This window comes from Paenibacillus sp. FSL R5-0766, from assembly GCF_037971845.1.
GTDB lineage: Bacteria > Bacillota > Bacilli > Paenibacillales > Paenibacillaceae > Paenibacillus.
This window is the reverse complement of record NZ_CP150227.1, coordinates 6285834-6343504: the sequence shown is the minus strand read 5'-3', so window position 1 is coordinate 6343504 and position 57671 is coordinate 6285834. Positions and strand designations below refer to the sequence as shown.

The window sequence follows — 57671 nt, the reverse complement described above, 5'->3', positions numbered from 1 at the left end:
ATATAAGGAACACTTAATTCCCCGTTGTGCACATGCGTGAATGAATTAATGGCTATTATCATAATCAGGTTGCAGATCATTACACACTCCCTGTGAATATTACTGAGGAAAGTGATATCAAAATTAATTTTGACACTAGCATGATTATGGTTGAGGGATACGCGACTGTGAAATTAACTGGCGGTTGGTCGAATGCTGATGTATTCTTTGATTGGGAACATTATTTCTAATTCTAGTACAAGTATTATATATTCGGCGTGTGGCGACAGCTACACGCCTTTTGCTTAAAAACTATATTTTTGTAAGGAGTCAATTGATATGATTGAAAAAACTCTTTTTAAAATAGATAGTGGTGGTCTCAATACCTTGTATAGTGATCCAGAGCATGAAGAAGTATTGAAGCAAGAGGTTTATTCTATTCAAGAAAACATGATAGTAGTTAGAAAAATTTTAGATAGTGGAGTGGCATTTAACGAAATTGTATTCGAAAAGCAGGATTTAAAAGAAGTTATTTTGTCTAATGTGGATATACAGTTTGCCTTGTTCCAATTCTATATGATCTATCAGGGTGAACTTCAAGCAGGGACCAACCAACCTAAGTATGTAGGAGAACTACACTATCCAGAGTTAGAAGGTCAATTAAATGAAAAACTGGTCATGAAGCTACTTACGCTTTTCGACTCTCTACAAGTTGCATATAAAAACGGGAAGGTTCATATTCAGATTACTTTATCAGATCCAGATTCGATGAAGAAGGTATACGATGGTTATCATACGTTGTATACGGAGGGGCGCTTAAATCCATTTATTTTGTTCTTTTTAAGTAGGGTAAGAGGGCAAGCATTGATTCACACTCCTTATGTCACTTACCAGTATAGGCCGAATACATCAGAAATCTGTGATTTAGAAGTTACTCAACAAGAAATGAAATTTATTGAATTTGTTCAGCTACAACTAGCCTTAGCTCCTTATTTTATATGTTATTGTGTGGGTTGGAGGGAAGAAGAGGTTATGGATAGTACAGAGATGAAGAAGCTGGCTAAGTATTTTCCAAATGTCTTTTTTCTTTCAACAACAGATGTCTTTCTATCTCAGATGCTTCTAATCAGCAAATAATAATAGAATGTTAACTAGCCGAGCGTAATATCGTTCGGCTTTTTTAATGTGATAATAGATATGTTGAATTTAAATGAAAGTAAATTATTTACAAGTAAAATATTGATATTAAATTCAAAAATATAGTATTATTTTATTGACCATTGCTTATTTTTGTTTGGAAGGTGGTGTACCTTTGAAATCAGTAGCCACAATACGTGATCATTTAGCAGACTACTTAAAAACGAACCATATGACACTCAATCAATTCTCTGAGATATCGGGAATTAACTCAGGGACGTTGAGTAGTACGCTGAACGGGCTTCGTCCCATAGGCATGCAGCAATTGGATCGAATTACTGCCGGGATGGGTCTAATAGAGGGTTACTTCTATGAATTATACATACATGAGTGTTTTGTACATACGAGCCCGGATTGGCGAAGACTGGGGCCCTTTTTATACCGTTGTGCCGAACTCGGTAAGGTCGATTATATGAAAGAAGCCGTTAATCAAATTATGGATAATCTTTCCTATGCACCGCTTTTGTTCGAGTTGGCTGAACAGTTATATCGTGAAGGGAAGTTGGAAGCGGCCAAGCCCTTGTACCTTTGTGTAGCCGAGGGTGAGAAAATGCAACATTCTGAACGGTTGGCTCTAAGTCAGTATCGTTTGTTCACAATCGGACTTTCCAAGGATCAGTTGAGCAATCTTACACTTGCTACGCAGTTTGAGTTTTTTGTAGATCGGCTTGATGAACACTACCAGCTGGATGGATTGAACGATTTGATTAATGTGTATGCTTCGTTACGCCGATGGGATAAGGTGAAGAATCTTGCTGACAAGTTAAAACTAAAAGCAATGATCCATTATGAATTAGGGGTAACATCTGAAGAGCCCGAGGCTAAACCCAAAAAGCAGATTGTTTTCTACGTTTTGTACGCATATTTAGCGCTTGGAGAAGCTTGTTTCTACTATGAAGAATATGAAAAGGCACTTCAATATGTCTCTTTGTACACCGATTATAGCTGGATAAATAATCCGAGTGACGAGGAAACCGTTGTTATTCGTCAGTTCGAGGAATGGGCAGAAGGCAACTGTTATCTATATGAATTAATGTCAGGTAAAACAGAGGTTATCCCAAGTTATATGAACTACATCTCGGAGAGAGAGAACGAAATCTTCCCTGCTTTATGTGCAATTGTGAATGCGGCAAATCGGTTTGATATCAACATTGACTCAGTTCTTGAAGCATATGACGCGTATTTCATGTACCAAGAACAGAGTAGCCGTATTGGGAAAATCAGCGAGCAATTTACGAATGATCAATATGTTACTTTGCTTGTCGGCCTAGGGAGATATTATCTACAACATCAAGATTTTACCAAAGGATATGAGTTTATCCTTAGAGGGTTGGATTTTGCAATTAAAATTAAGAATAAAGAGGGTATTCTCGAATCTTTGTTTGAGGAGTTTCGGTATTGTTCAGTCGAAGAAGTTAAACTGCGTTACAATAAGTTGATTCGGGAGCTTTGAAGATAAAAGAAGATGAAATTGGCAGTATTGATAGTTACATGCAGTATCACAGTAGGCGTTGTTTTTCCTACTACTCAACCCATCCCCGTTGAAAAAGACCGTCCAGTAATCGTGACAACTAATGGCCACGGCACAGGGAGTTAACCAGCATTTCTGAAAATACGCTTTTTGAATATGAGCTGCTCCCTCAAGTAGAATGGTGAATTGTCTACGTTGAAGGGAGCTTTTTCGTGTTGGAGTTCACTTGATTTCCTACTAATTAGCAGAATGGACTAGAATGTTACAACAGGGAGGGGTGAATATGGATTGTGGTGAGCTCAAGTTGCAGATCGAAGCAGCGAGACAAAAGCTCTATCAACTCAAGGTGGACTATGGAGATCTGCTTCATCCTCATGTTATACAGCAATCTATGGTCCTGGATGATCTAATTAATCAATACAATCAGGTTAAAATAAATAAGCCGATTGAATAATTCAATCGACTTTGGGCGAGAAACTTTGGCGGGTCGCTCGCCCCTATATTTTAACATAAGTCCACAGAGCGAAGTATCGCTATTACATACATTCATCTTTCACGGTGACATTCTCATTGGTTACAGTGACGTAGGAATTGCCGGACAAGTATTCGGTATAACCGCAAACTGTTTTGTTATAGGTTTTTCCGCGGCTGTCCGTAAACGCCAAGGAGACGGCCCCCTCCCCGGAACGTTTCAGCTGCGGGGCGAATTTCACGTTTGCTCCGCTGGGAATATCCTTATTGAATACGTAGGTGGAGCCACTCTCATTGTTGTTTAACGAGTTGTCGCCTTGGACTAGGCTAGCCTGAATATGGGTGAGGTCATAGTCGGACTGATTGTGGATCGTGATTCTTAAGTGGCGAAAGGGATCCATTGCATTCAGAAAGCTCATAAAAGCGACTATGGCGATTCCGAGTATGATAGCGGATAAGATAATCATTTTCTTTTTGGAGAATCGGCGACGTGTGTTCAATATGATCCACTCCTTTCCTATGAGGTATAAACGATGAGAAGAGATCAAAAGTTTTGATTAAAATGGATAAATATGAAAATTGAAAACCGAACCGTCAGAATAACTTCATGCGCTAAGCGAGAGAACAGGATACAATAAGATACTAGTAGTGCAAAAAGGACTGCACAGAGTTCATACATAATTAAGATCACTCTTAATAAGGAGGGGAATAACTTGGAACTTTCTCCAATGAATCAGGAAGATTATGCGAGTTTTCGCATTCGATCGATTAAGGATTTTGCAGAAGAAAAAGTAGAAGCGGGTACCTGGGCTGAGGAAGAGGCGCAGCAACTTGCCGAGGAATCTTATGAACGTTATCTGCCAGAAGGCTTGAACACACCGGGAGCGTATCTCTACAATCTGGTGCACCCTGTGGACGGAAATGTGGGATATATCTGGTTTAACATCACGGATAATCGCCGCGGGAAGGATGCTTTTTTGCTGGATATTGTGGTTGAAGAAGCGCATCGTGGTAAGGGATACGGAACAGAGACAATGCAGGCGCTTGAACAGACGGCCTTGAGTCTTGGCGTGGATCGCATTGGTTTGCATGTGTTTGGACATAATGTGCGGGCGAGCAGCCTGTATCGCAAGATGGGATATGAGGTAACGGATCTGACGATGTACAAGGAAATCAAAGGTTAAACCAATAGCGGATCGGACTCTGGTCGAATTGGCGAAGTTCCTTGATGCCTTGAGGTTTGTCATATATAATGTATAGGATTATCCATACCGAACAAGTAATCAATGAGGAGTTGTCATATACATGGCTTTGAAAGCAGGAATTGTAGGGCTTCCGAACGTCGGAAAATCTACGTTGTTTAACGCTATTACACAAGCAGGTGCCGAATCGGCAAACTATCCGTTCTGTACGATTGACCCTAACGTGGGGATCGTTGAAGTACCCGATGAGCGTTTGGACAAACTGACAGAACTCGTTGTACCTAAGAAAACAGTACCAACAGCGTTTGAGTTTGTAGATATCGCAGGTCTTGTTCGCGGTGCGAGCAAAGGCGAAGGTCTTGGTAACAAGTTCCTTGCCCACATTCGTGAGGTAGATGCAATTGTACACGTGGTACGTTGCTTTGTAGATGAGAACATCACACACGTCGATGGTAAAATTGACCCGGTGAGCGACATCCAGACGATCAATCTGGAGCTGATCCTGGCCGATATCGAGAGTGTTGAGAAGAAAATCGATCGCTCCAAGAAAAACATGAAGGGCGGCAACAAGACTGCCTCTCAAGAAGTAGAAGTATTGGAGAGAGTGAAGGCTGTTCTGTACGATGACAAGCCGGCACGCAGCATGGAACTTACGGATGACGAGCTTCTGATCGTGCGCGATCTGCACTTGCTTACCCTGAAGCCTGTTCTGTATGCAGCCAATGTAGCTGAGGACGAAATCGGTGACGTGGCGAACAATGCTTACGTGCAAAAAGTAAGAGAATTTGCAGCTGCTGAGAATGCAGAAGTGGTGCCAATCAGTGCAAAGGTTGAAGAAGAGATCTCCGAGCTGGAAGGCGAAGATAAACAAATGTTCCTGGAAGAACTCGGTATCGAGGATTCCGGTCTGAACCTGTTGATCAAAGCGGCTTACAAATTGCTCGGTCTGTACACATACTTCACAGCAGGTGTACAGGAAGTTCGTGCTTGGACAATCCGCAAAGGTACCAAAGCACCTGGCGCAGCGGGTGTCATTCACACCGACTTCGAACGTGGATTCATCCGTGCAGAAGTGGTTTCCTACGACGATCTGGTTGCAGCGGGTTCCATGAACGGTGCTAAAGAGCGCGGACAACTTCGTCTTGAAGGTAAAGAGTACGTTGTAAATGACGGCGACGTTATGCACTTCCGTTTCAACGTATAGGTTGTTACAAGTTTATATGTAGATTCAATAACCAAAAACCCTACGATCTTCTCGTGAAGATTGTAGGGTTTTTAGTATCGATGTATGGGGCGACTTCAATCGTAATGTACTTATATAGGCTTCAATTCATACGAGGTTTGCTTAATTACTGACAATAGTCTTGAAAGAATAGTGTTCTTTATTTATATCAAACGAATCTGCAAGCATTCTTTCGCCATTTCTAGCTTGATTAAGAAGAGCGGGGTCTAATTCAGCCAATAGCAATTCAACGTTGTCTTGCGAGGCATCAATTATATTATCACCTAGAGGGTTCCATACACCGCTATGTCCACACGTATCCCAGACTCCGGTTGTTCCAACGTGATTACACATCGCTGTAAATATCGTATTATCCAGAGCGCGGGCAGGAAACCATACTCGTGACTCTTTGTACCCCATTCCTTTACTAAAAAGAGAGCTACCCATATATAAATGACAGCCATTTTGTGCTAAAAGACGAGAATGTTCAGGGAAACCTGCATCATAACAGATGGCCATCCCAATATTCCAGCCCTTTAATTTAATGATGACCTGCTCATTATTGGTTGAAAACAGTTCCTTCTCTGTTTGAAATAAATGAGACTTGTCATAAACACCTACTTCATGTCCATTGGAATCTATTATAATTGAAGAGATGAACACATCCTCGCTTCTTCTTACTGGGGTTCCGATGATTGACCAAATGCCGTACTTTTTGCATGCTTGACGCAACTTATCAATCCTCGCATCATTAATGGAGAGTGTATATTCAGTTAAATTAGATTCTACGATTTCTGGCACATATCCCGTCAGGTATTTTTCTGGAAACATGATAATATCGGCATGCTCTTTTCCAGCTTCTTCAATCATCTCATAAGCCCTATTAACGTTCTCTTCAATATTTCCGTCGATCGAAGAACATTGTGCCAAAGCAATCTTTAATTTTTCTGTTGGATAAACAGCTGGTGTTAAGTTCATATCATCCATTCCCTCCTAAACTCAAATATCCATTGAATTTATTTTACAACATCAGAAAGAAAATTGAATGATCTATTTGTTACAATCATTTCCGGCAGGCTGATCCATGAGCAGGATGGCAACGAGTGAAAGTTGAGAAAATTGCATTTAAAAATTAGTTCATCTGCATGCGGAACAGTTACTATTCAGAACCATAAGAATATGCTATAATTAAGAGTCGTATACCACGTTGAAATTCGCGCTAGAACAGATGAGCTGAAGCGGATTTCATTCAGGGTACACGATTTCTTGATTTCACTTTAAAAGTAAAGGATTTGATGACGTTGTAGCGATGTTATACGTCGATCATACATGAATGTGAATACATGCTGCGGTCAGGGGATTCGTGAGAATCCTGTGCGTTGTGGAATATAGATTATAGATGTAATTAATGTTGGATTGAAATAATTATTGAAAATGTGATGTGCTTGGACAAAATAATGCGTGAGGTGACTATACATGTTGGATAAATTACAGGCGTTAGCCGACCGTTATGACAAGTTGAGCGAGCTTTTGTGTGACCCGGATGTGGCAAGTGACAACAAAAAGCTGCGGGAATACTCCAAAGAACAATCCGATCTGCAACCAACTTATGAAGCGTACAATGAATACAAACAGGTAAGTCAGGATCTCGAAGCTGCGAAGGAAATGCAGGGTGAGAAGCTGGATGATGAGATGCGCGAAATGGTCAAAATGGAAATTGACGAACTGAGCACTCGCCAGAAGGAACTGGACGAATTGATTCGTGTACTCATGCTGCCAAAAGATCCGAATGACGACAAAAACGTTATTGTTGAGATTCGCGGAGCAGCTGGTGGAGATGAAGCAGCATTGTTTGCAGCAGATCTGTATCGGATGTACACACGTTATGCAGATGCACAAGGCTGGCGTGTAGAGCTGATGGACGTTAACACAAATGATCTCGGTGGATTCAAAGAGGTTGTTTTCCTGATCAACGGACGTGGCGCATACAGCAAAATGAAATACGAAAGCGGCGCACACCGTGTACAGCGTATTCCAACAACCGAATCCGGCGGACGTATTCATACGTCAACTTCAACGGTTGCGGTTATGCCTGAAGCCGAAGATTTCGATATTGAAATTCATGACAAAGACATCCGTGTTGATACGTTCTGTTCCAGTGGTGCCGGTGGACAATCGGTTAATACCACGAAATCCGCAGTACGGGTAACGCACGTTCCAACGGGAATCGTTGCGACATGTCAGGATGGAAAATCACAGAACTCCAACAAGGAAAAAGCATTGCAGGTTCTGCGTACACGTATCTTCGATATGAAACGTATGGAAGAGGAAGCGAAGATCTCTGTTGAGCGGAAGAGTAAAGTGGGGACGGGTGACCGGAGTGAGCGGATTCGTACGTACAATTTCCCGCAAAGCCGTGTGACGGATCACCGTATCGGTCTGACGATGCACAAGCTGGATCAGATCATGAACGGGGAGATTGAAGATATCTTGTCTGCACTGACCATTGCTCAGCAGACTGAGATGATGGATAGAGGAGAATAATCTGTGACCCGCGCGCAGTTTGTCATGACGCCGGAACAGAGCTGTCGGGAAGCCTTCGTGGAGGCTTCCTCTTTTTTGGAGAAGTGCGGCGTGTACGAGCCGCAAAACAATGCCCGGCTGCTGCTGGAACATGTACTCGGCGTTTATGGCGCCGCGTATTACATGATGCAGCCGGAGCCTTTTCCCACCGAGCATCGCAGCCGGTGGGAGGACGCCGTCACGCGCAAGGCTGCGGGTGAGCCGGCGCAATACATTATCGGCAGCCAGGAATTCTATGGGCTGCCGTTCGAGGTCACGTCGGCTGTGCTGATTCCGCGGCCGGAGACCGAGCTGTTGGTCGAGGCTGTGCTACGCGAAGCCGACCGCGTGTTTCCTGACGGCGCTCCGCTCGCCGTCGATATCGGCACGGGCAGTGGTGCCATCGCGGTGACGATGGCTTCACTGCGCCCGCGCTGGCAGGTAGGCGCCGGTGATCTCTCGGCGGCTGCCCTGCAAGTGGCCGCGCGGAACGCGGCCGCGAACGGGGTACAGATCGACTTCCGTGAAGGCGATCTGCTGGCCCCGTTCGCCGGGGCTCGGGTGGACATCCTGGTGTCCAACCCGCCCTATATCCCGGCGGCGGATATCGCCGGGTTACAGCAAGAGGTGCGCGATCATGAGCCGCGCATGGCACTGGACGGCGGTCCGGATGGGCTCGCACCGTACCGTTTCATGTTGGAGCAACTGGCGCTGTTGCCTGCGCCGCCGCAGATCATTGGTTTTGAGCTGGGCCAGGGGCAAGCTCGCGACATCGCGGCTCTGCTTGAAACGGCGGGATATTGGCCGGAAATTATCATTGTACCGGACCTTGCCGGAATCGAGCGGCATGTCCTGGGTGTTCGTACTTCGGAACAGGTGACGAAAATGTAAGGTTCTGCGGGTTTTCTTTTTGCCGTGAAATCCTCTACAATGAGATATACCGGAGATTTCTGAATGCTTGGGGGAACATAATTACATGCTGCACAAATTTAAAAAGATAGACTATTCTATTGTGTTTATATTGGTTATTCTGATGGTTATCAGTATTTTGTCGATTTACAGTACAACGTTTGGTCGTCCAAAGCTGGAGGGACTCCCGAAAAGTGCAGTGATCTTTTATATTTTGGGATTCGTAGTCTTTTTTGGGATGTCGATGATCAACTATAAATTCATAATCAAAAATTATTTATATATCTATGGCGTGGGGATGCTCCTGCTCATATTCGTTATGTTCTTTGGTAAAGAGTACTATGGTGCAAAAGGTTGGCTGTCCATCTTCGGGGTCAGTTTGCAGCCTGCTGAGTTGTTCAAACTATGCCTGATTGTGTTTTTATCAGCCTTTTTGGCTCGAAAGAAGAATCGTCCGCTCTATTTTGGACGTGATGTTATCCCGATCACACTCTGTGTTATGCCACCATTACTGCTGGTGTTGCTCCAAAATGACTTGGGGAATGCGTTAAGTTATGTGGTCATTCTTGTGGGCCTATTATGGATCGGCAACATTAAATTTACGCATGCCCTCATTGGCTTTATGATAGCAGTGGCTGCTTTTATCGGTGGTACACAGGCGTATATTCATTACCATGATGAGATTGTTAAATTTCTGAATGACATTGGACGTTCGCACTGGGCGGATCGTTTTGACCCTTGGCTTGTACCAGAGCTGACCTCAAGAGATGTACTCTGGCAGACGTATAATGCTAAGCTTGCGATTGGTTCTGGCGGGATTACAGGCAAAGGCTATATGGAAGGCACGACGATTCAGTCAAATCGGGTGCCGCTGGCCTATGCTGACTCCATCTTTGTGCAGATTGGGGAAGAATTTGGTTTCATCGGTGCCTCGGTATTGCTTTTGCTGTACTTTATCCTTATTCACAGGCTCGTGCTGATTGCACTGGAGTGTAAGGATCGCGCGGGACCTTATCTCATTGTTGGTATCATAGCGATGCTGCTCTACCAGATCTTTGTTAATATTGGTCCATTCATTGGTCTGATGCCGTTGACAGGGATTACGCTGCCGTTTATCAGTTCGGGTGGTACCTCCATTATGATCAACATGATCAGCATGGGTCTTGTGATGAGTATTAAGGTCCACACGGAAGAGAACGAGGATATTCTTGGCTCTGCGGAACAACCGAGTATTACAGATCTGGTGAGGAAATTGCTAAGACGCAAGCCATCCCAGCAGGAGCAATAACGTTTTTGAGTCAAACCGTGAAACAGCACGTCAGATTTATGTATATAAGCTAGATAACTATAGAACCCTGGAACAGACAACCCAAGTTACATTGGGTGGATGTTTTGGGGTTTTTATTGTTTTTAGAGTGTGAGTCAGGCCATTGAATGGTTTAATAGTCATCCTGAAGCATCCAGATTTCCATTTTATTATCCAATTATATACAATGGTAATATTGAGTTCAATTGGAAATCATAGAATGTTAGATTTCAGGGGGATGGACGGAGTCATGTTGAGAATGTTGAAAAAGATGGACGGTGTTATTCTTTTTGTAATGCTGTTGCTCATGATTATTAGTGTATTTGCGATTTATAGCGGAACGCAGACAGATGCCAACTTGGCGAATCATCATGTCAAAACGATTTATTTCTATGTGGCCGGGTTCATTGCGGTACTTGTAATCGGGCTTGTGAATTACAAGTTATATGTGAAATATGCGTTTTATTTGTATGGCTTGGGGATCATACTACTGATCCTTGCGAATGTGCTGGGCAGTTCGATCAATAACGCCAACGGTTGGCTGAAGCTGGGCGAGAACTTTTCTTTTCAACCGGCAGAGCTGTTCAAAATGATTCTGAGTCTGTTTCTCGCTCATTTAATTGTGAAGAGACAACGAGGTACGCTGAGATTTTGGAGAGATATTGTGCCGATAGGCTGTTGGGCATTTATTCCGTTTGCCCTTGTTATGGCTCAGAATGATTTGGGAAATGCGCTGGGGTATGTGGTGATTCTGGCTGCGGTATTCTGGATCGGGAATATGAGGCTGAAGCACGCATTGATTACACTGGCGATTGTGGGAGTGGCGTTCTTTGGTTTTGTCAAAGCCTATACATTCTACCATGATGAAGTATTCACTTTTCTTGAAAAGGTTAAACGTGAGCATTGGGCGGAGCGGATTGATCCCTGGCTTGTACCGGAAAAGGCTACCTCCAAAGCTTCCTGGCATACAAAAAATGCAGGTTTAGCCATTGGTTCAGGGGGCATCACCGGCAAAGGTTATTTGCAAGGAACTTCCGTTCAGAGTGGACGAGTCCCCTATACGTACTCTGATTCCATTTTTGTCGTGATTGCAGAGGAGTTTGGCTTTGTTGGTGCATCCGTACTGATTTTGTTGTACTTTATTCTGATTCAACGTATGGTGCTGATTGCTCTGACATGCAGAGATCGCGCGGGACCCGTCATCATTGTAGGTATTATCGGAATGTTGTTGTATCAGGTGTTTGAGAACGTGGGGGCGTTCCTTGGACTGATGCCACTCACAGGTATTACGTTACCTTTCATCAGTTACGGTGGCACCTCTCTGCTCATTAATATGGCTTGTATTGGGGTGGTTATGAGTATTAAGTTGTACGGGCAAGAAGAGGAGGATGAACTTCTGATGGGGGAGCAACAACCTCGGTTGTCGGAACGTTTATGGAATATGCTCAAGAAAGAGAAAAGTGCTGTGTAACTGTTGAGTCGGTGTAGGTGAAAAGTAAAGCGGTGGGACGTATAACGTGATCGTTCGTAGAAATGAAGAGGTTGATTTGCCCTGTAACCAGGTGCAGATCAGCCTTTTTAACATGATGTGTGAGAAAGTGTGAATGAGGACGAGAGAAGCAATGCATAGGTGTCTTCGAGCCTGTTGTAAGCCGAGGCGTACCTGTAAGAGTTGGGAACAGAGTGTCGAGCGTGCTGTGGTGCTTCAGGTGCCAGCTGTTAGGGGGTTAGGAGTTAGGTGGTGTCCGGAGAAAGCTAATGAATCTGAGACACGTTATATCAACATAAACAGCCTTTTGTAGCGTGTTGATTAGATGATTTTGGGAAATAACTCGCCTCATGTTCCTTACAATTTCAAAAGAAGACCTGAAGGGCAAATAAGACGTCCTCGGTTCTTTAGGACATCGACTGGTCATTCACGAGAGTCATTCGCCTAGGGTCAGCCAGTACAGTCTTGAAGGCTTCTTGTACGCCGACATTTGTCATCGTATAACTTGCCTGGGTTTAAATACACATTCTAGTAGTACGTGTTCAAATAGTTGGGTTTTCACTACCGAGAAGATGGGATTAGGTTAGAAATGGAGTAGTGGAGCGAAGGATAAACTACGCGAGCAATTAAAGTGTTCCTTTCGGAAACATACTTCGTAAGCCTCCCGTTTATTTCGGCTGAAATTCATATTCGACGTGATGATGCAGCTAGGAATCCTTCGTAATCAATAGCGGACTTTTTGAACAAACTCTAGTAAATTTATTGTAAATGCTAGGTTTACTTCCGTCTCTGCCGGGCATACTGATAGACATGAGAGAGTTACAGGCAACGTGATCAGAGAGCCGAGGGGGAGAACGGAATGAACAGACGAATTGTAAAGCAAATTGGACTTATTAATGTATGTCTTATGATGATTATCATGATGTGGGAAGGTCAGAAAACGGATGCAGCTGTGGCAGCCACAGCAATTCCGGAACAATCGATTCGCTTGCGTATTCTAGCAAACTCGGATGCACCGGGGGATCAATTGGTGAAACGTGAGATTCGGGATGCTGTCGTTGCTCAGATGGGCGAGTGGGTAGCCGAGCTGGAGAATCCGCAAAGTCTGGATGAAGCGCGTAAGGTTATTCGTGAGCATCTGTCGGAGATTGAGGGTCAGGTGGGAGAAGAGTTGGCCAGTCGCGGTTTGAATTATGAGTATCAGGTGGAGCTGGGTTCTGTTCCATTCCCGACCAAACTATATGGGGGTACTGTCTACCCTGCGGGAGATTATGAAGCGGTTCGGATTACGCTGGGCGAAGGCAAAGGTCAGAACTGGTGGTGTGTGTTGTTCCCGCCGCTGTGCTTCATTGATGCAGGGACCGGGGATGCACTGGCGAAACCTTCAACGGTATCGGCCGCAGCTGCTGAACTAGGAGATGCTGAGGCATCAGTGCAGGGAGATACACCGGAGGCGAGATTCTTTCTGTGGGATATGGCTGTGAAACTGTGGAGTTGGGTAACTGGATTATTCGTATAACAACGTATTTATACTATTAAGAAGGGTGACTTCGATAAAGGGAGCTGCCCTTTTGATATGAATTAGTGGGGAATTTCGGGGGGCAGTTTGAAGGGCATCCGAGTTGGGACAGGTATGTTATAATTAGTTATATTGAATATGGATATGAACTAACCTACTTGAAGTTTAGGAATGATGATATATGAGCAGAGAAAACGAACCAGTTCAACACACCTCTGAGATGAGGGATGGTAGAGAAGAACGTGATACGAAAGCTCCGGGAGAGTTGGTCACCGAGATGTGGGATGTACGCGTCTTGGTGAGCGCTGAGAATGATCTCGGATTGGGTAATATTGAAATATTGGATGTGAAAAAGGGGAGCGCCGATCAACAGGCGCTCGCCGACTTGCAGGCTGCCGCGGCCTGCATTCGTCAAGGTCAGACGGTGGCTTTTCCGACCGAGACGGTCTATGGCCTGGGTGCCGATGCGCGTAACACAGCAGCCGTCGAGGCTGTATTTGTCGCCAAAGGCCGACCTTCCGACAATCCACTGATTGTGCATATCGCGCACCGTGACCAGTTGGATACTCTGGTCACGGAAGTGAACGAAACGGCGGAAGCGCTGATGGCGGCCTTCTGGCCGGGACCACTGACGCTGGTGCTGCCGGTTAGGCCGGGGGCGGTGTCCCCACGTGTCACCGCCGGACTGGACACGGTGGCCGTGCGCATGCCGGACCATCCGGTGGCCTTGCAGTTAATCGCGGCGGCGGCATGCCCTGTGGCTGCGCCAAGCGCCAACCGCTCCGGGCGGCCAAGCCCGACACTCGCGTCTCATGTGCGCGAGGATCTGGATGGCCGCATCGGCGGCATTGTGGACGGTGGCCCCACCGGGGTGGGCGTCGAGTCCACGGTTGTGCAGGTCGGTGACGACGGTACCGTCACCATCCTGCGCCCTGGCGGCATTACGGCGGAACAACTGTCCGCCGTTGCCGCCCGTGTCGCCACGGACCCCGCGCTACTAGCGGAGGGGGCCGATGGTGTGGGTAGCCCGGCGCCGCGCTCGCCGGGCATGAAGTACACGCACTACGCACCCGCAGGGGCGCTGTGCGTGGTAGAGGGGCCGCCCGCAGCGGTGGCGGCCTGGATTAGCGCCGCCCTCGCAGAGGCGGCGCAGCGCGGAGAGCGCACCGCGGTGCTGGCGTTCGCCGAGCACGCGGAGCAGTACCGCGCCGATGCCGTGTTCTCGCTGGGTGACGCCAGCGAGCTGGAAGAAGCAGCGCGCCGGCTATACGCCGCGCTGCGCAGCTGCGATGAGCAAGGCGCCACATATATTGTGGCTGAAGCCTGCTCACGCGAAGGGCTGGGAGCAGCCGTCATGAATCGGCTGCTCAAGGCTGCGGGGAACCAACTCATACAAGTTGGCAACCAGCGCCCCTTATAAGCTCTCCTGATCATACAGTCAGGAGAGTAATCAACCTTTTTTCAAAACAAAATCAAGATTCTATAAAGCCAGCATCTGACCAGAGGTCCATCGCCGTTTGTCTTTCATCGGTCATGTTTAGGTCCTTGTCCGCATATCGTGTACAAGAACCTTTACGTGACTTGGGGGTATGGGGATGTGGGATGTGTCTGCCCATGTGGGGCAGTTGGTAACCATTTTGATCATGGCTATTGCGCTTGGCCTCGATGCGTTCTCACTCGGGATCGGAATTGGCATGAAGGGCATACGGCTGCGGGATGTATTGCGAATCAGTATTGTAACGGCGCTATTTCATATCATCATGCCGCTCATCGGCATGTATATGGGCAAATACGTCAGCTCCCTGCTCGGTGACATTACGACGTATGCGGCAGGTGGATTGCTTGTTTTGCTGGGTGCTCATATGATTCTGAATGCATTCCGTGAAGGCGATACAAAGCTGGTGGACCACCGTTCCCTGCTCGGCGTTGTGTTGTTCTCCCTCAGCGTAAGTGTGGATTCGTTCTCCGTTGGCGTTTCCTTAGGGATGTTTAGCAGTGATCTGATCTTGACCGTACTTGCTTTCGGTGTGTGTGGCGGGGTGATGTCGGTTATGGGGCTGTTATTAGGTCGTCGGGTGAGTCAGAATCTCGGGGATTACGGCGAAGCTATTGGTGGCGCAATCTTGCTTGCTTTTGGACTTTTGTTTATATTTTAAAATAAAACTTGAGATATCATATCATTCGCATCATATGTAAAATGGGGAGGCTAACACAATGAAACATATTTTATTCGTATGTACAGGAAATACGTGCCGCAGCCCCATGGCAGAGGGGCTTTTGCGAAAACTGGCATCGGAGCGCGGCATTCAGGTAGAGGTTCGCTCCGCAGGTGTGGCAGCAACGTCGGGTATGCCGATTTCCCGACATGCTGAAGCGGTTTTGAGAGATCATAACGTTGAAGGTCCACCTCATTCCACACAGCTTAGCTCTAACCTGGTAGGTTGGGCCGATCTGGTTCTTACATTAACACGGAGTCATAAGCAGCATGTCATGCAGGTTTTTCCCGATTCAGTCCACAAAACCTATACATTGAAAGAATATGTGGAGGATGATGAACAGGTATTAAGTGATGTTCAGGAGTTGGACAGCCTGTTTGCAACGCTTGAGATGAAACGTGCGCTTGGCCAAGAGATCCTGGCATCGGAGCGTGAGCGAGCCATTGAGATTAGACAACGAATTCCAAGTTTCGACATCTCCGATCCGTTTGGGGGAAGTCGTGATGATTACAATATAGCTGCAGCTGAGATTCGGACGGCATTGGACCGGCTTTTGGATAAGCTGGGATAATTCTGATCCTGCGAGGCAGGTTATAGAAATAGGACACGTGATGTAAATTAACCGTTGATTTTAGCCGCGGGTTGTTTTATGATGAAGGGGAAAACAGGGATCCGGTGTAACTGGCGACGAAGTGGGCATAACCACGATGGAGCACCGGAACAAACGGCCGGTCGCCTGGGCAAAAGAGCAATTCTGCGTTACCCGCAGACTGCTCTTTTTTTCGTCTTTCATCTGATTATTCGCTATAATAGTACCTGAGATGCCGTGCAAGAATACGAAGGACAACCAAGAGACAGCGGGCATGATTTTATCGGGAGGCGATAATAGGATGACTATAGAGTTAGATTCGGAACAACCCGGATTGCAGGAACAGACCGCGTCTATTCTGCATGAACTGGCGCTTGCCGGACAGCTTGGGCCTGGACAGATCGTTGTGATCGGTACAAGCACAAGTGAAGTCGCAGGCGCTCGGATTGGTACGAGTGGTGCCATTGAAGTGGCGCAGCAGCTTCTTGCGGGTATACGCGAGGTGCAGGAAGAGTTCGGTTTTGACACGGTATTCCAATGTTGTGAGCATCTGAACCGTGCGCTGGTAATGGAACGTTCTGTGCTTACTCGACTTGGATTGACCGAGGTTGGTGCAGTACCCGTGCCCAAGGCCGGAGGTTCAATGGCATCCGCAGCATATCGTTCGCTGACCGATCCATGCCTGGCTGAACATGTGCAGGCCCATGCGGGACTGGACATTGGGGAGACGATGATTGGGATGCATCTCCGGCATGTAGCCGTACCGTATCGTACAGCGCTTCGCTATGTTGGAGATGCTCGTGTAACCACAGCGTTGACCCGTCCGAAGTTGATTGGCGGTGAACGCGCGGTGTATCGTATGGAAGAACAACCAGATTCGACATTATGTGACTGATATCTTCAACCAATATAAAGCTAAATTAGACTTTACACGAAAACGGAGAGTGCAACACCAAGCTGAAGAAGCAAAGCGTTCGCCTGAAAGCTTTCCGAAGGAAAGCTACATCGGAAGCATACGCTATCCCCGGATTTTCCCCTTATTATAAGGGAGTTCAGAAAAATTCGGGGATAACAGCGATCGGAAGATGGTGATGCAATCGAAGTCAGGAGTGTAACCACTGTAGTTTCGCTTTATAATTTCACTTATACCTGGGAGGAATTTAATCATGGAACAATTGCGCAAGAATGACCCGGCAGTACTGGAAGCGATGAATCTTGAACTGAAACGTCAACAGAACAACATCGAACTGATTGCATCCGAGAACATCGTAAGTGAAGCAGTAATCGAAGCAATGGGATCTGTTCTGACCAACAAGTATGCTGAAGGATATCCAGGTAAACGTTACTATGGCGGTTGTGAGCATGTGGACATCGTTGAAGACATCGCGCGTGATCGTGCAAAAGAATTGTTCGGAGCAGAACACGTGAATGTTCAACCTCACTCCGGTGCACAAGCGAACATGGCAGTATATCTTGCAGCGTTGAAACCTGGTGATACTGTACTTGGTATGAACCTTGCCCATGGTGGACACCTCACACACGGTAGCCCGGTTAACGCATCTGGTTTGCTGTACAACTTTGTAGCATACGGCGTACAGGAAGATACATTCCTGATTGATTATGATGAAGTACGCAAAGCGGCTTTCAAACACCGCCCTCGTCTGATCGTTGCAGGTGCAAGTGCATATCCGCGTACCATTGATTTTGAAAAGCTGGCTTCCATCGCCAATGATGTAGGCGCTTTGTTCATGGTGGACATGGCTCATATCGCAGGACTGGTTGCTGCTGGTTTGCATCCAAACCCGGTTCCACATGCGCATTTCGTAACAACAACCACACACAAAACGCTGCGTGGACCTCGTGGTGGTATGATTCTGTGCCGCAAAGCATGGGCAGCAGCGATTGATAAAGCCGTATTCCCAGGTTCCCAAGGTGGACCTTTGATGCACGTGATTGCTTCCAAAGCGGTAGCATTCGGTGAAGCTTTGCAACCTTCGTTCAAAACATATGCACAGAATGTCGTGAAAAACGCACAGGTTCTGGCTGAAACACTGATCGCTGAAGGATTGAACATCGTATCCGGTGGTACAGATAACCACTTGATGCTGATTGACACACGCAGTGTGAACATCACAGGTAAGGAAGCTGAGCATGTACTTGATTCCATCGGCATTACCGTGAACAAAAATGCAATTCCATTCGACCCTACAAGCCCGTTTGTAACGAGTGGTATTCGAATTGGTACACCTGCTGCAACTTCCCGTGGCATGAACGAAGAAGCGATGGTAGCGATCGGTAAGATCATTGCTAAAACATTGAAAAATCCAAAAGATACAGCGAAGCTGGATGAAGCTCGTGCAGAAGTGACTGCACTGACAGACCAATTCCCGCTCTATACCGATCTTAAATACTAAAAAACTTTGCTAATGGTGTTTGTATTTGAGTGTTCTTAATGTACACACACAGATGGAGCAAACCGAAAGAACCTGAAGAAGCGTAGCGCTCGCCTTTATCCCCAGATTTCAACAATTATAATTGGATCAAAGAAATCTGGGGATAACAGCGATCGGAAGGTCATTCGGTTTGCGGAGCATCATTAGTGTTTACACGTTTTTGAACATACTCAATGACATAACAGCATGAGCAAAACAGGACCGGATGGATCATTTTCCGGTCCTGTTTTTTATAGGATTCGGTAATCTGTAATGATTGGGTGCCCTTTGATGGTGTAATTCGTTGTTGGTGATGATATAATATACAGGATTTATCGAGCCCATGAATGGTGGCTAGGTATATTTGGAAATGCTGAACATGAAGAACTTACCGGAGGGACAAATTAGATGGGAAAATTAGTAATATGTGATCACCCTTTGATTCAACACAAACTGACGTTTATACGCGACATGCGTACGAATACGAAAGATTTTCGTGAATTGGTGGATGAAGTAGCAACGTTGATGGCTTATGAAATTACAAGAGATGTTGAACTGGAAACGATTGATGTACAGACACCTGTAGCTGCAACACAAGGTAAAGTCATCTCTGGACGTATGCTCGGACTGGTGCCGATTCTGCGCGCAGGACTCGGAATGCTAGATGGCGTTGTGAAATTGTTGCCAGCGGCAAAAGTTGGACATGTTGGTCTGTTCCGTGACCCGGAAACACTGCAACCGGTAGAATACTACACCAAACTGCCTACAGACGTAACAGAGCGTCAGTTGATTGTAATTGATCCGATGCTGGCAACGGGTGGTTCGGCAATTGCAGCTATTGACGTGCTCAAAAAACGTGGCTGTACCCAAATCAAGATGATGAACCTGGTTGCAGCACCGGAAGGCGTAAAAGCTGTGCAAGATGCACATCCCGATGTGGACATCTATGTAGCAGCATTGGACGACCGTCTGGATGATCATGGTTATATCGTTCCAGGGCTTGGAGATGCAGGAGACCGTCTATACGGCACTAAATAAGCATATTGCATGCGGAGTAGAAAAGGGGCTTTGCTCGAATGTCCAACAAAATTAAAGTCATGACGATCTTCGGGGTGCGTCCGGAAGCCATCAAGATGGCTCCGCTTATTTTGGAATTGCAGAAACACCCTGAGTCTATTGAATCTATTGTTTGCGTAACTGCGCAGCATCGCCAGATGTTGGATCAGGTACTTGAAGTTTTCGACATTCATCCCGATTATGATCTGGATGTGATGAAGGACCGTCAGACATTGAATGAAATCACAATTCGTGTGCTTGGCGGTCTGGAACCGGTGTTAGCCGAAGCGAAGCCGGATATTGTACTGGTTCACGGGGACACATTAACTACCTTTGTAGCGAGCTACGCAGCATTCTTGCAACAGATTCAGGTAGGACATGTGGAAGCTGGGCTGCGGACGTGGAACAAGCTGTCTCCATATCCGGAAGAGATGAACCGTCAGCTGACGGGAGTACTGGCGGATCTACACTTTGCGCCTACGGATTGGTCTTCTTCCAATCTTGCCAAAGAAAATAAATCAGAGTCTAGTACGTACGTCACAGGCAACACGGTAACAGATGTGTTTCAATATACTGTACGGGAGGACTACACACACCCGGTACTTGATTGGGCCCAAGGCAAACGCCTTGTGCTGATGACAGCTCATCGCCGTGAATCTCAAGGCGAGCCTCACCGCAACATTTTCCAGGCCGTCAAACGGATTGCCGACGAATTTGAAGATATTGCCATCGTGTACCCGGTGCATCCAAGTCCTGCTGTGAAGGAGCCGGCTCACGCGATTTTGGGGAATCATCCCCGTATTCAATTAATTGATCCACTAGACGTGGTGGATTTGCATAATTTTTACCCGCACACTCACTTGATTTTGACCGATTCAGGCGGTTTGCAGGAAGAAGCGCCTTCGTTTGGTGTGCCTGTGCTCGTATTGCGCGATACAACAGAACGCCCGGAAGGTATTGAAGCCGGAACGCTGGAATTGGTAGGTACCGAAGAGGAACGTGTGTATGAACGGACCAAAGCTCTGCTTACAGACAAAACCCTGTATGCAAGCATGAGCCAGGCTGCCAATCCATACGGTGATGGACATGCTTCGGAAAGAATTGTCAATGCGATTTTGCATCATTTCGGTGTAAATAGTGAGCGTCCGGAATCATTTCACAGAAAATTCAAAAAATAATACATTTTTTCTGACGGATTTATAAAGGGCAAGCATACAGTTAAACTGTACGGTTTACGCGGGTTTATGGGCTTTGAGGGTCTGTATTCCCGTCGTTTCCCCCTTTAAAACGCTAAAATCATTCAATTGACAAAGGCTCTCATCATTCAGTAAAATTAACTGGGATTGCAAGGGTGGCGTGGAAAATGGCCGATTCGAACAAACCAAATTCATCCCGTAACCATGACGATAATGTATGGAAAGCAATGGGACTCGTGACAGCTTTTGGGATCGAGATTGCCATTCTCGCTGTTGCCGGATATTACGCTGGCTCCTGGTTGGACAAGACCATCGGAGGTAACGGAATATGGATCGCCGTAAGCGTTCTCTTTTTTCTTGCGGCAGGCGGTGTAAGCATCTACTTTATCGCGAAAAAAATCATGGGGGAAAGTGATGAGTGAACTAACCAGATACCGCAGATCGATGACTGTTTTCGTCATGTACTTTCTTATGATTTGTTTTCTCGCAGCGGCCTTTATGCCACGTGTGGAGACAATTGCTTTGGGACTGGCCCTGGGTACAGGAGTTAGCTGGATCAATGCATTTTACCTGGGCTACAAAGTAAGGAAAATGTCTGATGATGCGGCAGAAGGTAACTTGAAGCGTGTCAACTTGGGATTCTTGACAAGAGCGGCACTCGCTGTGCTCGGTATATTCATATCGATGCGCTTTCCGCAGTACTTCAATACATATGCGGTTGCAGGCGGTCTCGTCATTGCACAATATTCCTTACTGATTATAGGGATTGTCCATTCCCGCAGAGCAGAATGATGTTAAGGGCTGCAGCTTTCAAGTCGAGAAAGGGGTGAGAAAAATATGCATGAAGCTCCAATTATTATGCTTGGCGGATTTCGACTGGATCTATCGGTACTGTTGATGCTGGTGGTAACAGGTGCACTTGTTTTTATTTTTGCTGTACTGGCAACACGGAGATTATCCGTTGAAAATCCCGGCAAGCTGCAAAATTTTATGGAGTGGGCAGTAGAATTCGTCCGCAATCTGATTTCCAGTACAATGGATATGAAGAAAGGTAAACATTTTATCTCTCTCGCTCTTTCCATGATTATGTTCATTTTTGTAGGAAACATGCTCGGACTTCCATTCCAAGCGGTAACTGCAGTGGACAGCGCAGAACATGCGCAAGTATTCGGTAAGCCGATTGTTACAGCGGTGGAGGCGTTTGAAAAAGCGCATGCCAAGGACCCAGAGGCACACCCACACGTTGAACTGGCCTGGTGGAAATCACCAACAGCCGACTTGTCTGTAACGATGGGACTCGCTCTCGTAGCGTTCCTTGTATCTCATGGACTTGGATTGTTCCGTAACACCAAAGGGTATCTCCAGCATTACTTCAAGCCATTCGCCTTGTTCTTGCCAATCAACTTGATTGAGACGGCATCCAAGCTGTTGACACACGGTATGCGTCTATTCGCGAATATCTTCGCGGGTGAGGTACTGATCGCAACGATCCTGAAACTGACCACATTCAAAGTGTTTGGTGCTATTGCAGCGATTCCGCTACTTATGGTGTGGCAAGGCTTCAGTATCTTTATCGGCGCGATCCAGGCATTTGTGTTTGTTATCTTGATGATGGTGTACATTTCACAGAGCATCGAGACACACGACGAGCATTAAGTTTCAAGCCCTACGAAGATTTCTTCACCAGGCTGAACAATAAAAAATTCGATTTATCATTTTAAGGAGGATATACAAATGGGAGCAATGGCATTAATCGCAGCAGCAATTGTTGCAGGACTGGGCGCGTTTGGCGCAGGTATTGGTAACGGTATGGTAATCAGTAAAACGGTGGAAGGTATTGCCCGTCAACCGGAAGCAAAATCCACTCTTCAAACAACAATGTTTATCGGTGTAGGTTTGATCGAGGTATTGCCGATCATCGGTGTGGTACTCGCGTTCATGTTCTACGGTATGGCTTAATTAAATTTTAAAGGTTTGGCGGGGAAGGCCATAGCCATCCGCGCCTTCTTTTTAGGTAATATCCGTTCTAACGGATGACGTTTCAAGGATACCTCCAGGAAGGAGTGAACAGATTGAGTTTCATATGGGAAAATACGCTTCTTGCGATTGTTGCATTTGCAATTTTATATTGGCTGCTTAGCCGTTATGCCTTCGGGCCTTTGTTCTCCATTATGGAAAAACGTCGTGAACTCGTGATGACGCAGATGAATGAGGCTGCACAGACTCGGGAACAGGCCATTGCCTATGTGGAGGAACAAAAACAAGCTCTTGAGCAAGCACGTCAAGATGCTTACGACATCATTGAACAGTCCAAACAAACGGGTGGCAAACAAGCTGAATCGATTTTGGCTGATGCAAAAGCTGAAGCTAATCGTCTGAAAGACGATGCAGTACGCGAAATCGAGAGCGAGAAGAACAAAGCAGTCGCAGCACTTCGCAGCGAACTGGGTACAGCTTCCGTTCAGATTGCATCCAAGTTGATCAAAAAAGAAGTTGAGAACGGTCCTGCACAAGAAGAGCTTGTGAACCAATACCTCAATGAGGTAGGAGGCCGACAATGAGCCGCGATACGATAGTTGCCAAGCGTTATGCGAAAGCATTGTTCGAAGTTGCTCTTCAGCAACAGCAGGTGCTTGAGGTTGAACAGGAACTGGTTGCAGTAGTCAGTGCATTGACCGGAGATGCAGATATCGAGAAATTTATCGTATCCCCTAACATTTCTGATGAAGCGAAGCAGAACGTAATTCACTCAAGTCTTGATGGCAAGGTATCCGATTCAGTCCTTCGTACAGTCTTGTTGCTGATTGAGCGCGGACGCGTTGAATTGCTGGGAGACTTGCTGAATGATTATCGGAAGATCCAAGGTGAGTCGCTGGGCATCGCTGATGCGCGTGTCTACTCGACTTATGCGTTGAATGATGAAGAAAAAGAAGCGGTAGCCCGTGAATTCGGTGGCCGTGTGAATAAAAAGATTCGTATCGAGAACATTGTTGATCCGACTCTGCTGGGCGGATTGAAAGTCGCCATTGGCGATACGATCTATGACGGCAGCTTGGCTGGCAAGCTCGAACGTCTTGAGCAGTCTTTTAACAGACGAGTACAGTAGATTGGGGTGAGGACACTTGAGTATCAAACCAGAAGAAATCAGTACATTAATTAAGAGCCAAATCGAACAATACAAGACCGATATCGATGTAGTCGAAGTCGGAACGGTAATCGAGGTTGGTGATGGTATCGCTCGTGTTTACGGACTTGAGAACGTCATGTCCAACGAGTTGGTTGAATTCCCAAGCGGTGTTATGGGACTCGCCATGAACGTGGAAGAAAGCAATGTCGGTGTCGTTATCCTGGGACCTTACTACGATATTCGTGAAGGTGACCAAGTGAAACGTACGGGTCAAATCATGCAAGTGCCTGTAGGCGAAGCATTGATTGGACGCGTTGTGAACCCGCTCGGTATTCCTGTAGATGGCAAAGGGCCAATCGCTACAACGGAATTCCGTCCGGTTGAAGGTAAAGCACCAGGCGTAATGGATCGTAAATCGGTTCATGAGCCGATGCAAACAGGGATCAAAGCCATTGATGCAATGGTTCCAATCGGTCGCGGACAACGTGAGTTGATCATCGGTGACCGTCAAACAGGTAAAACATCCATCGCAATTGATGCGATCCTGAACCAAAAAGGCAGCGGCATGAAGTGTATCTACGTGGCTATTGGTCAGAAACAGTCTACGGTTGCTCAAGTTGTGGAAACTCTTCGTCGTAAAGGCGCAATGGAGTACACAATCGTTGTAACTGCAGCAGCTTCCGATCCATCACCACTCTTGTACATCGCACCGTATTCCGGTTGTTCGATGGGTGAGTACTTCATGTACAAAGGCGAGCACGTTCTGGTTATCTATGATGACTTGACCAAACAAGCCTCTGCATATCGTGAGCTTTCCTTGTTGCTTCGTCGTCCACCGGGCCGTGAGGCTTATCCGGGTGACGTCTTCTACCTGCACTCCCGTTTGCTGGAGCGTGCTGCGAAGCTGAATGATGAACTTGGTGGTGGTTCTTTAACCGCACTGCCGTTTATTGAAACACAAGCTTCCGACGTATCTGCATACATCCCAACGAACGTAATCTCCATCACGGACGGACAAATCTTCCTGGAAGCTGACTTGTTCAATGCTGGACAACGCCCGGCGATCAACGTAGGTATTTCCGTATCCCGTGTCGGTGGTTCTGCTCAGATTAAAGCGATGAAAAAGGTTGCAGGTTCCCTGCGTCTCGACCTCGCTCAATATCGTGAGCTTCAAGCGTTCTCCCAGTTCGGTTCCGATCTGGATAAAGCGACTCAGGCCCGCCTGAATCGTGGTGCACGTATGATGGAAATCCTGAAGCAAGGTGTTAACCAGCCTCTGCCTGTAGAACAACAGGTTGTCAGCTTGTACACTGCGGTTAAAGGATTCCTGGATGAGATTCCCACAGGTGATGTTACTCGTTTCGAGCGTGAGTTCCTCGCGTTCATGGAGAGCAGCCATCCGGAGATTCTTGCATCCATCCGTGATACTAAAGAATTGACTGCAGACAACGAAAATGCACTGAAAGGTGCAATTGAGAAGTTCAGAAAGAGCTTTGCTGTCTCTGTCTAAATAAATGATTGCAGGTGCGGAGTTGTCTAACCGATTCCGCATGTCTGCATGTAATACTTTGACTCTGTCAAAAAAGATGATGCTTACGATGTAGTTTTGACTTTGTCAAAACTTTAAGGTGGTGAAATCATGGCAAAAGGCATGCGCGAAATTAAGCGGCAAATTAAAAGCGTACAAAGCACCAAGCAGATCACCAAAGCAATGGAGATGGTAGCTGCTGCAAAACTGCGTAAAGCGCAGGAAAAAGCGGAAGCAGCCCGTCCTTATTCGGAGAAACTGAAAGAAGTTGTAGCTAGTATTGCATCAAGCACGCAAGGTATACAGCACCCGATGCTGGAGAGCCGTCCGGTCAAAAAGACAGCTTACCTGATCATTACATCGGACCGTGGTCTTGCAGGTGGATACAATGCGAACGTTTTGCGTCAGGTTAATCAGACGCTCAAAGAGCGCCACAACTCCCAGGATGACTACGAATTGTTCGTCATTGGACGTAAAGGACGCGATTACTTCAGACGTCGTGAAATGGCGATGGCATCCACAACAACGGATCTGTCGGATTCGCCTTCATTTGCAGATATCAAATCCATCGCACACGAAGCTGTTCATGGGTTTGAACTGGCTGAATTTGATGAATTGTACATTTGTTATAACCGCTTTGTGAATGCGTTGACCCAGATTCCTACGGTAGAAAAACTTCTTCCGATGGAAACACCTGAGGTAACTGCTGCGGAAGGACCAACGGCAAGCTACGAATACGAGCCGTCTGCTGAGGCTGTACTGGAGGTTCTGCTTCCGCGTTACGCGGAAACGCTGATCTATGGTGCACTTCTGAACGGTAAGGCAAGTGAGCTCGGCGCGAAAATGACGGCAATGGGTAATGCAACCAAAAATGCATCCAAACTCATTAACGACTTGTCATTGACATACAACCGTGCCCGTCAAGCGGCGATTACGCAGGAGATTACGGAAATTGTGGCAGGTGCCAACGCAGCACAAGGCTAACCGTTTTTTTATTAATGAAGGCTTGCAGAGCAAAGATAAACGAACGGTACATTATTTTTGCAAAAGTAGCAGGCTTGTAGGAGGGGAACGTTAAGATGAACAAAGGACGCGTTGTGAGCATCATGGGTCCGGTTGTTGACGTCGAGTTTGATCGCGGCGGTCTGCCGGAAATCCTCAATGCCATTACGATCACTACAGTAAGTGAGAGCGGCGTAAGTGTAAACCTTACACTCGAAGCTTCGAAACATCTGGGTGACAACCGAGTACGTTGTATTGCGATGTCCTCCACGGATGGACTTGTTCGTGGTATGGAAGCTTTAGATACAGGAGCACCAATCTCTGTACCTGTCGGAGAAGCAACACTGGGTCGTGTATTTAACGTACTCGGCGAAGCAATTGATACTGGCGGTGCCGTAGCTGCTGAGCACAAGAACCCGATTCACCGTTCAGCACCTGCATTTGATGAACTGACTACCCAAGCAGAGATGCTGGAGACAGGAATCAAAGTTATCGACTTGCTTGCTCCTTACGCTAAAGGTGGTAAAATCGGTCTCTTTGGTGGTGCCGGTGTAGGTAAGACGGTAACCATTCAGGAATTGATCAACAACATCGCACAAGAACACGGCGGTATCTCCGTATTTGCGGGTGTTGGTGAGCGTACACGTGAAGGTAATGACTTGTATCACGAGATGAGTGATTCCGGCGTTATCAACAAAACAGCAATGGTCTTCGGACAAATGAACGAGCCTCCAGGCGCACGTCTTCGTGTAGCCCTCACAGGTCTGACGATGGCGGAATACTTCCGTGATGAAGAAGGCCGTGACGTGTTGCTCTTTATCGATAATATCTTCCGTTTCACCCAAGCGGGTTCAGAAGTATCTGCCTTGCTTGGACGTATGCCTTCCGCGGTAGGTTACCAACCTACACTGGCAACAGAAATGGGTCAACTGCAAGAACGTATCACATCAACGAAAAAAGGTTCTGTAACATCCATCCAGGCCATCTATGTGCCTGCGGATGACTACACTGACCCGGCTCCTGCAACGACGTTTGCCCACTTGGATGCAACGACGAACCTAGAGCGTAAAATTTCCGAGATGGGTATCTATCCTGCGGTAGATCCACTGGCTTCCAGCTCCCGGATTTTGTCCCCTGAAGTTGTAGGTGAAGAACACTACAGCGTAGCTCAAGGCGTTAAACGTATCTTGGCACGTTACAATGAATTGCAAGATATCATTGCAATCCTGGGTATGGACGAGTTGAGTGAAGAAGACAGAGCACTTGTATACCGTGCTCGTAAAATCCAACGTTTCTTGTCCCAGCCTTTCCACGTTGCTGAAGCATTTAACGGTATTCCGGGTAAATACGTTCCAGTTAAAGAAACGGTGCGCAGCTTTAAAGAGATTCTCGAAGGTAAGTATGATGATCTTCCGGAAGCAGCTTTCCTCTTTGTTGGTACAATTGAAGAGGCAGTGGAGAAAGCCAAAACACTGGTTTAGTCTGAATCCAGGATTGTCCTTATGAAGCGGGCTATCCTTCGGATATTTCAGGAGGGATGGAATTGAGCACCTTTTTGTTGGAAATTGTAACACCCGAGCGTTTGGTCTATTCAGAACAGGTGAATAGCATTACGGCTCGTGGTATTGAAGGGGAACTTGGCATTATGCCAGGTCATATTCCTATGGTTACACCTTTGCAGATTGCACCAATCTATATCCATAACGGAAAAGAAAATAAACGAGTTGCTATCGGTGGCGGGTTTATCGAAGTTCGTAAAGATAAGGTTGTTGTACTCGCAGAGAGTGCTGAATTCCCGGAAAACATTGATGTGGATCGTGCGCGTGCGGCGAAAGAGCGGGCTGAACGTCGGCTTGCAAGCCAAAGCAATCAGGACCACTTTGATCACCGTCGTGCAGAGATTGCACTGCAAAAAGCGGTTAACCGGATTAATGTATTCGGCAAATAAACGATTCTTGGAAGCCTGGCGGCTTAGTCTGCCGGGCTTTTTTGAGTTTGTTTGATAGAATTGTTTTATCGAATATATCAAAATAGCTGACCACAAATCCATCCTGTTCCTTCAGTAAACAGAAGTATTTTAAGCAAAATATTCACCGATTATGAGGATTTGAATAGAATGTAGGACTAAAGTAGTGGGCGCATTTACCACTAAGAGAACCATTTTTTTCATGAGTAAATTTAAATTATTTCCGAGGAAATGACAGAATCGATATCGAAATAGCGCTCTTTTATGTCGTTTTAGTCACAAAATCCCGGCATTTTAAAATTAAAATATTTTAGAAGTGGAAATCAATGTAATTGACAATGTATGATGAAAGAGCCTATATTCCATAGAGTCAGCAGAAGCAGGAAGCTGCGTAGTAGATTCCATAGTCATGCACAGCCGCATTGTTGCTGCTCGGTGATTGGGCATCAGGAGATTCCTGCCTGGCAGGAGTAAATCTGACAGTACGCTCAGTATATTGTGCTGAAGACATTCCATTATACTAACAAGTTATGGGTGCCGGGCATATGATATGCTGATCGCTGCAACAAATGTGGAGGTAAAGAATATATGGATACTGATCTGACGAATCAGGTGAACCAGGCGTTAAGCACCAATGGCTTGGTCTCAATCATCGTCTCCCTGTTATGTATTGCGTTGTCTTGGTGGGCTTTGACAAATCTCAAACTGGATTTAATCATCAGGCAACCACGAGGTGCTCAGGGAAGACTGTTGCATTTGTTGCTCGCCATCATTTTGGGGCATGCCGTTGCTGGCTTTGTCATTGACTACTTGTCCTGGACTCAAATGTTGCGTAATTTGTTTTAATGTTGAGATGGTTGGTTAATCATCTGTTAGGTTCTTCAAGCTGCTCATTGTCGAATAACATCGATTAATTGTGTTAACAATTAGAGTATGAGTTGTCGGTAAAGAAATTAAGAAAAAAATGTGACGTTAAATTGGATGAATTTGAGATGTTTTATGTAAAAATGCTTGTATCGTACAATTCAACAATGTTATGATGGAAGTTAGGGAATTCACAATTGTTCACTTATTTTGTAGTTATAAACGGGATATCCGGTTCATGCCGGCTAATAACCATCCCACTCTGTCTGTTCTGATGCTCTGCTGGCTTGTGAGACACTGATTTTACATGCTGAATAGCAAGATGCACGGCACATGGTATCATTGATATGGATTATAAAAACCAATTCTTTTCTGAACAGACATCTGTGGCAATATGCCAGAATATGTCGAAATTCCACACACAGCAACAGTCCTTTCTAGCATAGTGGGGCTTACGTATTCCGGAATGAAGAAAAGGGAATAAAAGCGCGGAGGGAACCATGATGAGCAAATTTATCGTCCGCGGTGGCAAAAGGTTGACCGGAAGTGTCAAAGTTAGCGGTGCTAAAAATTCTGTTCTTCCGATCATCGCTGCCTCTCTCTTAGGGGAAGAAGGACAAAGCGTTATTATTGACGCGCCTCCTCTAGACGATGTGATGACGATTAACAAGGTGTTGGAATCGCTGGGAGCGGGAGTTACATACCGGGACGAAGTGATTACCGTAAATGCGGAGAAACTTACTTCCTGTGAAGCCCCGTATGAATGGGTAAGTAAAATGCGGGCGTCTTTCCTGGTCATGGGGCCTTTGTTGACTCGTATGGGTCATACAAGAATCTCACTTCCTGGTGGATGTGCCATCGGTACACGGCCTATTGATCAGCATTTGAAAGGTTTTGAAGCCATGGGCGCAGAGATCAGCTTGGGCCAAGGTTATATCGAAGCTCGTAGCCAAGGACGGTTGCGTGGCGCGAAAATTTATCTGGATGTGGCTTCCGTAGGTGCCACTCAAAATATTATGATGGCTGCAACATTGGCCGAAGGTGTAACTGTTCTGGAGAACGCGGCGAAAGAACCTGAGATTGTGGATCTTGCCAACTTCCTGAATGGAATGGGTGCCATCGTACGTGGTGCTGGTACTGGAGTGATCCGCATTGAAGGTGTGGAGAAACTTAAAGGCGTTACACACACCGTTATTCCGGATCGGGTAGAAGCTGGTACGTATATGGCTGCTGCTGCAATTTCGGGTGGTGACGTGTACATTGAAGGTGCAATCTCTGATCATTTAGGCTCCGTTATCGCGAAGCTTGAAGAAATGGGTGTTACAATCCAACCGGATGAGAATGGCGTGCGTGTAATCGCAGATCGTCCTCTTAAGGCTGTGGATGTGAAAACATTACCATACCCAGGATTCCCGACAGATATGCAATCCCAGATGATGGCACTCTTGCTCGCATCTGAAGGAACAAGTGTCGTGACAGAGACTGTTTTTGAAAACCGATTCATGCATGTGGATGAGTTCCAATTGATGAATGCGGAGATCAAAGTTGAAGGACGTTCGTCCATCATCACAGGTAATGCCAAACTGAAGGGTGCCAAAGTAACGGCTACCGATCTGCGTGCGGGTGCCGCACTCATTATTGCAGGTCTTGTTGCTGAAGGTACAACGGAAGTGGGCGGTGTTCATCATATCGACCGTGGCTATGTACATCTCGCTGAGAAGCTTAACGGACTTGGGGCTGACATCTATCGGATCTCGGTTGATGAGCCTAAGCTGGAAGCAACCAAAGCACCTAGTGAAAAAGTGGAGAAAGAAGTACCGATGTTTAAGGTGCAACCAACTTTGGCTTAACACTGGATTGAATAGAAAAAATATGGTCCCTCGATTATGAGTCACACGGTTGTGTGGATTATGAATGCGATAGAACGTATATTGTAAAAAATGATAAAGCTAAGCCAACTGGCTTGGCTTTTTTTGTGTTTACTTTTAGGAAGATGACGAGATATTTGATACCTGATTCTATTAATAGCTGGTCCTAACTTGTATAGCATAACATCGTATTCTGTATCGATTCTGAACCAAATGAAAGAGCGTACTTTATATAGGGTGTCGACTGCAGTTAATTACCGGTATTCAGCGACAGATCAACGTTTCTTAGATGTACATAGCAAAAGAAAACAGGAGATTGAACTGAACGAAAAGGGCCTCGTTTCTCTTAAATCAGGTTCTATCAGATCAAGCCAGCTCATAACCTAAACTATGGATTTGAACAACACGACCGGCACATGACCGGCCATAGATAACGGAGGGTTATATTCAAATGAAAGAAGCTCGTGTACAGGTAAAGGTACCCCTTGTCCCTCGTCCAGGTATGCAAGAGCCGGAGGGAAATACCGTTTCTGGAGTGGAAAAAGACAAGCCTGCACCATTGAACCTGAGGACTGTTCCATCACAGCCTGCAAGTTTCTCCAATCCAGGACGGGTTTCGACAGATGAGTTGAACCGAAAGACAACCGAGCACATTCATATACCTGTTATTGAGCTGGACCAATTCCGCCGAGTGAAGCGTCGCCGAATGCGGACATTTGGACGAAAACCCCGATGGGGACGCAATACGAAGCGATGGCAACCTGCCGCCGCTGTATCTGCCTTATTGGCAATGGCGTTGCTGATTCCGGTAATTCTGGCATGGCCGCGGACAAGCGAAGCACCAAAGCCGCTCCCTGCTCCAACAGATTCAAGCAGTACAAGAACCCCAGCTCCTGCGCCAGCCGTTCCTATTACGTACCCTGAACCTAAAGTACGCGTATACCTGTCTGCAACGGGCACAACGATGAATCTGCCACTGGAAGACTATGTTACCGGGGTTGTAGCAGCTGAGATGCCGGCGGAATTCAGACTGGAGGCGTTAAAGGCGCAGGCAATAGCAGCTCGTACATTTATCGTGCGTAGGTTAGCTGCGAGTGATACAAGCGGTGTTCCGTCGGGTGCGGCGGATGTGACGGATACAGTCAGCCATCAGGTGTTTATTCCGCCAGATCAGGTGAAAGCGGATTGGACGCGTCTAGGGAAGGCGAAGGAATGGGAGAAGCTGCAACAGGCTGTACGCGAAAGTCGAGATACAGTGATGACCTATCAAGGCAAGGCGATCACCGCATCCTTTTTTTCCACAAGTAATGGGTATACCGAGAATGCCGAGGATGTATGGGGGAACGCTGTACCGTATCTGCAAAGTGTAGACAGTCCGTGGGACAAAAATCTGGCACCAGGATTCAAGCAAACCGTCACCATGAAGCGTAATGAGATTCTGCAGAAGTTAAACTTGGATGCCATTCCGGTTACCGCCCAGAAGAATGGATCGTGGATGGAAGTATTGTCTACAACCAAAGGGCATCGAATTAAGGAAATGCAGATCGCAGGTGAAACATTCAGCGGACCCGAAGTTCGCAAACTGCTTGGATTAAGATCCAGCCAGTTCAGTTGGAAGACCACAGGTGACGAGGTCCAAATTACAACGTTCGGGTATGGGCATGGGGTTGGCATGAGCCAATGGGGAGCAAACGGCATGGCGCAGGAGGGACACACGGCCACCCAGATTCTCAAACACTACTATACCGGCATTTCATTCGGACAGGCATCCAAGATGCTGGCCTCGAAGTAAGAGAGAAGTACAGCCAATCCAGACCATTCTACCAACCACCCACTCCGGAGCTTTCGAGATTCGGCTATATATGAGGAGAGTGCTAGCGTATGGGGAGCGCAGGGGACAGAAAAGACCTGTAGAAGCGAAGCGTCCGCCTTTATCACCGGATTTCTCCCTTGGGAGAAATAATCAGGAAATCCGGGGATAACAGCCGGTCGAAAGGTTTTCTGGCCCCGGAGCGGTGCACATACCCGCTGTACATCTCCACCATATATAGCACTCTCTGAAACCTCCGTGAAAATAATTAGAGTCGCGCGTGTATAAAAGAGTTGCACCCGGTAACACTTGTTACTGAGGTGATTAACATGAATGAACAAAACAAAAAAACAAACCAAGAAGAAACTCCTAAAACAACTCAAGGAGTACCGGCTAGTCAGCCCTCTTCATGGAAAAGAGCAATGTCCAAACGCTGGGTCTTCCCGGCAGCCTACATCGCAGCAGCAGGCATTATACTAACCTTAGTGTGGGTCTATCAGGGCACAGGCGACAAAACGCTAAACTCGGACCCTGCTAGCGGGGTAGTAGAAACAGGTGCATCGGCGGGTACAGAAGGAACAGCAGTAGGCGGAGAAGAAGAAAGTGTGGAAGTTGTTGCAAAGTCGGAGAATTTTGTATGGCCGGTAGCGGTACCGTCCGAAATTTCGGTAGTAAAACCTTTCTATGATAGCGAAGCTTCAACCGAGGAACATGAAGCGGCAATGGTGCAGTACAATGATACATTCATCCCGAACACGGGTGTGGATCTGGCACGTGGGGATAACAAAACGTTTGAAGTCAAAGCAGCACTCGCCGGTAAAGTTACCCGGGTTGAGCAAAATCCGCTCACAGGTCAGGTTGTGGAAATCACACACAGCGATAACCTGAAGACGGTATACCAAAGCCTGGCAGACGTCAAAGTGAAACAGGACGACGAAGTGAAACAGGGAGATGCGATTGCATCCGCTGGCGTCAATGAATTGGGTAAAACGCTTGGCAACCATCTTCACTTTGAAGTGTACGAAGACGGACAGCCGGTTAACCCGCAAGGATATCTTCCGGAAAAATAAATGAATTTTACCGCAGCAACATGATGGGCAGAGGGTTGAACCTCTGCTCTTTTTGTGCTTTTCAGAAAATAATGGGACCTTCGAAGCTTGTCACACCTCTAAACCGCGAATATATAGGCATGCTCCTCATATAATGTACCAAACTATCCACACAGTAGGGAGGCGGGAGCGTGCACGATTACATCAAGGAACGGACCATCAAAATTGGTCGCTGCATTGTTGAGACGAGGAATACGGTCCGTACCATTGCCAAGGAATTCGGCGTGTCAAAGAGTACTGTGCATAAGGATCTGACGGAGCGTCTGCCGGAAATCAACCCTGATCTTGCTGACCAGGTGAAACACATTTTGGAGTATCACAAGTCGATCCGCCATTTGCGGGGCGGTGAAGCGACCAAAATTAAATACAAAAAAACGAGTGGCAAGAAACGTGAGGTGTTGGCTTCCGCCAAATCGTAAGCATCTTCACAAAGACGTAGGCCAAAAAGCTCACACATGCATTGAATCCCTCCCCTGAAGTATGATATGTTAAAAGCTGGTACAGGATCGAATTATGACATCTTATCAGCCCGATTTTTACATATATATGTTGCACTTTGTCGAACGAGCGGTGACGTGATAAGGGACTCTTTTTCACAGGATACGCTGACCAAATAATATCACTTTGGGGGCTCTTTTATGTTTAGCAAGGATATCGGTATTGATCTTGGCACGGCCAACGTGCTTATTCACGTGAAAGGAAGTGGGGTTGTCCTCGATGAACCTTCCGTCGTGACCATTGAAAGAGATACGAAGCGTGTCCTTGCTGTTGGGGAAGAAGCGCGTCGTATGGTGGGGCGTACTCCAGGTAACATTGTTGCCATTAGACCGCTGCGTGACGGCGTTATTGCGGACTTCGAGATTACAGAAGCGATGCTCAGACATTTCATTAATCGTGTGGGTGCAAGAAGCTGGTACAGCCACCCTCGGATTTTGATCTGTGCACCAACGAACATCACTTCCGTGGAGCAGAAGGCCATCCGTGAGGCGGCAGAACGCAGCGGTGCCAAAGAAGTGTTTCTGGAAGAAGAGCCGAAAGCGGCAGCGATCGGTGCGGGAATGGATATTTTTCAGCCGAGCGGCAATATGGTCGTGGATATCGGCGGCGGTACGACTGACGTTGCAGTCCTTTCTATGGGCGACGTGGTCACCGCCTCTTCTATTAAAGTTGCAGGGGACAAGTTCGACGAAGCCATTATCAAGTTTATCAAAGCCAAGTACAAGCTCATGATTGGAGAACGGACCGCTGAAGATCTTAAAATTGCGATTGGTTCCGTGCACCCGGATGGAGGGCAAACGGAGATGGATATTCGCGGGCGCGATATGGTATCCGGTCTGCCAGTTACCGTAACGGTATCGGGAAAAGAAGTACAGGAAGCACTGTGGGATTCCGTACAATCCATCATCGTGGCAGCCAAATCGGTATTGGAACGTACACCGCCTGAATTGTCAGCGGACATTATCGATCGTGGTGTTGTATTGACTGGCGGAGGTGCATTGCTGAACGGACTGGACGAGCTTTTGTCCAATGAATTGCATGTACCGGTATGGGTTGCGGAAGATCCAATGCACTGTGTCGTGAAGGGGACAGGCATAATGCTTAATAATTTGGATCAGGTGGTTAAGAAAAAGTTCTAATCTGCCGATATAAATAGCAAAGGTTCGCCATGCTCGGAAAGCAGAACGGACAAGCAGCCAACCTGCGATGCAGGACAAGCGCTTGAGGAGAGGGGTTAATTCATGTTAAGAGGTCTGTACACCGCTACTGCGGGAATGATTACGCAACAACGCCGCCATGACACAGCAACACAGAATATCGTAAATATGAACACCACGGGATATAAACAGGTGAACAGCGTAAGCCGTTCCTTCCCGGAAATGCTCATTACTTTGGTAGGCGGAGATGCAAATCTTCCAACAAAGCGGCTGGGCAAGCTGAACACGGGGGTGTTCGCGGAAGAGAGTTTGTCCATGAATTTGCAGGGGACCATTATGGAGACTGGGCAGAAAAATGATTTTTCCATTTCATCCAATATGACTGTCAATGATCCGCAGACTGGACAACCTGTCCCGTTTGACGCATCAGGCAAATTTGTACGGGCCGACGGCACGGTGACTTACCAGCCTCAGGCGTATTTTACAGTTCAGGATGCAGAAGGTAACACCGGATATACACGCGATGGTCACTTCGAGATCACTGGAACGGGACAATTGCTGAGTTCAACAGGTTCACAAGTGTTGGATAATAATGGACAACCCGTAGTGTTGACAGGTTCCGTAGAGCAATTTAAAGTGGATGAGCAAGGTCGTCTCGTTGATGCAGCAACGGGTGCACCAACAGGGGTTACTCTTGGCATTAGTGTCATTGACCAGCCGAATCAACTGGTTCGTCAAGGTAATGGCAATTTCAGTCTCAGCGATGCAAACGGGGCAACGTCCCGGATGATGGCTGCTGGTGATAATGTGCAGATCCGTCAGGGATACCTGGAAGGCTCGAATGTTGATGCTTCACAGGCAACGGTTGATATGAACGCCGCATTCCGTGCGTATGAAGCAAACCAGAAGGTCGTACAATTCTACGACCGCAGTCTGGATAAAGCCGTCAATGAAGTCGGGCGTGTATAACGCCGACGTTTAAATATAAACGCGCAGCGGAGAGCCAAACGCCCTTTGCGCAGCAAAGCAGAGAGGCTCACGCGAAGCACAAGATCCTAGAGGCATCCGGGCTATGCGAGGAATGCGTAGCAGTACCTGAGCGAAGCGACGGTCTCGACAGCCCTTTGCGAAGCAAAGCAAGGAGAGACCTCGCGGAGCGCTAGAACCTAAACGCAGCCGAGTTTATGCGAGGAATGCGTGACAGTACCTAAGCGAAGCGACGGTCTCGACAGCCCTTTGCGAAGCAAAGCAGGGAAGAGACCACGCGGAGCTACACGCCGCATAAAGAGCGTGCCGTGCTATGATTCAGCCATGTGAAACTATGGCGGGAATCATAGCACGGCAGTCGCGGCGCACATACACCACCGCCACTTAGCAAGATCGTACCCCACTTACCTAATCCGCCTGTTTCGGGAGTCCAGAGGGCATCGCCATCTGGGGCCCTCCCTACTAGGGAGGGTTTGGGAGGGTGGACAGGACACAAGGGAGGGTATACCATCAATGAATAATTCCATGATTAGTGCCAAGGTGTCCATGACTGCCATTCAGCAGCGTCTGGATGTCATTTCCGATAATATTGCCAACGTGAATACGGCAGGCTATAAGAGCAAGCAAGCGGCCTTCGAGGATGTGCTGACCCGAGTGCAACAACAACCGGACAAGTACAAACTGGATGGACGTTCCACACCGATGGGATATAACCTCGGTTTTGGTGCTCGTTTGGCAGATGTAACGAAGGATATGTCTCAAGGCCCATTGAACGAGACTGGCCTTCCGACCGATCTGGCCATTGAGGGAAATGCGATGTTTGCAGTTGAAGCGAATGGGGAGAAAATGTGGACACGGCAGGGTGCATTTCATTTTGTACCCGATACAAGACCTAAGCCTACTCCGAATTCACCTGATCTGATGGTGATGGTTAATGGCGAAGGCCACTTTGCCCTGGATCGTCAAGGCAATCGTATTACGGCACCGAATAATAGCAAAGTTGCTTTTGATGAAAATGGCAACCTGTTAATCCGACGCGGTAATGAGGCAAACGCAACCATTGGAGCACAGCTGCAAGTGGTAGACATTGAACGCCCTGAGGGGCTGGTACAGTATGCGGATAACCTGTTTGGTCTGGATGCGGGATTGACCGAAGATGATGTATTTGGCGCTAATGCAGCTACACGTCAGGCAGCTGCCTTGATCCGTCCAGGATTTCTGGAGCAGTCCAATGTGGATCTGACACAGGAGATGTCTTTGCTTATACAAGGACAGCGGACATATCAGCTGGCGGCAAAGGCGCTAACTTCAAGTGATTCCATGTTGGGTCTTGCCAACAATATGAGAGCGTAAAAGGTGAATGTGATGACAGAAACACAGCAGCAGAACAGTAAGCCGGAGAAGAAGGAAGTCAAGAAGAAGAAGAGTGGATGGCGCATCGCAAGATGGTTCCTGGTTCCGGTCCTGCTTGTTCTTGCCCTCGCTGGCGGAATGGTAGCTGGATATGTGGTACTGGGCAAACAGGATATCGGTTCCGTATGGCAATGGAGTACATGGGAACATGTATATAATCTGGTGTTCGCTCCATAATGTACGAGTTAAGTGAAAACTCCTGCGCAGGCAGGAGTTTTCTTTTTGACGTTGAAAACAGTATAATGATGGATGACGTTTGACGTCACAAAAGAGGCCTCCCCTGCGAAAGACATTCGTCATCGCGAAGAGAGACCCCTTATCTTAACCTTCACTACTGCAGTCATGAAGGATATAACTAGTGTTAACCGAAAATATGCTTTCCATACAAAATTTAAAAATTAAAAACCTTTTATATGAGCTTCGACTTTGTCATGTGGGGGTTGACCTTGCAGCACCGAAGTAAGTGGAGGGAACGGAATCGTTCAGAAGAAGCGAAGCGCTCGCCTTTGTCACCGAATTTTGACCTCTCTGAGGTTGATCAAAAAAATTCGGAGACAACAGCGATCAGAGGGACGATCCGTAACCGTAACGACCACCGTAGCGCTAAGAGTCAATCCATGATGAAGAACGCTCATATAAACATCCCGAGAGGAGATTACACTGTGCTCGATATCAAACAGATTCAAGAAATCATCCCGCACCGCCCCCCGTTTCTGCTGGTGGACAAGATTCTAGAGATTGAGGATGGCAAACGTGCCGTTGGTTTGAAAAACGTAACCATTAACGAACCTTTCTTCATTGGTCATTTCCCAGAGTATCCGGTAATGCCGGGTGTACTGATTACAGAAGCACTAGCTCAAGTTGGTGCGGTAGCCATTCTGAATTTGGAAGGCAACAAAGGAAAAATCGGCTTTTTGGCGGGATTGGACAACTTCCGATTCCGTGGACAAGTTGTGCCCGGAGATACGTTGATTCTGGAAGTGGAGATTACACGTCTGAAGGGTTCTATTGGTAAAGGTAAAGCAACTGCCCGAGTGAATGACAAAGTGGTCGCTGAAGGCGAGATTATGTTTGCACTGTCTGACCCAAGCTGATTACATACGTGAGCATTGACATCATGCAGGAACGTAGACGGACCGAATGATGCAAGATGCTGAAGTAACTCAGCACACCTGAATTTATATAGACGGAAGGGGTTTATCGGAATGGAACAGTTAAGCACAGCAGCAGCAGAGACGTTGCAGCAATGGTTGGAGGATGCTTCGATTGATGAAGCAACGAAACAGGAGCTTCGTGACTTGCAGGATCAGCCGAAAGAGCTGGAGGAACGTTTTTACAGAAACCTGGAGTTTGGTACAGGTGGATTGCGCGGAGTCATTGGTGCCGGAAGTAACCGGATGAACCGTTACACGGTAGGTCGGGCAACGCAAGGATTTGCGCGTTATTTGCTTGAGCAGCATGGTGACCAAGAAGGCAAACCTTCTGTTGTCATTGCTCATGATTCCCGTCATTTCTCACCTGAATTCACACTGGATGCTGCGCTTGTATTGGCTGGAAACGGCATTGTAGCCAAGCTGTTCCCATCCCTGCGTTCAACTCCTGAGTTGTCATTTGCAGTGCGTCATCAGAAGGCAACTGGAGGGATCGTTGTAACAGCGAGCCATAACCCACCGGAATACAACGGATATAAAGTATACAATCATGAGGGCGGTCAATTGGTACCGAATGAAGCGGAAAAAGTCATTCAGTACATCCAGGAAGTGCCTTCCCTAGCTGACGTGAAGAAACTGACGCAAGAAGAAGCAGAAGCTCAGGGGCTCTTGATCTGGTTGGGTGAAGACCAAGATCAAGCATTTGTGGATACCGTAGCAAGTCGCAGTCTCAGTCGCGAACTGATCCAATCCGGCATTGGCCGTGATTTCAAAATCGTTTACACACCGCTACACGGAACAGGTAACATCCCTGTACGTCGCGTGTTGGAGCAGATCGGATTCGAGCAAGTGCATATTGTAGCCGAACAAGAACAGCCGGATGCTGAGTTCTCTACCGTGAAATCCCCTAACCCGGAAGAACGCGAAGCGTTTACCCTCGCAATGAAGTTGGGGGAATCTGTTGGTGCTGACATTCTGATCGGAACAGATCCGGATGCAGACCGTATGGGTGCTGTGGTGAAAGACAATGATGGCAAATATTTCGTCTTGTCCGGTAACCAGTCTGGTGCCATTATGGTACATTACCTGCTCAGTCGCCTGCAAGAGACAGGAACACTGCCAAGCAACGGTGCAGTTGTCAAAACAATCGTAACAAGTGAGATGGGTGCTGTTATTGCTGAACATTACGGTGCAGAAGTGATGAACACACTGACAGGCTTCAAATATATCGGTGAAAAAATGAACCAGTTCGAAGCAACAGGCAGTCATACATTCTTGTTCGGATATGAAGAGAGTTATGGCTACCTTTCCGGTAACTATGCCCGTGACAAGGATGCTGTCCTTGCCTCGATGCTGATTGCTGAAGCAGCTGCCTATTATAAGAGCCAAGGCAAGACACTGTATGATGTCTTGCAAGAGTTGTACAACCAATTCGGATACTTCCTGGAGAAGCTGGAGTCCCGTACGCTGAAAGGCAAAGACGGCGTAGCTCAGATTCAAGCCAAAATGACGGACTGGCGTTCCAATCCACCACAAGAAGTAGCGGGAATTGCGGTACAAGATGTACTGGACTACTCCCTTGGTCTGGACGGTCTTCCGAAGGAGAACGTACTGAAGTTCATTTTGGCAGACGGTTCATGGTTCTGCTTGCGTCCTTCAGGAACAGAACCGAAGATCAAAGTATACTTCGCCGTGCGTGGAGAGAATTTGGAAGATGCGGAAAGCCGGATCGAGCGTCTGGTGACTACAGTGATGTCGCGTGTAGACGCACAATAATACGAATGCAACAATGAGCAAGAACATGAGAAGGCCTCTCCGCACCGTAAGGTTGGTTGGCGGAGGGGTTTTTCTTTGAAATAATATTACAGATGGATCTATATAGATTGAACTGAACATTTACACGAGAACGTAGAGGGCAGAAATAACCTGAAGAAGTGAAACGTTCGCCTTTATCACCAGATTTTCACCTTTATTAAAAGTGAATCAAAAAAATCGGGGGATAACAGCGATCGGAAGGTTGTTCTGTCATCGAAGTGGCAAGTGTAAATAATGCTTTACTTCAATCTATCTAGCATATAAGAGGGCTTGTTGACACAAGCTGTTTGTAACCTATTGTATGAATGTTATATGAACGAATTACTTGAGCTGAACGTGCATTTGGTTCCAACACTTGAGGAGGTACATGTAGTGCGTCAAAAATGGCTTTATTGGAATAACGCTTCTCGGAAGTGGTTGTGGCTCGTCGTTATCATCGGTCTGGTTGCGTCCATCCCTGTAATCAGTGATCGGGTGCAGACAGAATCTTCTGCCAAAAAGGTGGAGCTTGTCTTCAACTATCGGGGTCTTCTGGATATCTCCGCTTATCAGGCACATCCGCAAGATTTCATGAATGAACAATTGACTCGTCTAAAAGACGCAGGCGTAACAACGATGGCTGTGTTCGAAAGTACATTGGACGAGCTGAGAAAGACACGCCGACTAATGGTATATAACGGTCAGGATCTCGCGAACTTGACCAAAGATGTGATCCCTTCTAATGCAAATTACACGTATGTGTTATTTACATCAGAGGAAAACGCACAGACGTATACCCCTATTATTGAACAAACGTTCGCTGATCGGCAGATTCCGGTTGTACCATGGGAATATGAAGGTCGTAGCGGCTTAATATTGCAGACTCCTCCGGAGAATGCCAACATGCAGCCTTTGCAGCCCGATCCGGTTGCCGTGAAGATGCTGCGTGATAAAGGTTTCTACATTTTGCCGCGGATCTCGGACAGTGTGCCATACAGCCAGGAATCGATGGAGCGCTTGCTTACCTTCTTCGAAGAGAATGACGTAAAGCGCATCTTGTTTGATGGTGATGCTGTGAAAGGGTACAATGATAATGCAGAGATGAAAAGCCTCGACCAATTCGCACAGTTGCTGAACAAGCATAATATTGGTCTTGCAGCCATCGAGAACTTGAAGAAACCGCAGTCTGGATTCCAGACCCTTGCTTATAAAACGGACTACAATGTTACGCGTCTGTACTCGCTTAGCGATGGAGATGCCAATCTGGACGTTGATGTCATTGCTGACCGTTTTGTTCTCGCAACCAAGGATCGTAACATTCGTATGCTCTATATGAATGCATCACCAAGCCGGAATACAGCAAAGGCTATGATTACAGATCCAATTGAGAATCTGATCAACAGCCTGGGTGAGCCGGGACATGCGGTAGAACGCATGGCGAAGCATGGATTTGAACTTGGACAAGCTGAAGCATTTACAGTTAAGGATTCCTCGATTCAGCGTTATGCGAAGCTGGTTGCTCTTGTTGGTGCAATTGCCATGATTGCACTTATGGTTTCTTATTTTATCCCACTACTGACCTTGATCGCATTTGTGGTTGCTTTGGTGGGCAGTGCAGGATTGTTCCTCTTGAAACCAACGCTGCTGGAGCAAGGAATTGCCTTGCTTGTGGCAATCGCCGCGCCGACCATAGCGATGGTGCTGGCCGTTCGTACAGTGAACTATCAGCAACAGCGTCAACCCGACGCATCTGCGGGTCGTCGTTTGAAGCAGACATTAATTTTATATGTAAGAACTTCGATTCTGTCATTCCTCGCGGTACCTTTTGTCATCGCGTTGCTTAACAGCATTACGTACAGTCTGGTTATTAACCAGTTCCGCGGCGTGAGTCTGTTGCACTTTGCACCTATGGCACTGGTAGCGATCTATATTGTGTTTTATCGTGGTTCGGGTTCGTTCTCTATTAAGCAAATTAAAGAAATGCTTCGTATGCCAATTAATGTGTTAATGGTTGTTTTGGCACTTGTTGCTGCCGTTGTTGGATACTATTACTTGAGCCGTACAGGCAACTCGGGTTCAGTAACACCATTCGAGATGTTCCTTCGTACCACGTTGGAAGATACGTTCGGTGTACGTCCGAGATTCAAAGAATTTATGCTGGGACACCCGCTATTTATCGTTGGCGTGTTCGCCGCTTTAAAATATCGTAAAGTCATCTTTGTGCTCATTATTGCAGCGATTGGACAGTTGTCCATGGTGGATACGTTCGCGCATATCCATACGCCGGCTGTATTGTCACTCATTCGTGGAGTGATGGGATTGGGACTTGGCTTAATCTTCGGTATCATTGCTGTGGGTGTGTGGCAAGTAGCGGAAGGATGTTGGAAAAAATGGTCACCACTTCTCAAAAGTTAGTCATCTCGGGGTATTACGGATTCCGCAATAGCGGAGACGAAGCGGTGCTAAAGTCGATTTTGACAGCGCTGGAAGAGGAAAGCCAAAGGTCGAACATAACCATTGAACCGATTGTTCTCTCGGGTGATCCCGAGTCGACAACCGCCATGTACGGTGTGCGCTCCGTGCATCGTATGAAATTGAAGGAAGTCCGTGAAGCACTCAAGGAGAGCGACGGGTTAATCAGTGGCGGAGGAAGTCTATTGCAGGATGCAACTGGACTGAAATCCATTCCTTATTATCTGGGTGTAATCAAGCTGGCCCAGTGGCTGAAAAAACCAACGTTTATCTATGCACAGGGGATCGGCCCTGTGAATCGTAAAATTTTTAATCCAATGATCAAATCGGTCTTTAAGGCCTGCACCTATGTATCCGTTCGGGATGAACAATCTGCAGACTACCTGCGTGGGCTCGGGTTACAGTGGAATCAGATCCATGTTGTACCTGACCCCGTAATGGGTTTGCCATTACCTGAAACAAAAGTTGAGAGGGGCGCAGGTGCTGTCTCAGCAAATGCTGCTACTCAAGCTAATCGAGTGGAACCTTCAACTGGAGGACATACCAAGCTTCCTGTGATCGGCGTATCGGTACGTTTTTGGGAGTCCGACCGGAAGGAACTTACGGCTATTGCCGCAGGATTGAAAAAACTGTGCTCCAAAAGAGCCGTGCACTTGCGTTTTCTGCCATTTCATTTGCCGGTTGATGAACAGGCATCACGTTTCCTTATGGAAATGCTCGGTGATGTGACCAGCAAAGGCAGTGAGATTAGCATCACACAGGATTTGACCGATCCTCAGCTTATGCTGGAGGAAGTCAGCAAGTGTGATCTCGTCATCGGTATGCGTCTGCACAGTCTGATCTATGCAGCTTCGCAATATGTGCCTCCGGTGGGTATATCGTATGATCCGAAAATCGATCAATTCCTGCTTCGTCTGGACAGTGAACCAGCAGGCAATACGGATACACTCGACGGCGACAAACTCGCTAAGACTGTTGTTGGACTGCTAGATCAACGTTCACAATGGTTGAAGGAACATGAAGAAGGTATCACCCAACTGAAGCAGGAAGCCAGAGTACCTGCACAGCAGATTATTAACTATTTAGGCCGCAAAGGATGAGATAAAGATGAGTCAGACCGGATCAATACCTACCGTTTCAATCTACGGCATTCCTTTTTCCAAACTGACGATGAAAGAAACGGTGAAGGTTCTCCAGGAAGCTGTGCTGTCCAAACAGACACCACATCAGGTTATTACAGCCAATCCAATTATGGTCATGGCCGCATTGGAAAATCCCGCAATCATGGAAGTCATGCAAGCTGCGGAATTGATTGTTCCTGATGGAACAGGTGTCGTATGGGCTGCAAACTATTGTGGAGATCCTGTAGCTGAGCGAGTGCCGGGTTTTGAGCTTTTACATGAATTGCTGCGTGTTGGAGAAAACTATCGATGGGGCGTATATCTGCTTGGTTCCACCCCCGAGGTGATTCAAGAAACAGCAGTTCGGTTACAACAGCAATATCCGGCGATTCGAATTGTGGGTTATCGTGACGGTTATTTTGGTCCGGCTGAGGATGATCAGGTCATTGCTTCCATTCGGGAAGTGGCACCTGATCTGTTGTTTGTAGCACGTGGGGCAGATACCCAAGAACCGTGGATTCACAAGCACAAAGATGCCCTACAGGTTCCCGTAACCATGGGCGTTGGCGGCAGCTTTGATGTGATTTCGGGCAAAACCAAACGTGCGCCTATGCTGTTCCAAAAGTTAAGACTGGAGTGGTTCTATCGCTTATTGCGTGAACCAAGCCGGGCAGGCCGGATGCTTGCGCTTCCGAAATTCGCTGTTAAGGTGATGCGTGACAAAGAAAACGTGACGAAAGTCCGTTAAAAACAGGTAATTGCGAGATAAATGCGTGTTTTTGCTAGAAATTGAGGATGGCTTTTCGGGTGTGATGAGCGTATAATTCATTCCGGATTACATGTGTGCCACTTCATGAAAAACGGAAGTTGTTGCATACGGCCACTTCGATGTCAGAATAACCTTTTGATCGCTGTTATCTCTGGATTTCTTTTATCCACCTTTGCAAGGTTGAAATCCCGCGATAAAGGCGAACGCTTCGCTTCTACAGGTTATTTCTGCCCTCTCCGTTCTGGTGCAAATTGCATTTTTCATCAAAAGTGACTTACAAATAATTTTATATATAAAAAGAGATCAGGGGATTTATAATTTCGTACAGGTATTATAATTGGGGGTCGAATGTTCAAATGGTAGCGATCTTTATCATTGGATTTATCGTGTCAATGGGACTGGCTCTTGCCCTGACACCACTTGTCAAAAAGTTCGCAGTCCGCATTGGCGCAATGGATACGCCGAATGCACGTAAAGTACACACACGGATCATGCCACGTCTTGGCGGTCTGGGAATATTCCTGGCCTTTATTATTACGGTAGCTGCATTGCTTCCGTTTGTATCGGCATGGTTCACGACTCGTGATATGAGTTTTGTCAGCGCGTTTCTGATTGGCGGAACAATTATCGTGCTGATCGGGGCACTCGATGATCGGTTTGAACTATCGGCCAAAGTGAAGCTGCTTGGTCAGATCGTTGCTGCTTCTGTCGTTGTATTCGGATTTAATATCCGGGTAGATTTCGTTAACATTCCGTTTCAGGATTCCTACTCTTCACTCGAAGCTTGGGTATCCATTCCGCTGACGATCTTCTGGATCGTTGGTGTAACCAATGCGATTAACCTGATTGATGGTCTGGATGGTCTGGCTGCCGGTGTATCTGGTATTGCAATTGGTACCATTGCAGTGATGTCCTTCCTGATGGGTAACATGATGATTGCCTTGATGTGTCTTGTATTGCTGGGTAGTATTATCGGATTCCTATTCTTCAACTTCCACCCGGCCAAGATCTTCATGGGGGATACCGGATCACTATTCCTTGGTTTCTCTCTGGCGATGCTGTCCATGCTGGGATTCAAACAAATTGCTATCGTGTCCTTTATTACACCGCTGATCATTATCGGTGTGCCGCTCTCGGATACCTTCTTCGCGATTATCCGTCGTGCGGTACAACGGAAACCGATTTTCGCACCGGATAAAGGTCACCTGCATCACTGCTTGCGTGAACTTGGATTCAGTCACCGTCAGACGGTGCTGATCATTTATGGAATTGCCGCATTCTTCGGAGTTCTGGCGATTATCCAATCTTCCGCTGCCATGTTCGAAGCGAACTGGGTGACATTTGTGGTCATCTGCATCATGATGTTCTTCCTCCAGGTGGGAGCAGAAGTTATCGGGCTTGTTAGCAAAACGAGAAGACCGGTTATTAACTTCCTGATGCGCATGCGCGTGAAGCTAAATCCGGAGACTCGTTCGAAATCATAATAGATAAATGTAATGGTTACAGCTATTCTTGAATATTATTCCAGACCCAACCTTATCCCATGTGGATAAGGTTTTTTGTTTATTTTGAGATTTTTACTAAATAATTGGAACCTTTTGCCGATATATAAGGTAACTGACTTAAAAAGAGGAGAGATGATATTTAATGCAACAGAAGAAACGGCCGTTGGTATGGATCATGTTGGTCACCATGGTGTTCTCATTGTTCCCACAAGGTCTGTTCGGTGGGTCCGTTGCGTCCGCTGCAGATGCATTTTCAACGTATTTTACGCCATCCGATCGAACGATCCGAGAAAGTTCAAGACTTTCGTTAGTTTCTAACAAAGGTGAATTTATCACTCGGGATAATGTTTATAAAAGCCCAACGTCATCATTAACAATAACAGGTACATTTTCTATGGTTAATGGAACATCACTTAAAGTGAAAGTAGAGCAGTTGAATCTTACTCAAACTGGAGCTGTCCAAGAATGGAAAGTTGATGAGACACGTACGACTACGACTGCCATAACTGACAATGGTAACAATCGGTTTACAGCAAATAGTGTAGGTTTGTTTTCTGGATTTAACAAAGTTACATTTATCGGGACACAAGGACAGAGCACTGTGGAAAGTTCAGATACATTCTATGTTTTGTATGATCCTGCCCCATTTATTGAAAATTTCACGCTCTTCACAGATCCTTCAGCTGAGGGAGGTAGCGTAGCTTACAATCTAAATGAAGGTACAGAGACTGTAGTTGATACAGAACGAGTGGATTTTCAAGGTAATGTGAAGAATGCAACTCAAGTGATCGTGTCTGTTAATGGTAAGGACGACATTGATACACCTGTACGACCAGATGGAAGTTTTTTTGCTGCACAAATGAAATTGTTGCCAGGTAAAAATATTCTGAAGTTTAAAATTATAAGTGAAGCCAATCAAATTGAAACAGAGCGTGCGGTTTATTATTTTGATAAAACGAAGCCGTTCGTCGAACTCGAAGTGAATATTGGTAGTGAAACGAAATCTGTATTGAGCAGAAATGATCCAGCAACGTTCACAGATCCAAACCAGAGTACTGCAACGTTGTCTGGTGAAGTGTTGATTCCGTTTGAGGAAGGTAGTAATAACTTTGAAACAGACGGGGAAGTGTCAATACAGCCTGGAGGACAATTAACCTTTGAGGATTATGATGTTACGGTAGAAGATGAGAAACTGATTACAGGTCCAGATGGAAAATCTGTGAAATATAGAATGGTTAAGTTCCAGGGGAATGCAACCTATAATTTGACACCTGAGGGATCAATCGTAGCGAAGAATCAAATTCTTAAAGTTAAAGTAACACAAGGAACATTCAGTGCAGAGTATGCAGCAAATTATGTATATTCATCGGATGCACAGGATATCACTAACATATACTACTTACCTAATTATAAGGGTGGGGTGATCGACTCCAGAACTGCGTTGAATGGGGCAACATTGCAGGATGATGAAGTTTATATATTAGTTGAGTCTAGCAGACCGATCTCAAAGACACTAAAAGCTGTATATTTGCCTGCTGGAGCTAATGAGCTTGATATTACAGAATATACTGGCACTCCGGCTGCTAGTGGCTTAGAGTCCAATCAAAAAGTATACGTTATTAAGAAGCTTGCGAGCGGTAAGCAACAGATCCGCTTCTCATTTGGAACTAATGTTTCACCAGAACTCTCAAAAGTTGTTGAGGTGACCTATGCTACAATCAGTTCGATCTATGTAGAGAGCTTGCAGAATGGTAGAACATATACCTTTGACTCATCTAAAGGCACTCAAAACCTGACTCTTAAAGGGGAATTGCTTGGTTTCAAATCCCTGACAGATCTCAAGGCTGAGTTGATTGTTAATGGTCAATTAAAGGCAACGACTGATGCAAGTCTGGTACAAGCTCCAGTTCTTGCTTTCCCTAAAACTAAAGACTTTAACTTCAGTCTTCCGATTCAGAGATCAGGTCCTATCTTCTACGGAGAGAATACCATTGAAATACGGGCTATCGAAGAAGATGCAGGGGGACTCCCTAGAACGATATCCATAATTTTGAAGATCAATGTAGTGGATACGAATAATTCAACGATTTCTACATTCATGCCCACATTGATTCCTAAAGATGCCAGAAGTCCTATTGATAAAGACACAGTATCGGCTTATACGGAAGATGAATTGAGTAAGATCTTTGCCGTTACTCCAGACTTTTTGCTCAAAGATAACAAATACGTAACAAGTGAAAAAGAATATGACTTGGTATTCCGGGGTAGTGGTGCACAGAACATTAATGTGTCATATGGATCAAAAGTAATCTTTAGTAAAACCGTTGGCACAGCGCCAGTTAGAGACACTATTAACAATGGATCACTTGGAGGAGAAACGACCGGCTCTGACTTTGCGGGTAATGAAGATCAGTTTATTGCTCGGCTTCGTGGGCTGAAGTTTGATGCACCGGGAACTCAAGTGTATACACTCGAATTAATTAATAGTACAGGTGCCCGCTCTACACAGAGAATCGAAATTGTCCGCGAACCTTCGGCATATCGAATTGTTGCACCTCAGCCAACAGTTGGTAATCAGATTGTGGTTAATAAAAACTTTGTTCGGTTTGATATCGAGGCAGAGGGAGCAACTGAGGTTCTTATTGGAAAAGAAGCAGCGGTTAAACGTCCTGACTTTAACAATCGTTTCATACTGGATTACGTGGGATTAAAAGCCGACAAAGAAAACAAAATCAAGATTAGCATTACTCGTGATGGTGGAACTACTAATGATACGGTAACTGTGTATTACACCAGTGCGGTTACAACAGATTCGCAGTATATGGCTCCTAAAGTAGCCAATAAATACACCGTGTTCAATAAAGAATTAACGTTGTCCTTCCCTAAAGGGACGGTTCTTCAGTCGGAGAACTCGATAGGAATCACGAAATTTTATCCTAACAACAAACTTTTGTTTGGTATTGCAGAACCAGCAAAAGGTATTGTAGAGCGAATTAATGATTATGGAAATTCAATCGGTGTTGATTCGGATGAAAGAGGTACAAATGTTCAAAAAACACCAATACAAGTGTCTCCAACGATTTCTGGTAATTTCGCATCTACTTTAAGTACAGGTGATTTTGTACTGATTTCGGATATCTACTGGATCAATGGTGGCTTAGGAGAGCTAGGTAACAAAAGTGACAATGGATACAAACCTGGCACAAACGGTCTAGCTCCTTATAGCGTAGAAGGGACATTTACCAACTATGCTGCAGAACGTATCCTGACACCTTCACAGCGGGGAACATTAACATTGAATTATGATCCATCCATTGTAGATGATGTAGGGTCTACAATTACGGTTTACAAATACTCAGATAAAACAAATCCAGGTAACTGGGTATCCATTGGTGGTAAAGTAGATACGAAGAAGCATACGATTACTGTACCGTTTGATGAGTTTGGTTATTACAAAGTCATGAAGCAGAGCAGAAGTTATTCGGATATCACAAATCATCCATGGGCAAGAAATGTACTCAATGCGATGTATTCCAAAGGGTTGATGAAGCCGTTGAAGAGTAATTCATTCGGTGCAGATGATCAAACAACACGTGGGGAATTCGCAACATTGTTGGTTAAGGGAATGAATATTCCATTGATCAATCCAACCAAACAAACGTTCAGTGACGTAGGGAAAGGCACTGGAGCTGAGATTTGGAGTTATGAAGCCATTGAGACAGCAGCGCTTGTGGGGATTGTACAAGGACGCAGTGATGGATTCTTCCAGCCACAATTACCAGTCTCCAGAGAAGAGGCGGCTGTTATGATTGCGCGTGCAATGAACGCAAAACTTGCGGCCAATGATAGCAAGTTATCTTCAGCACTAGGCAAGTCATTCCTGGATTCATCTTCAATCGAGTATTATGCTCGTCCAGCTGTACAAGCAGTGACAAAAGCGAAGATCATGGAGGGAAGCCCTGTGACTGTTCCAGGGGCTAAGAAACCTTCGTATCAATTCAATCCAAAAGGGAACATGACTCGCGCGGAAGCGGCGAAGATTGCTGTGGAACTGCTCAAAAAGAGCACAGGATTATTCCCTAAAACTCTGAGTTAATTCATTTGATACATGGAATCAATTTAGGAAGGACCTGTCCCTTACTCTAAAGGGGCAGGTCCTTTTCATGGCTGTCAATGAATTGACATAGAATACTTTTATAATAGAAGAAACAGAATTTTTACCAATAACTATTTTTGTAATTTGCTAGAGTTTAAGATACAATAACGGTAAATACACAATGATCTAGAGGGTGAAGTTAGCTAATGAAACCGATTTATTCGAAAGCCCAACTGGGCTACATGAAGGCAAAGACACAGTTTGAGAAGCAGGCAGTCATTCTGGAGAAAAAGTTGGAAGATACACGCAAGACTCAGGAGATCTCTCAGGAAGTTATGGAAGGGCTTGTACAGTCCACTGGCTTCCATGATGCGTATAACAATCTGGTTCTGGCTGAGAATGAGTTGATTGAATGGTCTCACACGACGATGAAGCATGAGAAAACGTACCGTGAGAACAGACAACCAATTGACGATATGTATCTGAGATTGAACAGTGATCCAAATATGCGTGCTCAAATTATTGAACTTGCGATGAAGATTAAATAACTTATATTTCCAGAAATGCAGGAAAAGCATCCCAATAGGGGTGCTTTTTTATTTTATTTTTTGTGAATTTTGTCGCTTCATGGGCTGAAGTTGCGGGTATAAATAAACGTTGGTAGCACAGGTAAACCAGAGATCACAATTCCAGATTCACTGCTGTATCAACGGTTTGAAAAGGTTTTGAATGGCTTCACTACCCGCACTGTACCTATACATAAAAAAAATCAAAACTTTTTTTGTGCAATCCGCAACTTTTTGAAATCTACTGCGTTTAAAGTGTAGAGTCGAAAACATTGGGCCTGTTACCAAGAATGACCTCGTGAAGAATCTTGTCTATTTTTTAGAAAAAATTGCTTTACGGCACGAGAGACCCATTGTATAATACGTAAGGTAGGATTAGGAAACTACTCTATTTACGTGTGATTCTGCTTTATTAACTAGTTTACAAGTTTCTGTGATATGCTCACAGACATCATTTATATTAACTTGCTCACAACTCTGGAAAGGGGGTGCAACAATATATGAGGAATACGAGCGACCCTATTAAAAAAGAAAATTCAAATGTTATGAACGCCCAAGGAGGAGAAAAAAAGGTTATGAAGAAAATTTTATCCGTAGCATTGTCTACAGCAATGGCATTCTCAATGTTTGCATCTGTAGCATTCGGTGACACAGCAGTTTCCCCGCAACAACAGTTTGATGCATTGAAAGCAAAAGGTATCTTCAACGGTTATCCGGATGGTACAGCAGGTCTTGACAAAGACATGACTCGCGCTGAGTTTGCAAAAGTTATCACTAAATTGCTGGGTCTGAAAGAGATCACTGGAACTCTTTCTTACACTGACAAAAACTACACAGCTAAAAACTGGGCTGTACCTTACATCGAAGCAGTAACTGCTGCTGGTATCATGGAAGGTAAAAACGTTGAAAAGAAAATCTTCGACTTCAACGGTAAAGTGACAGTAGCTGAAATGGCTACAATCCTGACTCGTGCACTTGATCTTGAAATCCCGGCTGAAACAAACAACACTGCAGCAGCATGGGCTAAAGGTTATGCTCAAGCAGCGATCAATGCAGGTCTGATCGACGCTAACGCTAACTTCGCTGGAAATGCTTCACGTGAATTGCTTGTAGGCGCTGCTTACGCAATTGACGAAGCTCAAAGCATCAAAGTTGAATCTTACACAGTATCTGAGGCTGGTAAAGTAGTTGAGTTCAAAATCAGCGACGGCGAAACTGTAAAAGTAACTTTGGATAAAGCTCTTGAAGCTAACAAAGAAACTGAAGTGAAGTTTACTTATAAAGATAAAGAATTCACTGAAAAAGTTACTTATGTAGTAACTTCTGCAACTAAAGTTGAGAGTGTAAAAGCTAGCAACCTTAAAGAAATCGATGTTGCTTTCGACGGTAAAGTTGACAAACTGACTGCTGAAGACAAAGATCGTTACTCTGTAGATAGTTCTGTTGTAATTGAATCCGCTGCATTGCAATCCGACGAGAAAACAGTTCGTTTGACTGTTGTTGGTAATTTGCAGAATCAAAAACCTTACAAAATTTCTGTTCGCAACGTTAAAGCGGGAGAAAGAACTGTAAGTGTAACTAACCAAGAATTCACACCGCTTGACAATGCTCTTCCAGAAGTTGCAACAGTGAAATCTTTGGGAACTAAAGCAGTGAAAGTAACATTCACTGAGCCGGTTAAATCCGCTACATCTGCTAACTTCAAATTGGATGGTAAAACGTTCTTCGGTAGCGTAACTGAAGGTAAACGTGATTTGATCCTGAAACCATACAGCTCTACTGATCTGACTGTGGGAACCCACAAGTTGGAAGTTTCTGGTGTTGAAGATTTCAACGGATTCAAAGCTCTTACTAAAGAAGTTGAATTCGAAGTGGTTTCTGACACTACTGCACCAACTATCGCTAACGTAACAGCTACACTTGAAAAAGCAACTGTAACATTCAGCGAAGAAATTGATCCAGACACATTGTCTAAATCTAACGTTTACTGGAAATCAGGTAACGACAAAAAAGCTGCTGATTCCTTCACGCAAGTATCGCCTGAAGTATATGAATTCAGCTTCAAGTCTAACCCATTCCCTGGTTATGAAACACCATTCTTCGTAGAAAATGTTAAAGATTACTCTGGTAATCAAATCACTGCTACTGAAACTAAATTGAGAGCTGAAGTTGACCAAACTCGCCCAGAAGTTACTGAAGTAACTCTGAACAGCACGGACAACAAAGTAATCAATGTTAAATTCAGCAAAGAAGTAAAAGTTGAAGATGTTAAATACTTCACTTTGACTAAATCTGATGGCAAAACTGTAGCTTTGAGAACTGTAATTGGCGTTGATGGTACTTCTGAAGATAAAGCATTCAAACTTTCCACTTATGATGCTCTTACTGAAGATTCTTACACGCTCAAAATCGTTGGTGTTCGCGATACTACTAAGTTGAACAACACTATGCTTGACTACACTGCAACTGTAACAGGTAAAGATAATGTTGCACCAGAATATTCAGGCAACTCTGCTACAAGCGCAACTCGTACTTTGTACATCAGCTTCAACAAAGCTTTGAGCCCGGTTACAGTTGGAGATAAGTCTAACTACTTGGTGAAAATTAATGGAGTTGATCAACAACTTCCTTCTGGTACTGAAGTAACTCCAGTTAATGAAGGTAAAGGCGTTCGTATCGTATTCCCGCAATACATTGATAATGACGCTGTCGGAATCAATGATCCTGCGTTCGCTGCTAACATTACACACTTCACTTTGCTGGGTCTGAAAGATACAGCAAATAACGTAATCAACAAAATCGGTGTTTCCACAGCTATCAATACAGCTGCTGCAACAACTGTTGTTTATGAGTCTGGAGTAACTGAACATGCTCGCTTGACTGAAGAGGGTACAATCAAAGTTCGCTTTGATCAACCAATTTCTGCAGTTAAAGCAGGTGACTTCAGCGTATCTCAAGGTGGAGTAACTAGTGCTTCTGCTGATGGCACTAACCTGGTTACTTTGAAAATTTCCGGATTGGGCAAAACTGGCCTTACATCACAAACTGGTACTACTGATTTGGTTCTTAACGTATTATCTGGAAATACTATTAAAACAGTAACAGGTAACGCTGTAGCTCCAGGGACAGTTAGTTTGAAAGACAAAGTTAAACCACAAGTTCAACTTGCAAGTGGTCAAACTCGTCTGACTGTTGAAAATAACAGAACAATCTTGTTGCCATTCTCTGAAGTCCTTAAATCTGCTGATGCTGATAAGTATGCAGAAGATGTTATCGTTCGTAACGTAAGAACAGGAGATCGTTTGAGCTCCACTCAATATTCCACAAGTGTTACGGGTAATCTCCTGAAAATCACACTTGCTGGATCACTGAATTCTACAGACGATTATAATGTAAGTGTAAGATCTGATGCTACTTCCTTGCAGGATGTTGCAGGAAACTTGGCTGTTTCTTCTTCCACTTATGCAACTCAAACTGGTCAACTTAACACTGTAGCAACAGGTTTCACTGCTACTGATGCAGCTGGCAATGGCGGCGTTGCAGCTGTAACAGGAGTTAGAGAAATGAATTCCTTAACTATTTCTACTCCTACTGCATCAGTTGCTGGTGACATTAACGTTACTTTCAATGATGGTGGAACTCCTGTAACTGAACTGGTACCTGTGACTGCAGCAGAAGCTCCAGCATCTATTGCTAATAAAGTTGCGTTGGCGTTTGGTGATCTTTCTGGATACACGGTAACAAGAAATGGCGCTAAAGTTACTTTTACTGCTGATGTTGCAGCTGCAGATAAACCAGTAGTTATTACAGTTGCTGATGATACTACGGCTACAAATGTGGTTGGTGATGATTCTCAAGATGCAGCTGGTGTAGCTGAAATAACTGGAGTTCAACAAACTCACACACTTACAGTGACAGCTCCAACAACACCAAAAGCTGGATTCAATACAGTAACATTCACTGACGGTACAGTTAATGTTTCCGTGAGAATCACTGTTTTAGCGACTGACGATGCAACTACTATTGCTGGCAAAATTGTTACTGCATTTAATGCAGAAACAGCTCCATATACTGCAAGCAATACAGCTGGTGTAGTTACATTTACTGCTGATACAGCAGCAGCTCAAAAAACAATTAATGTTTCTTTTAACTAATTAAACTGTATTAAAAAAAGATCTACTCATATGAGTAGATCTTTTTTACTTTCCGCATACATGTGAGACTAATATTTTCGGCATAGATAAATGTTCATAATGATAATTACTACCAATAGGGGAATATGGATGTGAATAGAATACTCAGAATTAAAACCAACAACATCGTAACTTTCTCCCTCTCTTAAACGTTTATACTATAAAGCAATAAGAAACTTATGGGAGGTTTGGAAGTGGAGCAAAGAAAGGTTTTAGTGAGTTTTCTGGCAAGTGCCTTGGTTTTAAGTTCAACTGCTGGAATTACAGTTGCAGCGAACACTGACAATAATACGAATAAAACAACTACCAATAGTTCAAATACCACATCTAGTAAATCATCAACAGAGAATAAGGTAGTACATACTTTAGGGAACTTGTCTCCTGTTAAGGTAACCGCGCGTAGTTCAGTTAGATTAACTGACGTAAACATTCTCTCACAAGATGACGGTAATATTGTTACATACACATTGACCTATAAGAACAATGATAGCAAGCCTTTGATGATGCTCGATTATTGGAGTAAGGTGAAAACAAAAGGTGGCACGCTGTTCTCACCGAAACTGATTGCCAAGGATCAAGAAAAGAAAACCGTAGCTGCTGGATCAAGCGTAGATCTAACCTACACGATGAAGGTTGGGCGTGAAGTAAAGCTGAGTGATTTGAACTTCCTGATTGTGAAGTGGGATTTCAGTAAGCCTAATTATGAAAGTACCTTAGGGAAATTTAATGTTCCTGCATCGTATAGTGTTACAACACCTGTAGGGAAGACAAAAACAGTTCGTCTCAGTGACTCGTCTGTGAAGGTTAAGGTGTCAGGTATTAAGGTGTTCCCTGGGGAAAATAAGAATCAATATGTCAAAGTCGGTGTGAACCTCAATAATATCAGCTACAAATTGCTTGAGAACCCGAATATCAAATGGATCTTGCGCACGCCAAGCGGTACCAATTATCCATTAACTCCAGATAAGGATAGTGCAAGCATCAGTATTCAGGCGCAGGCAAACAAGACACTTAGCTTAATGGTGTCCTTACCAACATCGGTAAAGCTATTAAAATCAGAATTGTTACTGGTAGAGGAACAGGGTGAAGAGAAGACAGCACTACCTGTTGCGGCTTTACAATTACCGCAGGCAAGCACATCAAACGTAGAAACGACAGCAAATGAACCTAATATAATTTCTGTAGACGGACAACGACTGTCCACTTTACTTGAGTCTGCAAAAATACGTGTAAATGAGAATGAATATGATTTAAATATGCAGTTTGTATTGAAGAATGAGGGCAAAAAGGTAATTAAGGTTCCTACTTACACTTTTGAAGTTCGTACTGCAGATGGTACCATTTATCCTGTTGAAACAAAGGCATTAGAAACGTTGAAGTTAAATCCTGGAGATATCAAAACGATTAAACTTAATACCACAATTCAAGGCAACGGTGATGCAAGTCAGATCAAATTATATGCGATGAGTCCTTTGGATAAGAGCGAGACTACAGAATCCACGAGTTCTTCTAGCGCTTTAGTTTTTTCCTATCCTGTAGGAATCTATGCTATACCAGAGTCTGTATCAAGCGGTGATGGTCTAACTACAGAGACTGTAATTAAGAACAATAAAGGTACATTTGGCGTATCTTTGGGTTCATTACAACGCTTGCCGTGGTTAGACAGTGATATTGTGGCAGCTAAAGTCACGATTCGTAATGCGGGAACCAAAACAGTGCAACTTCCAGAGCTCGATGCAATGTTCACGATTGATTCAGCTCAGATCGATGGTGACAAGAAACTGATCTACACCCAAAGTGGGAAGCTTCTTGGGGCAGGCATGACCACTGAAGCGTATCTTCTGACCAAAATCCCTTCT

At 45.6% G+C, this 57671-nt stretch carries 48 protein-coding genes and 1 riboswitch (1 of these 49 only partly in view); of the genes, 46 read left to right on the top strand and 2 right to left on the bottom strand.

All coding sequences use genetic code 11. From position 1 onward, the window contains the following. The first annotated feature begins 318 nt into the window (after nucleotides 1–318). The 3 genes from MKY66_RS27465 (at nucleotide 319) to MKY66_RS27455 (ending at nucleotide 3101) form a co-directional block, all read left to right on the top strand. A complete protein-coding gene (locus MKY66_RS27465; protein WP_076209782.1) occupies nucleotides 319–1116 on the top strand; it encodes a hypothetical protein in 798 nt (265 codons plus the stop codon). 175 nt (nucleotides 1117–1291) lie between these two features. Then, on the top strand, nucleotides 1292–2629 hold the full coding sequence (locus tag MKY66_RS27460; RefSeq protein ID WP_083656968.1) for a transcriptional regulator: 1338 nt from the start codon (nucleotides 1292–1294) through the stop codon (nucleotides 2627–2629). 301 nt (nucleotides 2630–2930) lie between these two features. Next, a complete protein-coding gene (locus tag MKY66_RS27455) occupies nucleotides 2931–3101 on the top strand; it encodes an aspartyl-phosphate phosphatase Spo0E family protein (RefSeq protein WP_076209783.1) in 171 nt (56 codons plus the stop codon). An 82-nt stretch (nucleotides 3102–3183) separates the two neighbouring features. On the opposite strand, the gene MKY66_RS27450 is transcribed toward MKY66_RS27455, so the two are convergent. Next, a complete protein-coding gene (locus MKY66_RS27450; RefSeq protein WP_076209784.1) occupies nucleotides 3184–3618 on the bottom strand; it encodes a hypothetical protein in 435 nt (144 codons plus the stop codon). A gap of 213 nt (nucleotides 3619–3831) precedes the next feature. Between MKY66_RS27450 and MKY66_RS27445 the strand changes: the two genes are divergently transcribed. Further along, entirely contained in the window at nucleotides 3832–4302 is a 471-nt protein-coding gene (locus MKY66_RS27445) for a GNAT family N-acetyltransferase (RefSeq protein WP_248278076.1), read from the top strand. Nucleotides 4303–4423: 121 nt separating this feature from the next. Then, complete coding sequence (gene ychF, locus MKY66_RS27440) at nucleotides 4424–5524, top strand: redox-regulated ATPase YchF (protein WP_017691917.1); 1101 nt, start codon at nucleotides 4424–4426, stop codon at nucleotides 5522–5524. 141 nt (nucleotides 5525–5665) lie between these two features. On the opposite strand, the gene MKY66_RS27435 is transcribed toward ychF, so the two are convergent. After that, complete coding sequence (locus MKY66_RS27435) at nucleotides 5666–6520, bottom strand: carbon-nitrogen hydrolase family protein (protein WP_076209785.1); 855 nt, start codon at nucleotides 6518–6520, stop codon at nucleotides 5666–5668. Between the two features lie 498 nt (nucleotides 6521–7018). Between MKY66_RS27435 and prfA the strand changes: the two genes are divergently transcribed. The 41 genes from prfA to MKY66_RS27230 all read left to right on the top strand — a co-directional run. Continuing rightward, complete coding sequence (gene prfA / locus MKY66_RS27430) at nucleotides 7019–8086, top strand: peptide chain release factor 1 (RefSeq protein ID WP_076209786.1); 1068 nt, start codon at nucleotides 7019–7021, stop codon at nucleotides 8084–8086. 24 nt (nucleotides 8087–8110) lie between these two features. Beyond that, a complete protein-coding gene (gene prmC, locus MKY66_RS27425; protein WP_083656978.1) occupies nucleotides 8111–8995 on the top strand; it encodes a peptide chain release factor N(5)-glutamine methyltransferase in 885 nt (294 codons plus the stop codon). 85 nt (nucleotides 8996–9080) lie between these two features. Then, on the top strand, nucleotides 9081–10301 hold the full coding sequence (locus MKY66_RS27420; RefSeq protein WP_076209788.1) for an FtsW/RodA/SpoVE family cell cycle protein: 1221 nt from the start codon (nucleotides 9081–9083) through the stop codon (nucleotides 10299–10301). Nucleotides 10302–10569: 268 nt separating this feature from the next. After that, complete coding sequence (locus MKY66_RS27415) at nucleotides 10570–11790, top strand: FtsW/RodA/SpoVE family cell cycle protein (protein WP_076209789.1); 1221 nt, start codon at nucleotides 10570–10572, stop codon at nucleotides 11788–11790. A gap of 877 nt (nucleotides 11791–12667) precedes the next feature. After that, nucleotides 12668–13327: a stage II sporulation protein R gene (gene spoIIR / locus MKY66_RS27410; RefSeq protein WP_076209790.1), complete on the top strand. Its 660-nt coding sequence runs from the start codon at nucleotides 12668–12670 to the stop codon at nucleotides 13325–13327. 181 nt (nucleotides 13328–13508) lie between these two features. After that, nucleotides 13509–14747 carry an L-threonylcarbamoyladenylate synthase gene (locus MKY66_RS27405; RefSeq protein WP_076209791.1) on the top strand — a complete coding sequence of 413 codons (1239 nt, stop codon included), beginning with the start codon at nucleotides 13509–13511 and terminating at the stop codon, nucleotides 14745–14747. A 175-nt stretch (nucleotides 14748–14922) separates the two neighbouring features. Beyond that, nucleotides 14923–15483 carry a manganese efflux pump MntP family protein gene (locus MKY66_RS27400; RefSeq protein WP_076209792.1) on the top strand — a complete coding sequence of 187 codons (561 nt, stop codon included), beginning with the start codon at nucleotides 14923–14925 and terminating at the stop codon, nucleotides 15481–15483. A gap of 58 nt (nucleotides 15484–15541) precedes the next feature. Then, complete coding sequence (locus MKY66_RS27395) at nucleotides 15542–16114, top strand: low molecular weight protein arginine phosphatase (protein WP_036612575.1); 573 nt, start codon at nucleotides 15542–15544, stop codon at nucleotides 16112–16114. Between the two features lie 96 nt (nucleotides 16115–16210). Then, a riboswitch (ZMP/ZTP riboswitch) is annotated at nucleotides 16211–16292 on the top strand. A gap of 141 nt (nucleotides 16293–16433) precedes the next feature. Continuing rightward, a complete protein-coding gene (locus MKY66_RS27390) occupies nucleotides 16434–17027 on the top strand; it encodes a TIGR01440 family protein (RefSeq protein ID WP_076209793.1) in 594 nt (197 codons plus the stop codon). Nucleotides 17028–17298: 271 nt separating this feature from the next. Next, complete coding sequence (gene glyA / locus MKY66_RS27385; protein ID WP_017691928.1) at nucleotides 17299–18546, top strand: serine hydroxymethyltransferase; 1248 nt, start codon at nucleotides 17299–17301, stop codon at nucleotides 18544–18546. A gap of 426 nt (nucleotides 18547–18972) precedes the next feature. Continuing rightward, on the top strand, nucleotides 18973–19602 hold the full coding sequence (gene upp, locus MKY66_RS27380) for a uracil phosphoribosyltransferase (RefSeq protein WP_017691929.1): 630 nt from the start codon (nucleotides 18973–18975) through the stop codon (nucleotides 19600–19602). Between the two features lie 38 nt (nucleotides 19603–19640). After that, nucleotides 19641–20798 (top strand): UDP-N-acetylglucosamine 2-epimerase (non-hydrolyzing), encoded by a 1158-nt coding sequence (gene wecB / locus MKY66_RS27375; protein ID WP_036667768.1) that lies wholly within the window; start codon nucleotides 19641–19643, stop codon nucleotides 20796–20798. Nucleotides 20799–20983: 185 nt separating this feature from the next. Continuing rightward, complete coding sequence (locus tag MKY66_RS27370; protein WP_017691931.1) at nucleotides 20984–21238, top strand: AtpZ/AtpI family protein; 255 nt, start codon at nucleotides 20984–20986, stop codon at nucleotides 21236–21238. Then, nucleotides 21231–21608 (top strand): ATP synthase subunit I, encoded by a 378-nt coding sequence (locus MKY66_RS27365; RefSeq protein WP_076209794.1) that lies wholly within the window; start codon nucleotides 21231–21233, stop codon nucleotides 21606–21608. Before MKY66_RS27370 ends, MKY66_RS27365 begins: the two co-directional genes overlap by 8 nt. Nucleotides 21609–21653: 45 nt before the next feature. Next, on the top strand, nucleotides 21654–22472 hold the full coding sequence (atpB, locus tag MKY66_RS27360) for a F0F1 ATP synthase subunit A (protein WP_076209795.1): 819 nt from the start codon (nucleotides 21654–21656) through the stop codon (nucleotides 22470–22472). Between the two features lie 78 nt (nucleotides 22473–22550). Next, the gene (atpE, locus tag MKY66_RS27355) at nucleotides 22551–22775 is read left to right on the top strand and encodes a F0F1 ATP synthase subunit C (RefSeq protein ID WP_017691934.1); all 225 of its coding nucleotides are present in this window, start codon (nucleotides 22551–22553) and stop codon (nucleotides 22773–22775) included. 113 nt (nucleotides 22776–22888) lie between these two features. Next, nucleotides 22889–23377: a F0F1 ATP synthase subunit B gene (gene atpF, locus MKY66_RS27350; RefSeq protein WP_036612568.1), complete on the top strand. Its 489-nt coding sequence runs from the start codon at nucleotides 22889–22891 to the stop codon at nucleotides 23375–23377. Then, on the top strand, nucleotides 23374–23922 hold the full coding sequence (locus MKY66_RS27345) for a F0F1 ATP synthase subunit delta (protein ID WP_036612565.1): 549 nt from the start codon (nucleotides 23374–23376) through the stop codon (nucleotides 23920–23922). Before atpF ends, MKY66_RS27345 begins: the two co-directional genes overlap by 4 nt. 16 nt (nucleotides 23923–23938) lie before the next feature. Beyond that, complete coding sequence (atpA, locus tag MKY66_RS27340; RefSeq protein WP_047840700.1) at nucleotides 23939–25453, top strand: F0F1 ATP synthase subunit alpha; 1515 nt, start codon at nucleotides 23939–23941, stop codon at nucleotides 25451–25453. A gap of 129 nt (nucleotides 25454–25582) precedes the next feature. Beyond that, entirely contained in the window at nucleotides 25583–26455 is an 873-nt protein-coding gene (gene atpG, locus MKY66_RS27335; RefSeq protein ID WP_076209796.1) for an ATP synthase F1 subunit gamma, read from the top strand. A gap of 95 nt (nucleotides 26456–26550) precedes the next feature. Next, entirely contained in the window at nucleotides 26551–27954 is a 1404-nt protein-coding gene (atpD, locus tag MKY66_RS27330; RefSeq protein ID WP_047840699.1) for a F0F1 ATP synthase subunit beta, read from the top strand. 62 nt (nucleotides 27955–28016) lie between these two features. Then, the gene (locus MKY66_RS27325) at nucleotides 28017–28421 is read left to right on the top strand and encodes a F0F1 ATP synthase subunit epsilon (protein WP_076209797.1); all 405 of its coding nucleotides are present in this window, start codon (nucleotides 28017–28019) and stop codon (nucleotides 28419–28421) included. Between the two features lie 606 nt (nucleotides 28422–29027). Continuing rightward, a complete protein-coding gene (locus tag MKY66_RS27320) occupies nucleotides 29028–29285 on the top strand; it encodes a DUF1146 family protein (protein ID WP_017691941.1) in 258 nt (85 codons plus the stop codon). A gap of 521 nt (nucleotides 29286–29806) precedes the next feature. Next, the gene (gene murA, locus MKY66_RS27315; protein WP_083656970.1) at nucleotides 29807–31153 is read left to right on the top strand and encodes a UDP-N-acetylglucosamine 1-carboxyvinyltransferase; all 1347 of its coding nucleotides are present in this window, start codon (nucleotides 29807–29809) and stop codon (nucleotides 31151–31153) included. Nucleotides 31154–31622: 469 nt separating this feature from the next. Continuing rightward, nucleotides 31623–32963, top strand: a complete 1341-nt coding sequence (gene spoIID / locus MKY66_RS27310; protein WP_076209799.1) for a stage II sporulation protein D — start codon at nucleotides 31623–31625, stop codon at nucleotides 32961–32963. 347 nt (nucleotides 32964–33310) lie between these two features. Then, nucleotides 33311–34051 carry a M23 family metallopeptidase gene (locus MKY66_RS27305; RefSeq protein WP_036667765.1) on the top strand — a complete coding sequence of 247 codons (741 nt, stop codon included), beginning with the start codon at nucleotides 33311–33313 and terminating at the stop codon, nucleotides 34049–34051. Nucleotides 34052–34221: 170 nt separating this feature from the next. After that, a complete protein-coding gene (gene spoIIID, locus MKY66_RS27300) occupies nucleotides 34222–34509 on the top strand; it encodes a sporulation transcriptional regulator SpoIIID (protein WP_024632710.1) in 288 nt (95 codons plus the stop codon). Nucleotides 34510–34728: 219 nt separating this feature from the next. Then, nucleotides 34729–35727: a rod shape-determining protein gene (locus MKY66_RS27295; RefSeq protein WP_076209800.1), complete on the top strand. Its 999-nt coding sequence runs from the start codon at nucleotides 34729–34731 to the stop codon at nucleotides 35725–35727. Between the two features lie 102 nt (nucleotides 35728–35829). Beyond that, nucleotides 35830–36714 carry a flagellar hook-basal body protein gene (locus MKY66_RS27290; RefSeq protein ID WP_076209801.1) on the top strand — a complete coding sequence of 295 codons (885 nt, stop codon included), beginning with the start codon at nucleotides 35830–35832 and terminating at the stop codon, nucleotides 36712–36714. Between the two features lie 531 nt (nucleotides 36715–37245). Continuing rightward, entirely contained in the window at nucleotides 37246–38085 is an 840-nt protein-coding gene (locus MKY66_RS27285) for a flagellar hook-basal body protein (RefSeq protein ID WP_076209802.1), read from the top strand. A gap of 12 nt (nucleotides 38086–38097) precedes the next feature. After that, on the top strand, nucleotides 38098–38322 hold the full coding sequence (locus MKY66_RS27280) for a DNA-directed RNA polymerase subunit beta (RefSeq protein ID WP_017691949.1): 225 nt from the start codon (nucleotides 38098–38100) through the stop codon (nucleotides 38320–38322). Between the two features lie 485 nt (nucleotides 38323–38807). Continuing rightward, nucleotides 38808–39239: a 3-hydroxyacyl-ACP dehydratase FabZ gene (fabZ, locus tag MKY66_RS27275; RefSeq protein WP_036613058.1), complete on the top strand. Its 432-nt coding sequence runs from the start codon at nucleotides 38808–38810 to the stop codon at nucleotides 39237–39239. A gap of 111 nt (nucleotides 39240–39350) precedes the next feature. Then, nucleotides 39351–41072 carry a phospho-sugar mutase gene (locus tag MKY66_RS27270; RefSeq protein WP_076209803.1) on the top strand — a complete coding sequence of 574 codons (1722 nt, stop codon included), beginning with the start codon at nucleotides 39351–39353 and terminating at the stop codon, nucleotides 41070–41072. 411 nt (nucleotides 41073–41483) lie between these two features. Next, on the top strand, nucleotides 41484–43505 hold the full coding sequence (locus MKY66_RS27265; RefSeq protein WP_076209804.1) for a DUF5693 family protein: 2022 nt from the start codon (nucleotides 41484–41486) through the stop codon (nucleotides 43503–43505). Further along, nucleotides 43481–44662, top strand: a complete 1182-nt coding sequence (csaB, locus tag MKY66_RS27260) for a polysaccharide pyruvyl transferase CsaB (protein WP_076209805.1) — start codon at nucleotides 43481–43483, stop codon at nucleotides 44660–44662. Before MKY66_RS27265 ends, csaB begins: the two co-directional genes overlap by 25 nt. Before the next feature lie 7 nt (nucleotides 44663–44669). Further along, on the top strand, nucleotides 44670–45431 hold the full coding sequence (locus tag MKY66_RS27255; protein ID WP_076209806.1) for a WecB/TagA/CpsF family glycosyltransferase: 762 nt from the start codon (nucleotides 44670–44672) through the stop codon (nucleotides 45429–45431). Nucleotides 45432–45808: 377 nt separating this feature from the next. Then, complete coding sequence (locus MKY66_RS27250; protein WP_036667762.1) at nucleotides 45809–46936, top strand: MraY family glycosyltransferase; 1128 nt, start codon at nucleotides 45809–45811, stop codon at nucleotides 46934–46936. A 163-nt stretch (nucleotides 46937–47099) separates the two neighbouring features. Continuing rightward, on the top strand, nucleotides 47100–51053 hold the full coding sequence (locus MKY66_RS27245) for an S-layer homology domain-containing protein (RefSeq protein ID WP_076209807.1): 3954 nt from the start codon (nucleotides 47100–47102) through the stop codon (nucleotides 51051–51053). A 206-nt stretch (nucleotides 51054–51259) separates the two neighbouring features. After that, nucleotides 51260–51601: a hypothetical protein gene (locus tag MKY66_RS27240; protein WP_036612519.1), complete on the top strand. Its 342-nt coding sequence runs from the start codon at nucleotides 51260–51262 to the stop codon at nucleotides 51599–51601. Nucleotides 51602–52119: 518 nt separating this feature from the next. Beyond that, the gene (locus MKY66_RS27235; RefSeq protein ID WP_076209808.1) at nucleotides 52120–55773 is read left to right on the top strand and encodes an S-layer homology domain-containing protein; all 3654 of its coding nucleotides are present in this window, start codon (nucleotides 52120–52122) and stop codon (nucleotides 55771–55773) included. A 233-nt stretch (nucleotides 55774–56006) separates the two neighbouring features. Continuing rightward, nucleotides 56007–57671 carry the 5' portion of a hypothetical protein gene (locus MKY66_RS27230; RefSeq protein WP_076209809.1) on the top strand. Its footprint extends 942 nt past the window's final position, so only the first 1665 of its 2607 coding nucleotides appear in the window; it begins with the start codon at nucleotides 56007–56009; its stop codon lies off the right edge, out of view.

Excerpts from the sequence above, each read along its gene's own strand:
- MKY66_RS27465 (WP_076209782.1), top strand. The coding sequence starts at position 319 with ATGATTGAAAAAACTCTTTTTAAAATAGATAGTGGTGGTCTCAATACC.
- MKY66_RS27455 (WP_076209783.1), top strand. The coding sequence starts at position 2,931 with ATGGATTGTGGTGAGCTCAAGTTGCAGATCGAAGCAGCGAGACAAAAG.
- ychF (WP_017691917.1), top strand. The coding sequence starts at position 4,424 with ATGGCTTTGAAAGCAGGAATTGTAGGGCTTCCGAACGTCGGAAAATCT.
- MKY66_RS27435 (WP_076209785.1), bottom strand. The coding sequence starts at position 6,520 with ATGAACTTAACACCAGCTGTTTATCCAACAGAAAAATTAAAGATTGCT.
- prfA (WP_076209786.1), top strand. The coding sequence starts at position 7,019 with ATGTTGGATAAATTACAGGCGTTAGCCGACCGTTATGACAAGTTGAGC.
- prmC (WP_083656978.1), top strand. The coding sequence starts at position 8,111 with ATGACGCCGGAACAGAGCTGTCGGGAAGCCTTCGTGGAGGCTTCCTCT.
- MKY66_RS27420 (WP_076209788.1), top strand. The coding sequence starts at position 9,081 with ATGCTGCACAAATTTAAAAAGATAGACTATTCTATTGTGTTTATATTG.
- MKY66_RS27415 (WP_076209789.1), top strand. The coding sequence starts at position 10,570 with ATGTTGAGAATGTTGAAAAAGATGGACGGTGTTATTCTTTTTGTAATG.
- spoIIR (WP_076209790.1), top strand. The coding sequence starts at position 12,668 with ATGAACAGACGAATTGTAAAGCAAATTGGACTTATTAATGTATGTCTT.
- MKY66_RS27405 (WP_076209791.1), top strand. The coding sequence starts at position 13,509 with ATGAGCAGAGAAAACGAACCAGTTCAACACACCTCTGAGATGAGGGAT.
- MKY66_RS27400 (WP_076209792.1), top strand. The coding sequence starts at position 14,923 with ATGTGGGATGTGTCTGCCCATGTGGGGCAGTTGGTAACCATTTTGATC.
- MKY66_RS27395 (WP_036612575.1), top strand. The coding sequence starts at position 15,542 with ATGAAACATATTTTATTCGTATGTACAGGAAATACGTGCCGCAGCCCC.
- MKY66_RS27390 (WP_076209793.1), top strand. The coding sequence starts at position 16,434 with ATGACTATAGAGTTAGATTCGGAACAACCCGGATTGCAGGAACAGACC.
- glyA (WP_017691928.1), top strand. The coding sequence starts at position 17,299 with ATGGAACAATTGCGCAAGAATGACCCGGCAGTACTGGAAGCGATGAAT.
- upp (WP_017691929.1), top strand. The coding sequence starts at position 18,973 with ATGGGAAAATTAGTAATATGTGATCACCCTTTGATTCAACACAAACTG.
- wecB (WP_036667768.1), top strand. The coding sequence starts at position 19,641 with ATGTCCAACAAAATTAAAGTCATGACGATCTTCGGGGTGCGTCCGGAA.
- MKY66_RS27370 (WP_017691931.1), top strand. The coding sequence starts at position 20,984 with ATGGCCGATTCGAACAAACCAAATTCATCCCGTAACCATGACGATAAT.
- MKY66_RS27365 (WP_076209794.1), top strand. The coding sequence starts at position 21,231 with ATGAGTGAACTAACCAGATACCGCAGATCGATGACTGTTTTCGTCATG.
- atpB (WP_076209795.1), top strand. The coding sequence starts at position 21,654 with ATGCATGAAGCTCCAATTATTATGCTTGGCGGATTTCGACTGGATCTA.
- atpE (WP_017691934.1), top strand. The coding sequence starts at position 22,551 with ATGGGAGCAATGGCATTAATCGCAGCAGCAATTGTTGCAGGACTGGGC.
- MKY66_RS27345 (WP_036612565.1), top strand. The coding sequence starts at position 23,374 with ATGAGCCGCGATACGATAGTTGCCAAGCGTTATGCGAAAGCATTGTTC.
- atpG (WP_076209796.1), top strand. The coding sequence starts at position 25,583 with ATGGCAAAAGGCATGCGCGAAATTAAGCGGCAAATTAAAAGCGTACAA.
- atpD (WP_047840699.1), top strand. The coding sequence starts at position 26,551 with ATGAACAAAGGACGCGTTGTGAGCATCATGGGTCCGGTTGTTGACGTC.
- MKY66_RS27320 (WP_017691941.1), top strand. The coding sequence starts at position 29,028 with ATGGATACTGATCTGACGAATCAGGTGAACCAGGCGTTAAGCACCAAT.
- murA (WP_083656970.1), top strand. The coding sequence starts at position 29,807 with ATGAGCAAATTTATCGTCCGCGGTGGCAAAAGGTTGACCGGAAGTGTC.
- spoIID (WP_076209799.1), top strand. The coding sequence starts at position 31,623 with ATGAAAGAAGCTCGTGTACAGGTAAAGGTACCCCTTGTCCCTCGTCCA.
- MKY66_RS27305 (WP_036667765.1), top strand. The coding sequence starts at position 33,311 with ATGAATGAACAAAACAAAAAAACAAACCAAGAAGAAACTCCTAAAACA.
- MKY66_RS27295 (WP_076209800.1), top strand. The coding sequence starts at position 34,729 with ATGTTTAGCAAGGATATCGGTATTGATCTTGGCACGGCCAACGTGCTT.
- MKY66_RS27290 (WP_076209801.1), top strand. The coding sequence starts at position 35,830 with ATGTTAAGAGGTCTGTACACCGCTACTGCGGGAATGATTACGCAACAA.
- MKY66_RS27285 (WP_076209802.1), top strand. The coding sequence starts at position 37,246 with ATGAATAATTCCATGATTAGTGCCAAGGTGTCCATGACTGCCATTCAG.
- MKY66_RS27280 (WP_017691949.1), top strand. The coding sequence starts at position 38,098 with ATGACAGAAACACAGCAGCAGAACAGTAAGCCGGAGAAGAAGGAAGTC.
- MKY66_RS27270 (WP_076209803.1), top strand. The coding sequence starts at position 39,351 with ATGGAACAGTTAAGCACAGCAGCAGCAGAGACGTTGCAGCAATGGTTG.
- csaB (WP_076209805.1), top strand. The coding sequence starts at position 43,481 with ATGGTCACCACTTCTCAAAAGTTAGTCATCTCGGGGTATTACGGATTC.
- MKY66_RS27255 (WP_076209806.1), top strand. The coding sequence starts at position 44,670 with ATGAGTCAGACCGGATCAATACCTACCGTTTCAATCTACGGCATTCCT.
- MKY66_RS27250 (WP_036667762.1), top strand. The coding sequence starts at position 45,809 with ATGGTAGCGATCTTTATCATTGGATTTATCGTGTCAATGGGACTGGCT.
- MKY66_RS27245 (WP_076209807.1), top strand. The coding sequence starts at position 47,100 with ATGCAACAGAAGAAACGGCCGTTGGTATGGATCATGTTGGTCACCATG.
- MKY66_RS27240 (WP_036612519.1), top strand. The coding sequence starts at position 51,260 with ATGAAACCGATTTATTCGAAAGCCCAACTGGGCTACATGAAGGCAAAG.
- MKY66_RS27235 (WP_076209808.1), top strand. The coding sequence starts at position 52,120 with ATGAGGAATACGAGCGACCCTATTAAAAAAGAAAATTCAAATGTTATG.